The 57217-nt window shown below is 69.2% G+C and carries 48 protein-coding genes (2 of these 48 running past the window's edge); 27 read left to right on the top strand and 21 right to left on the bottom strand.

The genetic code is table 11. From position 1 onward, the window contains the following. A protein-coding gene (locus WFH23_RS09545) for a sensor histidine kinase (RefSeq protein ID WP_336662346.1) crosses the window boundary here: on the bottom strand, positions 1 to 1340 show its 5' portion. 586 nt of this gene lie to the left of the window's left edge; only the first 1340 of its 1926 coding nucleotides appear in the window; its start codon is at positions 1338 to 1340; its stop codon lies beyond the left edge, outside the window. 1 nt (position 1341) lies between these two features. Continuing rightward, on the bottom strand, positions 1342 to 2319 hold the full coding sequence (locus WFH23_RS09540) for a hypothetical protein (RefSeq protein WP_336662345.1): 978 nt from the start codon (positions 2317 to 2319) through the stop codon (positions 1342 to 1344). 110 nt (positions 2320 to 2429) lie between these two features. Between WFH23_RS09540 and WFH23_RS09535 the strand changes: the two genes are divergently transcribed. Together WFH23_RS09535 and WFH23_RS09530 are read left to right on the top strand one after the other, a co-directional pair. Continuing rightward, positions 2430 to 3116, top strand: coding sequence for a response regulator transcription factor (locus WFH23_RS09535; protein ID WP_336662344.1), 687 nt, complete (start codon positions 2430 to 2432; stop codon positions 3114 to 3116). A gap of 102 nt (positions 3117 to 3218) precedes the next feature. Then, positions 3219 to 4634: an acyltransferase family protein gene (locus WFH23_RS09530; RefSeq protein WP_200330597.1), complete on the top strand. Its 1416-nt coding sequence runs from the start codon at positions 3219 to 3221 to the stop codon at positions 4632 to 4634. Positions 4635 to 4730: 96 nt separating this feature from the next. Here the strand turns inward: WFH23_RS09530 and WFH23_RS09525 are convergent, their stop codons facing one another. The 6 genes from WFH23_RS09525 to WFH23_RS09500 form a co-directional block, all read right to left on the bottom strand. Then, positions 4731 to 5702 (bottom strand): quinone oxidoreductase family protein, encoded by a 972-nt coding sequence (locus WFH23_RS09525; protein WP_211649763.1) that lies wholly within the window; start codon positions 5700 to 5702, stop codon positions 4731 to 4733. A 26-nt stretch (positions 5703 to 5728) separates the two neighbouring features. Then, the gene (locus WFH23_RS09520) at positions 5729 to 6700 is read right to left on the bottom strand and encodes a sugar kinase (protein WP_336662343.1); all 972 of its coding nucleotides are present in this window, start codon (positions 6698 to 6700) and stop codon (positions 5729 to 5731) included. A gap of 2 nt (positions 6701 to 6702) precedes the next feature. Continuing rightward, positions 6703 to 7386, bottom strand: coding sequence for a bifunctional 4-hydroxy-2-oxoglutarate aldolase/2-dehydro-3-deoxy-phosphogluconate aldolase (locus WFH23_RS09515; RefSeq protein WP_200330601.1), 684 nt, complete (start codon positions 7384 to 7386; stop codon positions 6703 to 6705). After that, the gene (locus WFH23_RS09510; protein WP_090145989.1) at positions 7383 to 8126 is read right to left on the bottom strand and encodes an SDR family oxidoreductase; all 744 of its coding nucleotides are present in this window, start codon (positions 8124 to 8126) and stop codon (positions 7383 to 7385) included. The genes WFH23_RS09515 and WFH23_RS09510 overlap by 4 nt, the downstream gene beginning before the upstream one ends. A 1-nt stretch (position 8127) precedes the next feature. Beyond that, entirely contained in the window at positions 8128 to 9126 is a 999-nt protein-coding gene (locus tag WFH23_RS09505) for an NAD(P)-dependent oxidoreductase (RefSeq protein WP_090145987.1), read from the bottom strand. A 124-nt stretch (positions 9127 to 9250) separates the two neighbouring features. Next, positions 9251 to 10063: an IclR family transcriptional regulator gene (locus WFH23_RS09500; RefSeq protein ID WP_176698248.1), complete on the bottom strand. Its 813-nt coding sequence runs from the start codon at positions 10061 to 10063 to the stop codon at positions 9251 to 9253. Positions 10064 to 10247: 184 nt separating this feature from the next. On the opposite strand from WFH23_RS09500, the gene WFH23_RS09495 reads away from it, so the two are divergent. The 6 genes from WFH23_RS09495 (at position 10248) to kduI (ending at position 16567) form a co-directional block, all read left to right on the top strand. Further along, positions 10248 to 10613, top strand: coding sequence for a cupin domain-containing protein (locus WFH23_RS09495; protein ID WP_200330607.1), 366 nt, complete (start codon positions 10248 to 10250; stop codon positions 10611 to 10613). Positions 10614 to 10638: 25 nt separating this feature from the next. Then, positions 10639 to 12384, top strand: coding sequence for an ABC transporter permease subunit (locus WFH23_RS09490; RefSeq protein WP_176698247.1), 1746 nt, complete (start codon positions 10639 to 10641; stop codon positions 12382 to 12384). An 8-nt stretch (positions 12385 to 12392) separates the two neighbouring features. Then, positions 12393 to 13508 (top strand): ABC transporter ATP-binding protein, encoded by a 1116-nt coding sequence (locus WFH23_RS09485; protein ID WP_176698246.1) that lies wholly within the window; start codon positions 12393 to 12395, stop codon positions 13506 to 13508. Between the two features lie 52 nt (positions 13509 to 13560). Beyond that, the gene (locus WFH23_RS09480) at positions 13561 to 14661 is read left to right on the top strand and encodes an extracellular solute-binding protein (RefSeq protein WP_336662341.1); all 1101 of its coding nucleotides are present in this window, start codon (positions 13561 to 13563) and stop codon (positions 14659 to 14661) included. Positions 14662 to 14735: 74 nt separating this feature from the next. Continuing rightward, a complete protein-coding gene (locus WFH23_RS09475; protein WP_090145976.1) occupies positions 14736 to 15707 on the top strand; it encodes a 2-hydroxyacid dehydrogenase in 972 nt (323 codons plus the stop codon). Between the two features lie 20 nt (positions 15708 to 15727). After that, positions 15728 to 16567: a 5-dehydro-4-deoxy-D-glucuronate isomerase gene (gene kduI / locus WFH23_RS09470; RefSeq protein ID WP_090145974.1), complete on the top strand. Its 840-nt coding sequence runs from the start codon at positions 15728 to 15730 to the stop codon at positions 16565 to 16567. Between the two features lie 127 nt (positions 16568 to 16694). On the opposite strand, the gene WFH23_RS09465 is transcribed toward kduI, so the two are convergent. After that, a complete protein-coding gene (locus WFH23_RS09465; protein WP_200330615.1) occupies positions 16695 to 17156 on the bottom strand; it encodes an Lrp/AsnC family transcriptional regulator in 462 nt (153 codons plus the stop codon). 158 nt (positions 17157 to 17314) lie between these two features. On the opposite strand from WFH23_RS09465, the gene pdhA reads away from it, so the two are divergent. From pdhA to WFH23_RS09450, 3 genes are read left to right on the top strand one after another with little or no spacing between them, the layout of a single operon-like run. Then, positions 17315 to 18409: a pyruvate dehydrogenase (acetyl-transferring) E1 component subunit alpha gene (pdhA, locus tag WFH23_RS09460; protein ID WP_090145970.1), complete on the top strand. Its 1095-nt coding sequence runs from the start codon at positions 17315 to 17317 to the stop codon at positions 18407 to 18409. An 8-nt stretch (positions 18410 to 18417) separates the two neighbouring features. Then, on the top strand, positions 18418 to 19476 hold the full coding sequence (locus WFH23_RS09455) for an alpha-ketoacid dehydrogenase subunit beta (protein WP_430413605.1): 1059 nt from the start codon (positions 18418 to 18420) through the stop codon (positions 19474 to 19476). Continuing rightward, complete coding sequence (locus tag WFH23_RS09450) at positions 19476 to 20879, top strand: dihydrolipoamide acetyltransferase family protein (RefSeq protein ID WP_336662339.1); 1404 nt, start codon at positions 19476 to 19478, stop codon at positions 20877 to 20879. Before WFH23_RS09455 ends, WFH23_RS09450 begins: the two co-directional genes overlap by 1 nt. A gap of 102 nt (positions 20880 to 20981) precedes the next feature. Here WFH23_RS09450 and WFH23_RS09445 read toward each other — a convergent pair whose 3' ends face one another. After that, on the bottom strand, positions 20982 to 22313 hold the full coding sequence (locus WFH23_RS09445; protein WP_090145966.1) for an MFS transporter: 1332 nt from the start codon (positions 22311 to 22313) through the stop codon (positions 20982 to 20984). A 96-nt stretch (positions 22314 to 22409) separates the two neighbouring features. Between WFH23_RS09445 and WFH23_RS09440 the strand changes: the two genes are divergently transcribed. Further along, positions 22410 to 23294, top strand: coding sequence for an alpha/beta fold hydrolase (locus tag WFH23_RS09440; RefSeq protein ID WP_336662338.1), 885 nt, complete (start codon positions 22410 to 22412; stop codon positions 23292 to 23294). Positions 23295 to 23356: 62 nt separating this feature from the next. Here the strand turns inward: WFH23_RS09440 and WFH23_RS09435 are convergent, their stop codons facing one another. Then, the gene (locus WFH23_RS09435; protein ID WP_336662336.1) at positions 23357 to 27541 is read right to left on the bottom strand and encodes a DUF5979 domain-containing protein; all 4185 of its coding nucleotides are present in this window, start codon (positions 27539 to 27541) and stop codon (positions 23357 to 23359) included. A 305-nt stretch (positions 27542 to 27846) separates the two neighbouring features. Between WFH23_RS09435 and WFH23_RS09430 the strand changes: the two genes are divergently transcribed. Beyond that, positions 27847 to 29700, top strand: coding sequence for a sigma-70 family RNA polymerase sigma factor (locus tag WFH23_RS09430; RefSeq protein ID WP_336662335.1), 1854 nt, complete (start codon positions 27847 to 27849; stop codon positions 29698 to 29700). Here WFH23_RS09430 and WFH23_RS09425 read toward each other — a convergent pair. Beyond that, positions 29697 to 30569, bottom strand: coding sequence for a DMT family transporter (locus WFH23_RS09425; protein ID WP_336662334.1), 873 nt, complete (start codon positions 30567 to 30569; stop codon positions 29697 to 29699). The genes WFH23_RS09430 and WFH23_RS09425 overlap by 4 nt on opposite strands. A 276-nt stretch (positions 30570 to 30845) precedes the next feature. Here WFH23_RS09425 and WFH23_RS09420 point away from each other — a divergent pair, with 276 nt between their 5' ends. The 4 genes from WFH23_RS09420 to paaZ are packed head-to-tail and all read left to right on the top strand — an operon-like array spanning position 30846 to position 35750. Next, positions 30846 to 32051, top strand: a complete 1206-nt coding sequence (locus WFH23_RS09420; RefSeq protein WP_336662333.1) for a thiolase family protein — start codon at positions 30846 to 30848, stop codon at positions 32049 to 32051. Further along, the gene (locus WFH23_RS09415; RefSeq protein WP_336662332.1) at positions 32048 to 32794 is read left to right on the top strand and encodes an enoyl-CoA hydratase/isomerase family protein; all 747 of its coding nucleotides are present in this window, start codon (positions 32048 to 32050) and stop codon (positions 32792 to 32794) included. The genes WFH23_RS09420 and WFH23_RS09415 overlap by 4 nt, the downstream gene beginning before the upstream one ends. After that, positions 32791 to 33669 carry a 3-hydroxyacyl-CoA dehydrogenase family protein gene (locus tag WFH23_RS09410; RefSeq protein ID WP_336662331.1) on the top strand — a complete coding sequence of 293 codons (879 nt, stop codon included), beginning with the start codon at positions 32791 to 32793 and terminating at the stop codon, positions 33667 to 33669. The genes WFH23_RS09415 and WFH23_RS09410 overlap by 4 nt, the downstream gene beginning before the upstream one ends. Positions 33670 to 33710: 41 nt before the next feature. After that, entirely contained in the window at positions 33711 to 35750 is a 2040-nt protein-coding gene (gene paaZ, locus WFH23_RS09405; RefSeq protein WP_336662330.1) for a phenylacetic acid degradation bifunctional protein PaaZ, read from the top strand. 15 nt (positions 35751 to 35765) lie between these two features. Here paaZ and WFH23_RS09400 read toward each other — a convergent pair whose 3' ends face one another. From WFH23_RS09400 to paaI, 3 genes are all read right to left on the bottom strand, one after another. After that, positions 35766 to 36422, bottom strand: coding sequence for a TetR/AcrR family transcriptional regulator (locus WFH23_RS09400; protein WP_090147301.1), 657 nt, complete (start codon positions 36420 to 36422; stop codon positions 35766 to 35768). 74 nt (positions 36423 to 36496) lie between these two features. Further along, on the bottom strand, positions 36497 to 37849 hold the full coding sequence (paaK, locus tag WFH23_RS09395; RefSeq protein WP_200330641.1) for a phenylacetate--CoA ligase PaaK: 1353 nt from the start codon (positions 37847 to 37849) through the stop codon (positions 36497 to 36499). A 26-nt stretch (positions 37850 to 37875) separates the two neighbouring features. Beyond that, entirely contained in the window at positions 37876 to 38343 is a 468-nt protein-coding gene (gene paaI / locus WFH23_RS09390) for a hydroxyphenylacetyl-CoA thioesterase PaaI (protein ID WP_090145943.1), read from the bottom strand. A 171-nt stretch (positions 38344 to 38514) separates the two neighbouring features. On the opposite strand from paaI, the gene paaA reads away from it, so the two are divergent. The 7 genes from paaA to WFH23_RS09355 all read left to right on the top strand — a co-directional run bounded on the left by paaA (position 38515) and on the right by WFH23_RS09355 (position 43568). Beyond that, positions 38515 to 39480, top strand: coding sequence for a 1,2-phenylacetyl-CoA epoxidase subunit PaaA (gene paaA / locus WFH23_RS09385; protein ID WP_336662329.1), 966 nt, complete (start codon positions 38515 to 38517; stop codon positions 39478 to 39480). A 72-nt stretch (positions 39481 to 39552) separates the two neighbouring features. Beyond that, the gene (gene paaB, locus WFH23_RS09380) at positions 39553 to 39858 is read left to right on the top strand and encodes a 1,2-phenylacetyl-CoA epoxidase subunit PaaB (RefSeq protein WP_090145939.1); all 306 of its coding nucleotides are present in this window, start codon (positions 39553 to 39555) and stop codon (positions 39856 to 39858) included. Beyond that, positions 39855 to 40694: a 1,2-phenylacetyl-CoA epoxidase subunit PaaC gene (gene paaC, locus WFH23_RS09375; RefSeq protein ID WP_336662328.1), complete on the top strand. Its 840-nt coding sequence runs from the start codon at positions 39855 to 39857 to the stop codon at positions 40692 to 40694. Before paaB ends, paaC begins: the two co-directional genes overlap by 4 nt. Beyond that, positions 40688 to 41197 carry a 1,2-phenylacetyl-CoA epoxidase subunit PaaD gene (paaD, locus tag WFH23_RS09370; protein WP_336662327.1) on the top strand — a complete coding sequence of 170 codons (510 nt, stop codon included), beginning with the start codon at positions 40688 to 40690 and terminating at the stop codon, positions 41195 to 41197. The genes paaC and paaD overlap by 7 nt, the downstream gene beginning before the upstream one ends. A gap of 7 nt (positions 41198 to 41204) precedes the next feature. Next, positions 41205 to 42308: a 1,2-phenylacetyl-CoA epoxidase subunit PaaE gene (gene paaE, locus WFH23_RS09365; RefSeq protein ID WP_336662326.1), complete on the top strand. Its 1104-nt coding sequence runs from the start codon at positions 41205 to 41207 to the stop codon at positions 42306 to 42308. A gap of 16 nt (positions 42309 to 42324) precedes the next feature. Continuing rightward, on the top strand, positions 42325 to 43116 hold the full coding sequence (locus WFH23_RS09360) for an enoyl-CoA hydratase/isomerase family protein (RefSeq protein ID WP_336662325.1): 792 nt from the start codon (positions 42325 to 42327) through the stop codon (positions 43114 to 43116). A gap of 77 nt (positions 43117 to 43193) precedes the next feature. Further along, positions 43194 to 43568 carry a PaaI family thioesterase gene (locus WFH23_RS09355; protein WP_336662370.1) on the top strand — a complete coding sequence of 125 codons (375 nt, stop codon included), beginning with the start codon at positions 43194 to 43196 and terminating at the stop codon, positions 43566 to 43568. On the opposite strand, the gene pdxR is transcribed toward WFH23_RS09355, so the two are convergent. Continuing rightward, positions 43541 to 45040: a MocR-like pyridoxine biosynthesis transcription factor PdxR gene (pdxR, locus tag WFH23_RS09350; RefSeq protein WP_336662324.1), complete on the bottom strand. Its 1500-nt coding sequence runs from the start codon at positions 45038 to 45040 to the stop codon at positions 43541 to 43543. The genes WFH23_RS09355 and pdxR overlap by 28 nt on opposite strands. 126 nt (positions 45041 to 45166) lie before the next feature. Here pdxR and WFH23_RS09345 point away from each other — a divergent pair, with 126 nt between their 5' ends. Both WFH23_RS09345 and WFH23_RS09340 read left to right on the top strand, forming a co-directional pair. After that, entirely contained in the window at positions 45167 to 46063 is an 897-nt protein-coding gene (locus tag WFH23_RS09345) for a dihydrodipicolinate synthase family protein (protein ID WP_336662323.1), read from the top strand. After that, a complete protein-coding gene (locus WFH23_RS09340) occupies positions 46041 to 47351 on the top strand; it encodes an MFS transporter (RefSeq protein ID WP_336662322.1) in 1311 nt (436 codons plus the stop codon). The genes WFH23_RS09345 and WFH23_RS09340 overlap by 23 nt, the downstream gene beginning before the upstream one ends. Here WFH23_RS09340 and WFH23_RS09335 read toward each other — a convergent pair. Both WFH23_RS09335 and WFH23_RS09330 read right to left on the bottom strand, forming a co-directional pair. Beyond that, a complete protein-coding gene (locus tag WFH23_RS09335; protein WP_336662321.1) occupies positions 47305 to 49395 on the bottom strand; it encodes a YhgE/Pip domain-containing protein in 2091 nt (696 codons plus the stop codon). The two genes, WFH23_RS09340 and WFH23_RS09335, sit on opposite strands and share 47 nt — an antisense overlap. After that, positions 49392 to 52289: an MMPL family transporter gene (locus tag WFH23_RS09330; RefSeq protein WP_336662320.1), complete on the bottom strand. Its 2898-nt coding sequence runs from the start codon at positions 52287 to 52289 to the stop codon at positions 49392 to 49394. Before WFH23_RS09330 ends, WFH23_RS09335 begins: the two co-directional genes overlap by 4 nt. Positions 52290 to 52476: 187 nt before the next feature. Here WFH23_RS09330 and WFH23_RS09325 point away from each other — a divergent pair, with 187 nt between their 5' ends. Further along, positions 52477 to 53139 carry a TetR/AcrR family transcriptional regulator gene (locus WFH23_RS09325; RefSeq protein ID WP_336662319.1) on the top strand — a complete coding sequence of 221 codons (663 nt, stop codon included), beginning with the start codon at positions 52477 to 52479 and terminating at the stop codon, positions 53137 to 53139. Here WFH23_RS09325 and WFH23_RS09320 read toward each other — a convergent pair. The 3 genes in view from WFH23_RS09320 to WFH23_RS09310 are tightly spaced (at most 17 nt apart) and all read right to left on the bottom strand, a layout consistent with a single transcriptional unit that may run on beyond the window. Next, entirely contained in the window at positions 53126 to 53752 is a 627-nt protein-coding gene (locus WFH23_RS09320) for an FMN-dependent NADH-azoreductase (protein ID WP_336662318.1), read from the bottom strand. The genes WFH23_RS09325 and WFH23_RS09320 overlap by 14 nt on opposite strands. Before the next feature lie 17 nt (positions 53753 to 53769). Beyond that, complete coding sequence (locus WFH23_RS09315) at positions 53770 to 55155, bottom strand: dihydrolipoamide acetyltransferase family protein (RefSeq protein ID WP_336662317.1); 1386 nt, start codon at positions 55153 to 55155, stop codon at positions 53770 to 53772. After that, positions 55155 to 57217, bottom strand: partial view of an alpha-ketoacid dehydrogenase subunit alpha/beta gene (locus WFH23_RS09310; RefSeq protein WP_336662316.1) — the 3' portion only. 127 nt of this gene lie beyond the right edge of the window; only the last 2063 of its 2190 coding nucleotides appear in the window; the start codon falls outside the window, past its right edge; it ends in the stop codon at positions 55155 to 55157. The genes WFH23_RS09315 and WFH23_RS09310 overlap by 1 nt, the downstream gene beginning before the upstream one ends.

Below are 57217 nucleotides of genomic sequence, written 5' to 3'. Positions count from 1 at the left end.
ATGCTGTGGGCGACCACGTCGTGCAGCTCACGCGCGATGCGGTTGCGCTCTTCGAGCTCCCGGCGCTGCGCGCTCAGCCCGGCGCTCATGCGGCGCTCCTCGCGGAGGGCGCCGCGGTTCGCGAGCCACTGCCGCCCGAGCACGCCTGCGACGAGCATCGCGCCCGACACCGCGGCCGAGACGATGAGATTGGCCCACCCCGCACCATCGATGCCGCCCGGCAGCGCGGCGATCGCACATGCCAGTTGCGGTGCGGCCCACGCGATCGCCGCCCACACCCAGTGGCGGCGCAGCGCGACGATCATCACGAGCGCGGCCTGCACGAGAAGCGCCATGACCGGCCACGGCCACGGCCACGAGAGCCCGGTCGCTGCGCTCGCCAGCACGGTCGATACCGCCGCGATCGACTGCAGCGCGATGCCCGCCGCCGGCCAGCGAACGACGAGCACCACGGCGAGCGCCTGCCCCACCGCGATGAGCATCGCGATCGCGACGTGGATGCCGTAGAGGGACGCGAGCACCGGCCAGCCGACCGCGACGGCGACGATCGCCACGAACGCCGCTGCGATCCACGACCAGTTCTCGGGAGACCACGACGATGCGGCGCTCGCCGGCGCCGTCGCCGGCGTGCGGTTCGGGGCACTCGCCGCTGGGAGCTCGACTGGTGGCCGCTCCCCCACCGGCACCGCTTGCCCGAGCGCTGCGGTCGTCACGAGCACGTCCAGGCGTGCGAGGCCGCGCAGCACCGCAGGCAGCAGCAGGATGAAGACGACGCCGACGACGAGATTGAATCCGGCGTTGACGAGGTGCGAGTGCGTGTACGTGCCGGGCTCGGCCCCGGTCGCGGATTCGATGGCGATCCCGGGGAAGGTCTGTTCGTGCGGCGGCAGGAAGATGCCCCACACCACGTAGGTGAGGCCGCCGAGCGCTGCCGCCGTCCACGCGATCACGAGCACCGCGCTCACGGTGCGCAGTGGAAATGCGATGAGCGTCTCGAAGACGAGATCCGCCCAGCGGCGCGGCTCGCCGAGCACGCGCAGCTGTCCGCGCAGACCCGGTGCGGGCGCCGCGTACTGCGCCGCGGGCAGCTGCCCGCCCCAGCGGCGCACCCGCGCCCGCGAAAGCTGCGCGGCGGCGGAGGCGGCGCGCAGCGTCAGCGGGAGCAGGAGAGCGCCGATCCACACGATCAGCGTTCCGATCGAGAGCAGTGCGAGCGGAACGAGCACGACGAACGCTGCGAGTGAGAGCAGGAAGCCCGGCACGATGAGGGCGTAATCGCGCCCCATGCCTGACAGCATGCGGGCAAAGCGTCGGGTGCTGCCCGATGAGTCGTTCACCATGTCAGCTTCTCCTATTCTGAGGTGCGACGCCAACGGCGTCGTGTCGTGTTGATGCGGCCGGTGCTGGTGCGAAGCCCGGGTGATGGTGCGCGATGAGCAGAATGCCCGCCGCCGCGGCCCCGCCGCTCGTCACCAGCCCGAGCAGAGCGATCGGTGGCAGCGGTGCGTATTCGCCGAGCAGCAGGACGCCGACCCCCACGGCGACGAGCGGATCGAGCACCGTCAGCCCCGCGAGCACCGTCTCGGGCGGTCCGCTCGCGTAGGCGGTCTGCACCAGCCAGAGACCGACGAGCGCGGCGGCTCCGAGAAGTGCGATGAGCGCCCACATCGCACCGGGGGCGATGGGACGTGCGCCGTGATCGCCGAGCGTCCCCGCTCCGTTCCGATGCAGGATCGCGACGCCTTCGACCGCCACCACGTGCATTGCGGCTGCGACGGCGCCGTACATCATGCCGGCGGTCACCACGCGGGAGAGGTGACCCGCTCGGCTCACCGCGACGAGCCCCCCGGCCACGATGCCGGCGCCCAGCGCCACCGAGAGCTGCAGCACCTGAGCATCAGCGGGGTGCGCATCCCGGGTGAACCCGGCGCTGACGAGCACGAAGGCCACGACGGCGAGCACGGTGAGTGCGATGCCGGATGCCAGTCCGCGAGTGATCCGCAGCCCCGACGAACCTGCGCTGATGACGGCCGCGACGACGAGGGCGAGTGCGCCGACGGGCTGCACGACGGAGATCGGGGCGAGACCCAGCGCGACGACGTTGAGTGCGGTCGCGCCCACGATGACGGCGCCGCCGAGCAGCCAGAGCGGGGATCGCCACATCTGGAGGAGCCCGTCGGGGATCCGCGCGTTCGGGCGGGGCGGCGACGCCGGGTCGCGATGCATCGCGCCGAGCCGCACCGCGCGATGCTGCAGGTGCGTGCCGGCGGCCAGGCCGACGGCGCCGACTGCGGCGAGAAGCACAGGGAGGAGGACCATGCGGTTCACCGTACGAGCCGCTCACGCATCTGCGCGTCACCCTCAGGGGTCGACTCGGGTGGTACCTCCGGGTGATCCTCCCACTCGATCTTCTCGATACCATCGAGTTCATGGTGCCGTCAGACCGAGAGAATGCCCCCGTGCGGGTGGCGATCATCGACGATCAGGCGATGGTGCGCCAGGGGTTCGGCGCGCTGCTCGACGCGCAGCCCGACCTCACCGTCGTCGGCAGCGGGTCGGACGGCAGCGAGGCCGTGGAACTGGTGCGGCGAACGCGGCCCGACGTGATACTCATGGATATTCGCATGCCCCAGATGAACGGTCTCGACGCGACCAGGGCGGTGCTCTCGATGCCCGGGCTCGATCACCCGCGGGTCATCATGCTGACCACCTTCGACGCCGACGAGTACGTCTTCTCGGCGCTGCAGGCCGGCGCGAGCGGGTTCCTGCTGAAAGACGCGACCGCGGAAGACCTCATCGCGGCCGTCCGCGTCGTCGCCGCGGGCAACGCGCTGCTCGCGCCCTCCATCACGAGCAAGCTGATCGCCGACTACGTCGCGCGCCCGGCGCCCCGCGACACCTCAGCGCTGCTCTCGCCGTTGACGGAGCGCGAGCTCGGAGTCATGAAGCTCGTCGCGGTGGGCAAGTCGAACAGCGAGATCGCGGAGCACCTGTTCCTCTCCGAGCAGACCGTGAAGACGCACGTGTCCCGGGTGCTCGGAAAGCTCGGATTGCGGGATCGCACGCAGGTCGTCATCGCCGCGTACGAATCGGGGCTCGTCGGCGTCGGGCGCTGATCCGCCTCACCCCGCAGTTCGGCCGGTTCACCCGCGCGAGTGACGCGGAGCGGGCCACCCCGCTTCTACCGTCTCTCCTTGTACCCGATACAAGGAGCCACCGTGACACTCACCCACTCGCAGCCCGACCTGCTCGCGCTCGACGGCCCGGCCTCACCGCCGCCGGCCGCCCGACCGGCCTCGCCTGCGCGGCCAGCCTCGCACCGCGACCCCACCGTCGATGCGGTGCGCGCGGGCGCTCTGCTGATCGTCGTCGTGCTGCACGCCCTCATGGTCGGCGCGCAGATCGCACCGACCGGGGCGCTGCGCACGAGTGTCGCGCTTTCTGGCGAAGCCTGGTTCGTGCCGATGACGTGGGTGCTGCAGATCATGCCCCTCTTCTTCATCGCCGGCGGCTTCGCCTCACTGTCGCAGTGGCGGCGCATGCGCGAACGCGGTGCAAGCGCCGCCGAGTACGTCACCGCACGCACGCGCCGCCTGGCCGTGCCCGCGATCCTCATGATCGGATCGGTCGGCGGAGCACTGCTGCTCGCCCGAGCGCTCGGGGCGGACGCCGCCCTCATCGACGAGGCGAGCCTGCGGATCGGCCAGCCGCTGTGGTTCCTCGCGACCTACTTCGGAGTCACCGCGCTGGTGCCGGCGATGGCGTGGCTCCACGACCGGATCCCGCTGATCACCGTGCTCGCGCTCGCCGTCGGCGTCATCATCGTCGACGTGGCGCATGCACGTCTCGGCGCGCCGGTCGGGTATCTCAACCTCGTGCTCGTCTGGCCGCTCATGCAGCAACTCGGATTCCTGATGCGCGACGGGCTGTCGTTCGCCGTGTGGCGCCGGCGGGGCCTGATCACCGGCCTGCTCGCGTCGCTGGCGCTGCTGCTCGCGTTGATCGGGCGCGGATGGTCGCCCGACATGCTCGTGAATCTCAACCCGCCGACGACGGCGATCATGCTGCTCGGCACGGCGCAGTTCTTCGTGCTCCAACTGCTGCGCCCTCGACTCGACTCGCTCACCCGCGCGCCCCGCCTCACGCGCGTCATCTCACGGGCGAACGCTGTCGCAATGGGGGTGTATCTCTGGCACATGCCCGTCGTACTCGGCCTGGTCGCCCTCATGTGGAGCGCCGGCCTGCCCCTGCCTGCCCCGCACTCGGAGGCGTGGTGGGCGACGCGCCCGCTGTGGCTCCTCGTGATCGGGTGCTGCGTGCTGCCGGTGGCCGCCTGCATCGCACCGCTCGAGCAGCGGATAGTCGCGCGACTTCAGGCGACGGCTACGGCGACGGCGACGGGCTTCGGGAGCCGCGCCGGCATGCGGGGGATGCGCGGGATGCGGGGGATGCAGGGCTGGTCGGCGTCGCTCAGCGTGCTGTGCGGCATCGGCGGAACCGCCAGTGCACTGCTCGCCGGGATCGCCTCGCCCCTGCCCTACGCAGCCGCTCTCGCGCTGCTCGCACTCGGCCTCCACTTCGCCACGCTGCGCCCGCGCCTGCGCCTACGCCCGCGCCTCGTGACGCTTCGGTGAGAGATGCCGCTTCGGTGAGTCGGTTCGCGCCCGCAGCTGCGCACCGACGCGAGATCTCCTGCCGAAGCCGCCGGCGTCTTGCCGGGCGGGCCGCCGCTACGGCTCGAGAATCACCTTGCCCGTCGTGGCTCGCGACTCGAGCGCCTGATGCGCGGCAGCCGCCTCAGCCAGCGGGAACCGGGCGCCGATGCGGAAGTCGAGCTGGCCGGCCTCCATCGCTGCGAAGAGCTCGCGATAGCGCCACGCCCGCTCTTCAGCGGTGCGCACGAAGTGCCCCATCGAGGGTCGGGTGACCGACAGGGATCCCCCCGCGTTGAGGCGCTGCAGGTCGAAGGGCGGCACTGGGCCACTCGCCGCGCCGAAGAGCACGAGCTCGCCGCGCACGCGCAGCGCCGCCAGCGAATCGTCGAACGTACGCGCCCCGACTCCGTCGTAGACCACCGCGACGCCCTCCCCGTCGGTGAGCTCACGCGCCCGTGCCGAGAAGTCGTCGTAGTCGAAGACCTCGGCGGCCCCTGCACCGAGACTCAGCTCGCGCTTCTCGGCCGTCGAGACGGTCGTGAACACGCGCACCCCGCGCGCGACCAGCAGCTGGGTGAGCAGCAGGCCGACTCCACCGGCTCCTGCGTGCACGACCACCGTCTCCCCTGCCCGGGGCTGCGCGGCCGAGGTGGCGAGATAGTGCGCGGTGATCCCCTGCAGCGGAATGGCCGCGGCGACGTCGGCCGCGATGCCCTCGGGCACGCGCACCGCTCGATCGGCCGGAACGACGAAGCGCTCGGCGTAGGTGCGCGAGGCCTCTGCTGTGGTGATCACGTCACCGGCTGTGTACCCCTCGACGCCGTCCCCGACCTCGAGCACCACGCCGGCGGCTTCTCCTCCGGGGGTGAAGGGGTACTCCACGGAGTAGATGCCCGATCGCTGGTAGGTTTCGATGAAGTTCACGCCGACGGCGCGGGTCTGCACGAGCAGCTCGCCCGCCCCGGGCGCGGGGCTCTCGACCTCGGTGAATTGCAGCAGCTCTGGGCCGCCGGCCTCGGCAACGGTGATCGCGCGCATCTTCGTCATGATTTCAGCCTACGGCGATCGCTCGATCAGCGCTGCACCGGATCGAGGTTCGACTGCAGCGACGCGAAATCGCTGCGTCGCGGCAAACCCTCCCAGTCACCGCTCATCGTGCAGGCGAACGCTCCCGCCGTCACGGCGGTCGTGACGCGCTGCTCCAGCTCCGCGCCGCCGACCAGCTCGGAGAGGTATCCGGCCACGAACGCGTCCCCGGCACCCACGGTGTCGACGACGTCGGCGGGGATCGCCGCACGGTCGATGCGGGTACCGCCGTGAAACGCGGCGCACCCGCGCGCGCCCAGTTTGACGACGACCTCGGTCGGCCCGAGTGCCTGCAGTCCGCTCCCGAGTTCCGCGAGCGGGCGGTCGCCGAGCAGCAGGGCGGCTTCGTCATCGCCGGCGAAGACGATGTCGGCGAGCGGCACCAGCTCGGCGAGGCGGACGGCCGCGGCCGCTCGGCTCCAAAGCGCGGATCGGTAGTTCAGGTCAATGGACACCGGCACGCCGGCGCCGCGCGCTCGACGCATGACGGATTCGACGGCGGCATCGGCGCTCTCCGACAGCGCCGGAGTGATGCCGGTGACGTGCACGAGTGCGGCCCCGGCGATCAGTGCATCTGACAGGTCGCTCGGCTCGAGTCGAGAGCCGGCGCTGCCCGTGCGGTAGTAGACGACGCGAGAGGTGCCTGCGGTCGGGCGCTCCTTGAGCATGAGACCGGTGGGAGCACCGGCATCCCGGATCGCCACGGTGCGCACCCCCTCAGCCCGCAGCTCGCGCGCGATCACGTCTCCGACGCTGTCAGCGCCGAGCCTGCCGCACCACACGGCATCCGTGCCGAGACGGCTCAGGCCGATCGCCACATTCGATTCGGCACCGCCGAAGCCGAATTCGATTGCGCGTTGCGTGATGAGTCTGCCGGCCTGCGTTTGGCGCACGAGGCCCATCGATTCGCCGAGGGTCAGCACGTAGGGCGCTGCGCTCGGCCCGGGTGCGGTCGCCATCGTCACGCCCCCGTCCGTCCGAGATCGACTCGCGCGACGAGCCCGGCATCGACGATGGACTGCTGCAGCGCCTGCGCGCGCCGGGTCAGCTCGCCGAGGTCTCCCCCGTCGAACGCATCGCGCAGCAGCGGGCCTCCGGCGCTCACCGCGCAGGCACCGGCGCGCAGCCAATCGAGCGCGGATTCTGCGTCCACGCCCCCCGAGGGAATCACCTCGATATCGGGGAACGGCCCGCGCAGGTCGGCGACGTACTTCGGCCCGAGCTTCGAAGCGGGGAACACCTTCACCGCCGTCGCGCCGCCGCGCCACCCGGTGTGCAACTCGGTCGGCGTGAAGCCGCCGGGGTAGACGGGCACCTCGGCGTCGACCGCGACGTCGATGATCCGCGGATCGGTCGTCGGGGTCACCAGGTACCGCGCACCGGCGGCGATCGCCTCCCGCGCCTGGCTCGTCTCGGTGACTGTGCCGACGCCGATCCGCGCGTCGTCGCCGAAGCGGCGAACGAGCATCGGCAACTCGTCGATCGTGCCCGGAGTGCTGAGCGTCACCTCGACGAACCGCACGCCACCCCTGAGCAGCGCATCGATCACGGGAGCGTATCCAGCTGCCGTGGGCGCTCGCAGTACGGCGATCACGGGGTTGGCGCGCAGTTCCGCGGGCACCCCTGCGCGCTCGCGAGGACTCATCGCGCGAGCCATCCGCCGTCGACCGGGAGCACCGCGCCGTGGATGTACTCGGCGTAGGGCGTGCACAGGAAGACGACCGCGCTGGCGATGTCCTGCGGGCTCCCCCACCGTCCTGCTGGGATGCGATCGCTGAGCTGCGCGAAGCGCACGGGGTCTGCGAGCAGCGCCTCGTTCATCTCCGTTTCCACATAGCCGGGAGCGACCGCATTGACGTTCACGCCTCGGCCGGCCCACTCATTGCTGAGCGCCTTCACCAGTTGCGCGACGGCGCCTTTCGATGCGGCGTAGGCCGGCACGCGAAGCCCGCCTTGGAAGGTCAGCAGCGAGGCGAGCGTCACGATCTTCCCCGTCCCGCGCTCGACCATCCCCGCCCCGAAGCCCTGGCTGAGCTGGAACACCGCGTTCACATTGACCGCGAGCACCCGCTCGAAGTCGCCGAGGGGGAAGTCGACGGCGTCGTGCCTGATCTGCGTGCCGGCGTTGTTGACGAGGATGTCGACGGCGCCGACCCGGTCGATCGCTGCATCGACGGAGTTCGGATCCGCGAAATCGACCGCCACGTGCGCGAGCGTGCGCCCGCTCGCGTCAGCGATCGCGCGCAGTGCGTCCGAATTCGGGCCGCGTTGGAACGTGGTCACATCGGCACCGCTCTGGAGCAGCGCGGCCGCGACGGCCTCGCCGATGCCGCGGGAGGCGCCGGTGACCACGGCCGTGCGCCCGGTGAGTGTCGCGTCGAACATCTCAGATCCTCTCGAGGTCGCGGGCCCGGAGATCGGCCTGGTTGACGACGTACGCGACCGGCCGCCCCTCGCAGACGTCGAGGATGTGCTCCATCGCGCGGCGCTTGAGCTCGACGAACGATTCCTCGCTGTACCACGCCGCGTGCGGGCTGAGCATGACCTGCTCGAACCGGTGGAGCGGATGGGTGAGGGGCAGGGGTTCCTCTTCGAAGACGTCGAGCGCCGCAGCGGCGACGACGCCCGAGTCGAGTGCGCGCACGAGCGCTTCCGTCTGCATCACGCCGCCCCGGCATGTGTTCACGATCTTGACGCCCGGGCGCATGCGCGCGAATGCCGCATCGTCGATGAGGTGCCTGGTCTGCGCGATCAGCGGCAGGTGCAGCGAGATGAGATCGGCCTGCGCGAGCAGCTCGTCAGGCGCGACGACGTCGGTTCCGTCCGGGGTGACCTCGCCTGCCGCGTACCTGGGATCGGTTCCGATCACTCGGAAGCCGAGCGCGCGTGCTTTCCGCGCCGTCGCTTCACCGATCAACCCGAGACCGTAGACCGCGAAGGTCGACGCCGAGAAGCGATGGAGCGGTCGCACCGGCGCGAGATCGGCGCTGCCGCGGCGCACGCCCTTATCGAGTGCCGGGAGCCCGCGCAGCAGTCCGAGTGCGTGCGCAATCGCGTGGTCGCTCACGTCCTCAGTGCCGTAGTCGGGCACATTGCAGACGGCGACTCCCCGCGCGCTTGCGGCGTCGAGGTCGACGGTATCGACGCCCACGCCGTATCTGCCGACGGCGACGAGCCCGGGCAGTCGCGAGAGCACCGTCTCGGTGACCGGCGCGTACTGGGTGAGGATCGCGGCCGCATCCGCGGCAATCGCGATCACGTCCTCCTCGCTCGTGCACTCGGCGAACTCGAGGTCGTACCCGTACCGGGCGGCGACCTCCCGCTCGATATCGACACTGCCGTGATCACAGTCGGTGATGACCACGCGACGACGTTGCTGCTGCATTGGAGCCCCCATCGGAGAATGAAATTTGAAACATCATTTCATAAACTGCGGAGTTCGCCAACCGGAGATGCGCGCGAAACGCTCTCGAAACCGTCGCCGGAGACGATGGGACGTGCTCGATCGACTACGCCCCGGGAGCGCCGAGCACCTGGGATACACGGCGCGCCGCGCGCTTCACGAGCTCGCCGAAACGCTGCTCATCCTCCTCCGCCTCGACGCGCGCCGTCGGGCCGCCGAGGCTCAAGCCGGCGCAGACCGCACCGGAGAAATCGAAGATCGGCGCCGCGAATCCGCGGATCCCGTCGCGGTTCTCGCCGTTGTCGATCGCGTACCCGCGCTCCCGGGTCAACGCGAGATCCCGATGCAGGGCCTCGAACGTCGTCAGCGTGTTCGCGGTGCGGCCGCTGAGAGAGTCCGGCAGGTGCCGCTGCCGGACGTCACTGGGCAGCTGAGCGAGGATCGACTTGCCGATGGCGGTGGCGTATGCCGGGATGGAATCCCCGACCTTGCTGAAGATGCGGATCGGCTGGGGGCTGTCGACCAGCTCGATGTAGACCACATCCTTCCCCGAGAGCACGCCCAGGTGCGCTGTCTCGCCGGTCTCCCTCACGATGTCGCGCATGACCGGCAGCGCGGCCTTTCGCGTGTCGAGTCGGCTCAGGTACTCCGATCCGAGCTTCGCCGTGAGCATGCCGAGCGAGTACACCCCGAGATCCTCATCGAAGTGCAGCAGATTGCGTCGGGCCAGGGTGAGGAGCATGCGCTGCGTCGTCGCCTTGCTGTAGCCGAGGATGCCGGTGCACTCGGCCAGCGTGACGCCCGGGCGAGGCGCCGAGGCGATGTACTCGAGAATGTCGACCGCCTTCTCCAGGCTCTGCGTGCCCGTGACTCGCTCCGACGATGTCAGTCCGCCAGTGGATATCACGCGTTCGGCCATTCCGGTCTCCATCCTTCGATTCGGTACCACGCTCCATCGCGAGGTCTCCTCACCGTTGCAATTTTACGAACCGGTATCGCCGGTCGTTTCTATCTTGACATTATTTCTGCACTTATGAGACAGTGTTTCAAATTTCAATTCGCAGAGTCGCACTGCAGCACTCCGCCGAAAGGGCTGATACCTCATGACCGAGCTTCTCTTCAATCCGGTCACACTGCACGGGCTCACGACGATGACCCTCCAGACGAGCCCGGCGCCCAGCCGCGTGATCTCCGGCGATCCCGAGGCTCACGAGTCCATCCTCCACGAGGACGGCCGCACCGAGATCGGAGTCTGGGAGATCAGCCCTGGCAGCTTCCACTCGAGCAAGATCGGCGTCTCCGAGTTCATGTACTTCGTGAGCGGCGCAGGCACGATCACCCGTGAGAACGGCGAAGTCATCGAGATCCGCCCGGACGCCTTCGTGTCGCTCCCCGACGGCTCGCACGTCGTGTGGAACGTCGAGGAGACCGCCCGCAAGGTGTACGTCATCACGCAGGCCGCGGCCTGATCCACCGCGCCGACAAGGATCAATGATGAGCCTCAGCACTACCGGGATCCCGACGGTTCGCCCTCCGCGGCGATCGATCCTCGACCCCGTTCGCCTCCCCAAGATCGCGATGGCACTCGCCGCCGCTGGCTTCTTCGTGATCTTCTTCTTCTGGCCGCTGCTCGACGTCGTGCTCCGCAGCATCAGCCTCGACGGCGTCTGGGATTGGAGTCAGCCCCAGCTCACGCTCGACCACTACCTCACGATCCTGCAGGACGACTACCTGCATCTCGTCGAGTGGCGCACCATCGTGCTCGCCGTGAACTCGACGCTCCTCGCGCTGCTCCTCGGATTCCCGACCGCCTACTTCATCTCGCGGCTCCCCAGCCGCGCCGCCGGGATCGTGCTCCTCCTCATCCTGATCCCGTTTCAGGTCTCCATCGTCGTGCGGCTCTTCGCCGTCACCTCGATCCTGAGCCCGAACGGGCTGCTCAGCCAGGCGAGCCAGGCGCTCGGCGGCGAGCGCTTCTCCCTGCTCTACACCCAGGGCGGCACCCTCGTCGGCACCGTGATGTATCTGCTGCCCTATATGATCCTCATCCTCTACTCGGGCATGACGGGCATCGACCACAACGTCATCCTCGCGGCCAAGACGATGGGGGCATCGGGCTTCCAGATCTTCGTCAAGGTCTTCCTGCCGCTCGTGCGCACATCGATCCTCAGCGGCGCTCTGCTCTGCTTCATCCTGGCGCTCAGCTTCTTCATCGTCCCCGCCATCCTCGGCGGCCCGCAGGAGCAGACCGTCGCCGTGTACATCCAGCAGCAGATCGACCTGTTCCAATGGGGTGTCGCCTCAGCTCTCGGCGTCGTGCTGCTCGCGGCGACCCTCATCCTCTACGTCGCCGTCATCCGCATCGGCGGCGGGTTCCAAGCCCCCGGAATCGGCGGGCAGGCGAAAGGCGTCAGCGCAGAGCAGCGCTTCACCTGGTCGGCAGGCACGGTCACCACGGGCGTGCTGACACTGATCTCACTGCTCGTACTGCTCCTGCCCGTGCTCATCGTCTTCCCGCTCTCCGTCGGCGAGACGCAGACGGTGGTGTTCCCTCCGCGCGGCTTCACCCTCGAATGGTACGGGGAGGCGCTCACCACCAGCACCTGGCTCGATCCCATTACGAGAAGCCTGCTGATCGCGACGCTGACCGGCATCACATCCACCGCCCTGGCCCTGTACCTCGCACGCGTCGTGCAGACCGCGAAATCCGAGCGGACGAAGGTCATCATCTCCGGGCTCGCCTTCGCGCCCATCATCACGCCGGCCATCCTGCTCGCGATCGGGATCTACGCGGTCGAACTCCGGCTCGACCTCGCCGGCACGATTCCCGGCCTCGTCTTCGCGCACACCCTCGTATCGTTCCCCCTCGCGTTCGCCATCGTGAACACCGCACTCGCATCGCGCGGTCTCGACCTCGAGACGGCGGCCTGGACCATGGGGGCGTCGCGGATCTCCGCATTCTGGACGGTGACGGTGCGAGGCATGATCCCGGTCATCCTCTCGGCGTTCGGTTTGGCGTTCGTGACCTCCTGGGACGAAGTGGTGCTCGCCCTCTTCCTCCAGACCGGACCGGTGAAGACACTGCCCGTCACCATCTATCAGTACCTGGAGAGCGGCATCGTGCCGACTGTCCCGGCGATCGCCGCGCTGCTCACGCTGCTCGTCATCGCCGTCATCATCACTCAGCGCATCATCCAGTCGCGACGCTCACGGTCGGCGATCCTGGCAGACCAGAAATGAGGACCGGCATGTCCCCCACACACGCAAACGCGGCGACCGTCGGAAAGCGCGGCGAAGTGATCGTCGACGGGATCACCTGCGACTTCAGCGGCACGCGCGTGCTGCATGAGACCGACCTCGCCGTGCAGGCGGGCGAGTTCTTCACCCTGCTCGGCCCTTCGGGGTCCGGGAAGACCACGCTGCTGCGCATCATCGCCGGCTTGATCGATTTCACGTCGGGCAGTGTCGCCATCGACGGCAGCGATGTCACGCATCTGCCGACGCAGCAGCGCGACATCGGGTTCGTGTTCCAGAACTACGCGCTCTTCCCGCACCTCACCGTCGCGCAGAACATCGCGTTCGGGCTGAAGATCCGCAAAGTGCGCGGCGCCGCCCTGGCGAAGCGGGTCGACGAGATGCTCGAGCTCACGGAGCTCGGGGCGCTGCGAGATCGGCACCCGTCACAGCTCTCGGGCGGCCAGCAGCAGCGCGTCGCGCTCGGCCGGGCGCTCGCCCAGCGCCCCCGCGTGCTGCTGCTCGACGAGCCGCTCGGTGCGCTCGACCGGCGCCTGCGGCAGGATCTCGGGTCCGAGATCCGACGGATCCAGCAGGAATCGGAGACGACGGCGATCTACGTCACCCACGACCAGGAGGAGGCGTACATCCTCTCCGACCGCATGGGTGTCATGGAGGCCGGGTACATTCGCCAGGTCGGGGCACCGCGCGAGGTGTACAGCGCTCCCAACAGCGACTTCGTCGCGAACTTCCTCGGCGAGACCAACAGCTTCGTCGCGGAGGTCGTCGGCCAGAGCCGCTCCGGCACCCAGGTGCGCACCGGCGAGTTCGTCGTCACCGCGACGGAGGGGCCGACCCTCGCTGTCGGATCCGCCTGCACGCTCAGCGCACGACCCGAGCAGATCCGGCTCAGCCCGAGCGTCGAGACCGCCCCGGTCGGGTACGAAGCGGTCGCGCGCGTCACGATCACGGATGCCCGGTTCTTCGGGCAGACCATCCGCGTCCGCCTCGCCGACGAGCGCGGTTCCTACCTCGTCGATCTCGACAGCGCCGAGGCGATCCCCGAGGTCGGCACGCCCGCGGTCATGAGCGTGCGCGCACGCAGCGCCGTCCTGCTCCCCACTCCGTAGTCCCCAGTTCGCACTACCTCCTCAACGCATGCATCCAAGGAAGGACCTGCATATGCATTCCACACTGACCCGCACCGCTTCGCTCGGTGCACTCGCCCTCGCCGGCGCGCTCGCCCTCACGTCGTGCAGCGGAGGCGCCGACGCCGCGGATGCCGAGAGCGGCGGCGACATCTCCGGTGAGATCCTCTTCTACGACACCAGCGGCGGTGACGTCTGGGAAGGACTGAACGACACCCTCTTCGCCGACTTCACCGAGGAGACCGGGGTGAAGGTCGTCGACGACTACAACGAGGCCTCGACGAAGTTCTTCGCCGGTGCGCAGAACGGCGCCGTCGACTGGAGCCTCGTGTTCCTGCCCTCGCTCAGCGATGCCCAGCAGGCGGCCGATGACGGCTACCTCGCGGAGATCGATACGAGCATCGTCCCCGTCGACCAGCTCGTCGAGGGCACCTACTCGAAGACCGGCATCGAAGTCGGCACCTTCGGCATGGTGCTCGCCTGGAATACCGACACCTGGCCCGTCGACGGGGAGCACCCGGAGACCTGGGAAGATCTGTACGACACGGAAGCGTTCCCCGGCCAGCGCTGCCTCTTCAACAACCCCCAGTACGGCTGGACGCTCGAGTCGGCGCTGCTGGCCGACGGGGTCGCCGCCGACGACCTCTACCCGCTCGACACCGACCGCGCATTCGAGAAGCTCGGCACCATCAAGGACAACGTCACCTGGTGGTCGAGCGGTGCGCAGTCCATCGAGAGCTTCGAGAACGGCTCCTGCGACCTCGGAATCGTCTGGGCGAACCGGGCCTTCACGGCGAGCCAGAACGGCTTCCCGATCTCGGTGAGCTGGGACCAGGCCGGCTATGCGAACAGCGTCTGGGCGATCCCCGCCGATGCCCCCAACCCCGAGGCCGCCCAGCAGTTGCTGAAGAGCGTCATCGAGAACACCGAGGGCCAGGTCGCCTTCGCATCCCAGGTGCCGACCCCCATCCCGGCGGCGAGCACCGGCGTCGGAGTCGGCGACTTCCCCGAAGACATCCAGCCGTTCCTCCCCGTCGGCGAGAACACCGACACCGCGATCACGCTCGATGCCGACTACTACAAGGAGAACAACACCGAACTGACTGATCAGTTCAACCGCTGGGTCGCGCAGTAGCCGGCCTCGGGGCCCCGCCACCCACCGGAGGCGCGGGCCCCGTCTCACTCCCACCCGATCAGAGAAGGACTCCCATGAACATCGTATGCATCGACGGCGAAGCGCAGTACTCGGACATCGTCCACCGCGACGTGATCGAACCGCTCAAGGCTGCGGGCCATCGGCTCGACTGGTTCGAAGAGCAGTTCGCCGATGCCGAAGCCACGATCGCCCGGGCCCAGGGTTACGATGCCGTCTACATCATCGGTGACCAGGGGCCTCTCCCGCAGGGGTTTCTCTCCTCCGTTCCCGGCCTGTCGCTCGTCAGCTTCGTCGGCACCGGTGCGCACCGCTTCGTCGACGTCGCGGAGGCGGAATCGCTCGGCATCACCGTCACGAACGTGCCCGACTTCGCGAGCCGGAGCGTGGCCGAGCACGCCATCGGGCTGCTCTTCGCGGTCGCACGTCGCATCCCTGAGGGCGACCGCATCGTGCGCGCCGGCGAATGGGCGAAGCATCAGGGTGTCAAGCTCGCCGGGCGCACGCTCGGCGTGGTCGGCACCGGAGCCATCGGCTCCGAGGTCATTCGCATCGCGGACGCGTTGGGCATGAACGTCGTGTACTGGAACCGGACGGAGCGCCCTGAGGTCGAAGCCGCGCTTCCCGGGCGGCGCGTCGAGCTCGAAGAGCTCTTCCGACTGAGCGACGCCGTATCGCTGCACCTCACGCACACCCCGGAGACCGAGCGCCTCATCTCGAGCGATCTCCTCGCGCTGCTGCCGGAGGGCGCGATCGTCGTCAATACCGCGCGGGACGAGATCCTCGATCGCGACGCCCTCTTCGCGCTGCTGCGCGACGGGCGACTCTTCGGCGCCGGCATCGACGTGTTCGAGTCCGAGCCGCCCGCCCTCGACACGATCCCGCTGGATCTCCCCAACCTCGTCCTGACCCCGCACATCGGGTTCCACACCGACGAGGCTGACGATGTCTTCGCGATCGCCGGCCGCAACATCATCGCCTTCGCTGCGGGCGAGCCCGTCAACGTCGTCACCAGCACCGCACTCTGAACCAGAAAGAGAACCGATTCATGGAAATCCGTCACGCCACCCACCCCGACGAACTCGTCGGAATGAGCGACGAAGAGCTGCGCGCCCGCTTCGTCATCAGCGACCTGTTCACCCCTGGCCTCTTGCGGGCCGTGTACAGCCATGAGGATCGGATGGTGCTCGGCGGGGTCAGCCCGATCCCCGGCACGGCCGTCGCGCTCGAGAACTTCCCCGACCTCCGGGCGGAGTACTTCTGCCAGCGCCGCGAACTCGCGGTCTCCGGGCTCAGCGGGTCGGGGTCCGTGGTCGTGGACGGCACCCGTTACCCGATCGGGCATATGGATGTGCTCTACATCGGCCGCGGGGCGCGTGACATCTCCTTCGAGGCCGACGTGACCGGGACGCGCTTCTTCCTGTCGTCCGCCGTATCCCACACCGATCACCCGACGACGCTCGTCCCGGCATCGGAAGCGCTCACAACGGAGACCGGCGAGCAGGAGCACGCCAACCGTCGCATCGTGCGCAAGCACATCCACGAGGACGGGGTGCGCAGCAGCCAGCTCGTGCTCGGCATCACGGCGCCGGAGCCCGGCAACATCTGGAACAGCATGCCCCCGCACACCCACGACCGCCGCACCGAGGTCTACGTGTACTTCGATCTCGACGAGAACGAGCGGCTGTTCCACTTCATGGGGGTTCCCGGGCAGACGCGGCACGTCGTCCTGCGCGATGGCGACGCCGTCATCTCGCCCGCGTGGTCGATGCACTTCGGAGCCGGCACTACGAACTACTCGTTCCTCTGGGTCATGGCCGGCGAGAACCAGATGTTCGCCGACATGGATCAGATCTCGGTGCCGGAGGTGGCCGGAGCGGTCGCCTGACCGCGACTCGCACGGCTGCGATGTTCAGCACGGCCGCCGATCCCCTCCGCCGTCGAGGGGACCGGCGGCCGTGCCGTTTCCGGAGCCGCGCCTCACCGCGCCTCGCGATGCGTGGCCGGCCGCCGTCTCATCGATCCGCGGCGAGCTCGGGCGGCTGGCCGCCGCCGAAATCCTCGAAGATCAGAATGGTGCGGGTGTTGCGCACCCACCGAATCGACTGAATGTCCTCGAGCACGACGCGCCGCAGGTGGCTGTTGTCGGCAGCGCGCACGAGCAGTAGTACGTCGAAGTCGCCGCCGACGAGCGCGATGTGCTCGACTTCCGCGATCTCGCCGAGCCGGGCGCGCACCTCCTGCCATCCGGTCTGGTCGATCAGCAGCGTCACGTAGGCCGAGGCGTGAGCCCCAGCGCGCACCGGGTCGGTACGCACCGTGAAGTTCATGATGACGCCACTGTCGACGAGCTTGCGCACGCGGGCATGCGCTCCGGCGCGCGAGATGTGCACCGCCTCGGCGAGCGCGGTCATGGAGATTCTGGCGTCGTTCCTGAGCACTGCCAGGATCGCTCGATCGGTGTCGTCTACCTGCATGTCTGCTCCCTTGGAGACCGGCTCGTCGCCCGATACAGATATCCAGTATTCAGGCTGTTCTGCAATCAAACATACAGAAGTCGAGCGAAATCGTGCGCAGGCGCGTGAATTGCGAGCACAATAGGCGACACATTGACGGACGGATTCAAGGAGGAACCGTGTCCCGATCAGCAGACGCGCTGTTGCCGCGCGACACCCCCGTGCAACTGATCGACGCCGAGGGTGTCGTCCAGCCCGACCCCGAGTTCGCCCTGCCCGATCGCGAGACGCTGCGACGCGCCTACGCGGGACTCGTGAACGGCCGCCGCATCAACGATCAGTGCAATGCGCTCGTGCGCCAGGGCCGGCTGGCCGTCTACCCGGCGTCGACCGGCCAGGAGGCCTGCCAGATCGCCGCGGCGCTGTGCCTCGAGCGCGGCGACTGGCTGTTCCCGACCTATCGGGATTCGGTCGCGGTGATCGCTCGCGGCGTCGAGCCGGCGAATGCGATGGTCCTGCTGCGCGGAGACTGGCACTCGGGCTATGACCCGACCGAGTACGGGATCGCGCCGCAGGCGACTCCGCTCGCGACGCAGCTGCTCCACGCGGTCGGCTTCGCGCACGCCGCTCGGCTCCGGGGCGAAGACACCGTGGTGCTCGCGATGTGCGGCGACGGCGCCACGAGCGAGGGCGACTTCCACGAGGCGATGAACTTCGCCGCCGTCTTCCACCTCCCGGTCGTCTTCTTCGTGCAGAACAACGAGTTCGCCATCTCGGTGCCGCTCTCACGGCAGACCGCGGCGGCGTCTCTCGCGCACAAGGCCATCGGATACGGAATGCCCGGCGAGCGCGTCGACGGGAACGACGTCGCCGCGCTGCTCGCCGTGCTCGGAGCGGCCGTCGATCGAGCCCGTTCCGGTCAGGGCCCGAGCTTCATCGAAGCCCACACGTACCGCATGCTCGCGCACACCAACGCCGACGACGACACCCGTTACCGCGACCGCGAGGAGGTGCAGGCGTGGGTCGGACGTGATCCGCTCACCCGCCTGCGCAGCCACCTCCGCGAGTCAGGCGCCCTGACCGAGGCCGACGAGTCGGAGCTCGCCGCTGCCGCGGAGGAGATCGCGAGCGAACTGCGATACGCGATGAACGCGGACCCGGAATTGAACCCCGAGGACCTCTTCACCCACGTCTTCGCGCAGCGACCCGAGATGCTCGACGCGCAGTGGGACGCGCTGCGCGACGAGATCGAGCGCACGGAGGTCGAGTCATGAGCACCACGATGGCGCACGGCGCCGCTCCGGCCGGAACGCCCGCCGGCGCTGCGCCATCCGCTCGCGACGCCGAAGCAGGGGCGACGACGGTCGAGACGCTGACGATGGCGAGCGCCCTCAACCTCGCCCTCGCCGACGCTCTCGCGAGCGATGACCGCGTCGTCGTCTTCGGCGAGGATGTGGGAGCGCTCGGCGGCGTCTTCCGCATCACCGATGGCCTGACCGCGCGATTCGGCGAAGACCGCTGCTTCGACACACCCCTTGCCGAGTCGGGCATCGTCGGCACTGCGGTCGGAATGGCGATGAACGGGCTCGCCCCGGTCGTCGAGATGCAATTCGACGCCTTCGCGCTGCCGGCGTTCGAGCAGGTGGTGAGTCACGTCGCGAAACTGGGCAATCGCACCCGCGGCGATCTCCGCATGCCGATGGTGATCCGCATCCCGTACGGCGGCGGGATCGGCGGCGTCGAGCATCACTGCGACTCCTCCGAGGCCTACTACGCTCACACGCCCGGGCTCACCGTGGTGTCCCCGTCGACGCCGCAGGACGCATATTCGCTCCTGCGCGCGGCGATCGCCTCCCCGGATCCCGTGGTCTTCATGGAGCCGAAGAAGCTCTACTGGTCGACCGGGCCGGTCGATACGTCGATCGCCGCCGATCTGCGCCGCGCCCGCGTCGTGCGGCCGGGCAGCGACGTGACGCTCATCAGCTACGGCCCGTCCGTTCCGATCGCTCTCGAGGCAGCCGAGGTCGCGGAAGCGGAGGGGCGCAGCGTCGAGGTGGTCGATGTGCGCACCCTGACACCGTTCGACGATCGCACCGTGATGGAGTCTGTGCGGCGCACCGGCCGCGCTGTGGTCATCGCCGAGGCTCCGGGCTTCGCCAGTGTCGCGTCGGAGATCCAAGCCCGCGTGTTCGAGCAGTGCTTCGAGTACCTGGAGGCGCCCGTGCGGCGCGTGACCGGATTCGACACCCCGTTCGCCTCACCGAAGTTCGAGCACTGGTACCTGCCCGACGCCGAGCGCGTACTCGACGCCATCGAAACCCTGCACTGGGAGGATCAGTGATGAGCACGCGCGTCTTCAACCTGCCAGACCTCGGCGAGGGCCTCACGGAAGCCGCGCTCGTGCGCTGGATGGTCTCCGTCGGCGACACCGTCAGCATCGACCAGCCCATCGCGGAGGTCGAGACGGCCAAGAGCATCGTCGAGCTGCCCTCGCCCTACGCCGGCGTGGTCGTGCAGCTGCACGGCGCCGAGGGCGATGCACTGCTGACCGGCTCCCCGGTGCTCGAGGTGCTCGATGAGCGGGCGCCCGAAGCCGCTGAGCCCGCGGGCGGCTCGCCCGAGTCACCCGGAGCGCCTCCGTCGCCGGACGAGGAGCGCGAGGCCTACCGTCACGAGGAACGGGCGGGATCCGGCAACGTGCTGATCGGTTACGGCACTGGCCGCGGGCCCGCGAAGGGCCGTCGCCGCCGGGCCAGGGGCGGCATCGGCGGGGCGCGCAGCGGCGCCACCTCGACTCCCGCCCTGGTGCACGAAGCCCCCGCCCCGGTGCGGATCAGCGACGCACCGCGCCGCACGGTCGCCGTGCGGTCTCCGATCGTGCGTCGTCTCGCCCGGGAGCTCGGGGTCGACCCGCACCGGGTGCGCGCGACGGGGAGCGATGGCGCGATCACTCGCGCCGACGTGCTGCGCGCTGCGGATGCGCCTCGCGCAGATGCTTCCGAGGGCACTCAGCAGGATCCCGTCACCGCAGGCGCGCACACGTCGCCGCTGCCGGTGGCCCGCGTCGAGCACTTCAGCCCGCTCCGGCGCGTCGTCAGCGAGACGCTCTCGCGCAGCAGGGCCGAGATTCCCGAAGCGACGGTGTGGGTCGATGTCGATCTCACCGAGCTCTGGGAGCTGCGCCCGCTCATGGCGGCGGACGGCGAGCGGCCGCCATCGCTCACGGCGATCCTCGCCCGCTACACGCTGCTCGCGCTGCAGCAGTACCCGATTCTCGCGAGCCGCCTGACGCCGACCGGTGACGCGATCGAGATCTACGAGGGCGTGAACCTGGGCATCGCCGTCGACACGAGCCGCGGGCTGATGGTTCCGGTGATGCGCGATGCGCACGCGATGTCGATCGCCGAGCTCGACCGCGAGCTGCGGTCGCTCAGTGCGACCGCGCGCGACGGGCGCACGCCCCCTGAGCAGCTCAGAGGCTCCACGTTCACGTTGAACAACTACGGCGGCCTCGGGGTCGACGGCTCCGCCGCGATCATCAACCACCCCGAGGTCGCGATGCTCGGGATCGGGCGCGTGCTCGAGCGTGCCTGGGTGGTTGACGGCCGCGTCCAGGCGCGGCGCATCGCCCAGCTCTCGCTCGTGTTCGACCACCGCGTCTGCGACGGCGGGTATGCGGCCGGGTTCCTGCGCGCGGTGACCGATATGCTCGAGCACCCGCTGCGCGCGTACTCCCGGGTGTGAGGCCGGGCCGGAGCCCACGAGCCACCAGGAATGCGGCAGAAGGTCCGTTCCCCGAGAGCTGGGGAACGGACCTTCTGCCGCATTGCGTCGAGGGGTGGGCGGTTAGACCGTCACGACCTCGTTCGAGCGCGTGTTCAGCGCGACGCCCTTCGGCTCCTTCACGAGCGACACGGCCACGAGTGAGACGATCGTCACGCCGAGGATGTACAGGCCGATCGTCCACGACGCTCCCGTGGCGCCGAACACGAGATCGGCGATGAGCGGAGCGAACGCACCGCCGAAGATCGCGCCGATCGCGTACCCGATGGAGACCCCGGAGTAGCGCACGTCGGCGGGGAACATCTCGGCGTAGAGCGCGGCCTGCGGGCCGTAGGAGAGTCCGAGCCCGACGGTCATCAGGAACAGGGCGAGGAAGTACATGAAGATGTTGCCGGTGTCGATGAGGAACCACATCGGCACGGCCCAGATACCCAGCAGCACGTACCCGATCTGGAAGGTGCGAACGCGCCCGATGCGGTCGGAGACGATGCCGCCGAACAGGGTGAACGCGAGCCACCCGAAGGAGGCCAGTGTGGTGGCGAGCAGCACCGGGGGCCGCTCGAGGCCGAGCCCGCCCTCGGCTTCCGGCCGCGTCGCATACGCCGAGAAGAAGGCGATGAGCAGGTAGCCGGCCGCGTTGTTCGCGATGAAGATGAGTGCGGCGAGCACCACCTCCTTCGCGTGCTTCGAGAAGAGCGTCTTCAGCGGTGCGGCAGATTCGCCCTTGCGCTCCTGCAGCTCCTTGAAGACCGGGGACTCCTCGACGGCGCGGCGGATGAAGTAGCCGACGAGGATCAGCACGATGGAGAAGAGGAACGGGAGGCGCCAGCCCCAGGTCAGGAATTGCTCCTCGGTCAGCGTCGTGGTGATGACCCACATGGTCGCGGTCGCGAGGATCATGCCGAGCGGCACGCCGATCTGCGGGTACGCACCGAAGAAGCCGCGCTTGTTCTCGGGCGCGTGCTCGACCGACATGAGGGCGGCCCCGCCCCACTCGCCGCCGGCCGAGAAGCCCTGCAGCACGCGGAGCAGCACGAGCAGCACCGGCGCCGCGACGCCGATCTGGGCGTAGGTCGGCAGCACGCCGATCAGGGCGGTGGCGAGCCCCATCAGAATGAGCGTGAGCACGAGCATGCGCTTGCGCCCGAGCCGGTCGCCGAGGTGCCCGGCGACGATGGCGCCGAGGGGGCGGAACAGGAAGGAGATGCCGAGGGACGCCCAGGCGACGATCTGGCCGACCGTCTCACCCGCGGGGGCGAAGTAGAGCGTCGCGAAGACGGCGCCCGCCGCCTGCGCGTAGATGAAGAAGTCGTACCACTCGATGGTGGTACCGACGACGGTGCCTGCGAGCACCTTGCGCCGTTCCGCCTGCTTGGCAGCAGCAGTCATGGTCATGTGAACTCCGTTGTTCGTATGGACGGCCAAGTTACCGACCGTTCGGCCAGTAATAGAGCGTACACGAATACGACCCATCGCATGCATGATGGGAGCATGTTCGAGAACTTCGCCGTCGAAGACATCGCGACGAATGAGGCGACCATCCACGTGCGGTACGGCGGCGACGGGCCGCCGGTCCTGCTCCTCCACGGGCATCCGCGCACTGGGGCCACCTGGCACAGCGTCGCCCCCAGGCTCGTCGACGCCGGGTATTCGGTGATCTGCCCGGATCTCAGGGGGTACGGCCGATCGCGGGGACCGGATCCGACCGAGGATCACAGCGCTCACTCGAAACGCGCGGTGGCCGGGGATCTGACGCAGCTCATGACGATCCTCGGTCACGATCGTTTTCACCTCGTCGGACACGACCGCGGCAGCTACGTCGCGCTCCGCCTCGCGCTCGACCACGGAGAACGAGTCGATCATCTGGCGCTGCTGGATTGCATTCCGATCAGTGAGCACCTCGCTCGCGCAGATGCTCGGTTCGCCGCGCTGTGGTGGCACTGGTTCTTCTACGCTCAGCCCGAGACTCCCGAGCGCGTCATCAACGCCGACCCCGAGAGCTGGTACGGCGCGGACCCGGAGCGCATGGGTGCTGAGAACCATGCGGAATGGTTGGCGGCGATCCGCACACCAGGTGTCGTGCGGGCGATGCTCGAGGACTATCGCGCCGGACTCACGATTGATCGCGCCCATGAGGAGGCCGACCGCGCCGCTCGCCGTCGGCTCTCGATGCCGGTACTGGTGCTGTGGTCGGAGCAAGACGACCTCGAACAGCTCTACGGCGACCCGCTCGCGATCTGGCGAGACTGGGCGGTCGATGTACGAGGGCACGGCATCGACTCGGGTCATCACGTGGCCGAGGAAGCGCCTGCGCCCCTGAGCCAAGCGCTCATCGACTTCTTCCCCACCCGCAACGCGGAAACACCCGATCGCTGAGGGCGGGTACGGATCAGGGGCGGCCGGGCTCTCGCCCGGGCCGCCCCTGTCAGATGCGTCTCTTACAGCGCGCGACGGCGCCGTGCGAGGAGCAGCAGCACCCCACCGGCCACGAGCCCGGCTGCGAGCAGAGCACCGGTGAGCAACTCACCGCCGGTCACCGCGAGCCCGGGGGCGACCCCGATCTCGTTCTCGAGATCGACGAGCGCCTGAGCACCCGCGTCTCCCGTGACGGTGAGCACGATCCGCTCGCCCGCTCCGTCGATCGACGCACCCGCCGACTCGGTCGACCAGTCCGCTACGACCCAGCTGACGGCTGCGGGCAGATCCGCCGCCGTTTCAGTGAATGTCACCTCTGTGCCGAGCGGCAACCCGTCGAGCACCGTCGGCTCGCCGGCGACGAGCTCGAGCTCGACGCGCTGGGGTTCACCCATCAGGTCGGTCCAGCTCGCGCTCACCGGGTACACGGTGTCCGCGGGCACCTGCGATGCACCGTCGCCCGTGAGCGACTTGGTCACCGAGAGGCTTCCGAGCTTCGGCGTCACCGTGTTGATCAGGTCGACGGCCAGCGTCTGCGCGGCCCCGATGGTGAGGGTGGCGGTGCCGTCGTCGTGCACGACGAGTCCATCCATCTCCCATTCGGGAGCGTTCCAGCTGAACGCATCTGTGTCATCGGAGGCAGCCTCGGAGAGCGTCACCTCCGTGCCGTGCGGAAGGCTCCCGTCGAACTGCACCGGAGTGCCGTCGGTCGGGATAGCGAGCTCTGCCGAGTGCGGCTCACCGGCCTCGAACCACGAAGCGGTGACCGCGACGGACTCGGGGACGCCCGCCGCTCCGAGCTCGACGCCGTCGACATGCTTCGCCACGGAGAAGGTGCCCGGTGCCCACGTCGCCTCGTTCACCACGGTGACCAGGGTCATCTCGCCCTGCTGATCCGAGACCACGATCTCAGCGCTGCCGTCACCGTTATCGGTCACCCGGTCGCCGGAGATGGCGATCGTGTCCCAGATGACGGTGTCGATGCCGGGGCGGTCGCCCTCGGTGATCGTGACGACGGTGCCAGCGGGAAGGTCGACTCCCAGTGGAGTCGGTTCGACCGCGTTGATCGTGAGCTCCTTCGACTGTTCACCGTCTGCGTCGGTCCACGTAGCGGTGACCGGGAACTGCGTTTCGGGATCGACCTCTCCCGCTGCCGCGCCTCCGAGCCCCTTGAGCACGCTGATGCCGGCGACTGACGTCGCAGCGTGGTTCTCCAAGAACACCTGCGCACTCGCGTCGCGCCCGATCGTCACGGTCGCCGACTCTTCGGTCACGACGACGCCGTCACCGGACCAGACGGGTGCCCCCCACGCAATGCCAGAAGCATCTTCGAGCGGAGCCTCCATCAACTCGACCTGCGTGCCGACCAGCAACTGCTCGCCGAATTCGAGGGGCGTGCCATCGGTCGGCACCGTGAGGGTCTTCGAGCCGGGTACGCCCTCCTGCTCCCAGACCGCGGTGACTGTCACCGCATCGGGCACGGCCGGATTATCAGCCTCGGCGCCGGTCACGTTCTTCACGATCGAAAACGTTCCCACGGTCCGCTCGACGCTGTTCATCAGGGTGACGACCGCTGGGGCCGTTGCGTGGTCGCCGGTGATCGTGATGCTCTCCGGGGAGAAGACCGGGTCGCCCCAGGTGAACCGGTCATCGTCGACCGGGCGCGCTTCGCTCAACGCGACCGTCGCCCCGATCGGCAGATCATCGATGAGCACGGGTGCTCCGGCCCGCACGGTGACCGTGCGATCCGCCTGCTTCGGGAACCCTTCGCCCAGCGCGGTCGTATCGATCGCCGCGGTCACTTCGTAGGCGCGATCCGTGTCGACCTGGCTCGCCGCCCCGCCTGCGACCTGCTTCACCAGCGACACACCACCGAGCTGCGCCTCATTGATGAGGTCGACGGTGATGTTGCGGCCCGGTGTGAGTGCCGCGACTGCGGTCTTGCCGCCGTCGCCCACCGTGACGCCGTCGCCCTCGGCGAATACGGGATCACCGAACACGACGCCGGGGATCGCCGGGAAGGTCGGTTCTGACAGCGCCACCGTCCAGCCGAGGCCGCGCGAGTTCGGGCCGCTGATCCGATCGCCGTTCAACGGCACCTGGAGGTCGTACTCGAGCTGCATCTGGCCCTGCGGATCGATCTCCTGCACGTGCACGGTGAACATCGTGCCCTCGGGAACGAATGCTGCTCCCGCAGTGTCGGCGAGGGTCTTGCTGATCCCCACCGAACCGCGTGAGACGCCCTGACCCGTGCCGCTGCCGCGGTTGCTCTGCGTCACCGACTTCTCATACGTCTTCCCAGCGACCTCGGCGGAGTTGCCGTACGAGGTGCCCGGCGCGTCCATGCCACCGCTCGAGGTGCACGACGTGTAGCTGATCACGTACTGGTACTCGGCGCTGAACCCGGTCGCCTGGCCCCCACCGGGCTGCGCCAGCGTCGGGCGCGGGATCGCGAGCGTGATCACCCCATCCTCGTGCGACGCGGTCACGGAGTCGGTGAGATCGACAGTCGCGAGCCCCCCGTTTCCGACCTGGTCGCGAGCTTCGACCTTCAGGCCGAGCTGCGAAGCCAATCCGCTCGTGGGATCACCGGCGACGCACACTTCGTGCGCACCTGAGAGGGTGTCCGTGACGACGAGGTCGCTGTCCACCGCCGAGAGCCGCTCGCCCGGGACGGTGATGTTCCAGTTCATGGTCGTCTGCGGGAGGTGCTCGACGCCGTCGAGCGTGACCGACCTGCCGTTGATGGCGCCGTTCTTGCCCTCGGATCGTCCGGGGACCTTGGTCTCGGTGCCGGCGACCTGACCGTCGACCTCTACCTGGTTGGTGTACGCGGTGCCGCCTGCTGGCAGCCCGTCCTGACTCACGCACGTCGAGTAGGTGATGACGTACCGGTAGTCCGAGGCCTTGAAGGAGAATGCCGGATCGGAGATGTCGAAATCGATCGCGAATGCCTGCGCCGAGGAAGACGTCACAGTCGGGGCGAGCATTCCGGTGACGTCGCGCTGGAGCTGATTGCTCGGGCCGTAGCGCTCGGTGATCCTGATCCCGCTGATCGTGTCGCTGCACACCTCGTGCCCGGCTCCGAGTTGTTCGCTGAACACGAAGCCGTCCTTGCCCAGCAGCTGGTCGCCCGGCACGCTCACCGTCCAAGCGATCTTTCCGTTGCGCTCTCCACCGCCGAGCACCGTGCCCGACTTGGTGAGCGACCCCTGCCACGGTCGCGGATGCAGCCCGATGATGCCAGAGGACTCGCCCCACACATCGATGCTGGCCTCGTTCGTGTACTCGGTGCTCTCGGGGTCGATCTGCCCGTCGGGCGTGCAGGTGTCGTAGGTGATGCGGTACGTCACGTCGGGATCGAAGCCGCCTTCGGGAGCAGTGAGCTTGATCGTGAAGTGCTGCGCATCCGCGCCCGGCACGATCTCGGCGACGCTCGTCACGTCGGCGACGGCGCTGCCTCGCACCGTCTCCACCTTCATGTTCGACGGCGTGCACAGCGCGTGCCCCGCTCCGAGCGTGTCGGCGACGTTGATGACGTCGTGGGCCTGCATGCGCGAGCCCGGGAGGTCGATCGTCCATTTCATGGACCAGTTGTTGGCGTTCATCTCGCCCGTCTTGCTCCAGGTGTCCGGAATCTCGATGCCGTCATCGATTCCGCCGCCACCGGGCAGCTCGACGGGGACGTCCTGCCCGTTGAGGTCGAAGACGAGGGCTTGCTCGTCCGTCGCCTCCACTGCCGTGACGTCGAACGCGAACTCGCCGCTGACGAGCTCGGGATACAGCGCGACTTCCTCGGTGAGCGTGCACGTGACGATCCCCGTCGACGCGTCCGCGAGACACGTCGCCCAATCGACGACCTCTCCCGTTTCCGTCGGCCCGCTCAGCGAGAACGGCACGTTGGCCGGGATCCGCAGTTCTTTGGGAAGGCCGATCGTGAAGACGTCTCCCGGCTGCGGGTCCGCCGCGGCCGCATCCCAGCTGCCCGTGACCGACACCGTGTCGCCGACGACCAACTGCCCGTCGGGCCCGCTTCCCGCGCCGATCACCACTTTCGTGACGGCGATCTCGGGGTTCGGAGCGGCGTTCGCCGCCGCGGGAATCGTCAGCAGACCGCTGACGGCGAGCAGCGCCGCGGTCAGCGCTGAGATGATCCTTCCGATTCGGAAGGGGCGGACCTGATGTCCGTGTGTGCTGTGGGAACGCATGTGCGCGCTTACTCTCCTCGTGCTCGTGGCATGGATGGACCGCGTCGACGCGGCGATTCCGGGGCGCCCGTGGAATGTCTCGGGCGCCTCGGAGCAGGCAACGGTCGGCTCCCGGAGTACGTCGGGGAACGGTCCACAGGAGCCGACTCACCGATAACACGGCGCACGCCCCGTTTCGTGACGCACGTTTCACGAAATGCTCGAGAAAACTCTCCGGAGCCCGCTCAGGTCGCGTACCGGAGATCCCGCGATGGCGTGGCGCGGATTCCGGGGAAGACGTGCATTCCGAGAGAAAAGGACTCATAATGCATCGGGGTGCTCTCCGGCATCGCAACATCGGGAGCGCGAAGGAGGATGAGATCGTGGCCGACCAGCAGTACGACTCCGACGAAGACCTCCTCTCCGCGTACCGGGCAGGAGATTCCGCGGCGCTCGCCGTGCTGTGGGAGCGGCACGTTCGGCCGGCGATCGTTGCGGCCAGAAGCATCGCGCCATCGCTGGACGCGGAAGACGTGGTGTCAGACGCCTACCTGAAGATCATCGAGAGCATCGAGAAGGGCAGGGGGCCGCACGGCGCCTTTCGGCCGTACCTGTACCGGGTCGTGCAGTCGGTCGCCGCAGACAAGCTCCGCAGCCCGGAGACGCACGTTGCAGAACTGCACGAATCCCACGAGATCCCCGAAGCAGATCCGTGGGAGGACCATGCGTTCGACCGCAACGCCGCGGCGCAGGCCTTCAACTCGCTCAGCGAGCGCTGGCAATCGGTGCTCTGGTACACCGAAGTCGAGGGTCTGCCCCCTCGAGAGGCGGCGCAGCTGCTCGGGATCAAGCCCAACGCCGTGTCAGCCCTCGCCTCACGTGCCCGCGAGGCTCTGGCATCCGCATGGGTCGAAGCGCACGTGCAGCGCGAACTCGCCTCCGCCGAGTGCGAATCCACGCTGCAGGATCTGCAGCGGTATCAACGCGGAAAGTTGACGAGTGCGCGCTCGCGCGCGGTGCAGGCGCACCTGCAGACCTGCCGCTCGTGCGCCGCAGCCGCCGATGAGGTCGCGCTCCTGAACCGCAAGCTCGCCCTCATCCTGGCGACCATCTTCGTCGGCGGCGGTTCGGCCACCGCCCTGCTGGGCGGTTTCACCGGGAGCACGCCGGCGGCCGCGAGTACCGGCGGCACGATCCGGAAGCATCTCTCGAGCGCACCCGCGAGAACCGCGGTGATCGCCGGCGCCACCATCGTCGGCATCGCCGCCGTGGTGACCGCGGCACTGGCCTTGAGCGCGTCGACGGCACCCGTTGCCGCCACCGGCTCCGGGATCTCGGCAGCAGCGCCCGGGTCGTCGAGTGACGCCGCAGATGCGCCGCTCGGCGGCGGAGCGGAGTCCGACTCCGACTCGGATTCCGACTCCGACTCCGACTCCGGGGATGGGGGCTCTGAGTCATCCGATCAGCGCGAGCACACCGGAGCGGACGATGATCGCCGAGCGTTCGTCGAGATTCTGGGCGTCGAACCCGCACCGGTCCCGGGGCCCTCCGAGGGTCCCGACCCTGCCGGCGATGAGTCGGGCGATTCGCGAGGGACAGGTGATGCCTCGGCCGATGGATCAGGCAGCGTGGAGGGCGACTCAACGGGAACCGCGTCGAGCGACGGATCCGGTGCATCCGGTTCCGCCGGGGGCGCGTATGCGGGAGCCACCGGAGCGCACACAGCCGCATCGACCGCGGACGCCGATGCGAGCGGCGGTGCGGACGCAGACGCGGGCGGCGATTCCGGCGGCGAGCCGGTCGATGATGCCGATCCCACGCTGCTCGTCGGCTTCGCCTGTTACGCCGAGAACCCGGACCAGGGTTTCGTGCTGACCGGAACGTCGTCGACGGCGGGCGCGCTGCAGGCGCGGATCACGCAGCTGCCGTCGACTGCTCCCGTGCTCCTCATTGCGTATCCCAGCGTGCAGGACCCTTCCGGCGTCGTCTTCGAGAACGTATTCACGGGCACCGATCCCGACCCGAATCCGTGGTGGTGGACACCCTCCCTCACTCCGCTCTCGCAGTGGGACGGGCTGCACGATGCTCCGATCACTGACGTCATGATCGAGATGCGACTGCTCTCGCTCGACGGCAGGCACTCACCGTGGACGACGGTGACGCCCGACACCACCTGCTAGCTGCGCTTCGCGGGTGCGATGAGCGGGATCGCCGCAGCGACGAGGATCAGGCCGAGGCCGACGAGGTCGGGCGCCGTGGGGATCTCCCCGAGGAGCACCGCGGAGGCGAGGACTCCGAAGAGCGGCACGAGGAGGCTTCCAAGGCCCGCAGCACCCGCCGAGATCCGTTGGAGGAGCCCGAACCAGATCAGGTACGCGATCACGGTGCCGAGCAGGGCGTTGTAGGCGAGCCCTGCGGCTGCGCTGCCGGTCAATAGGAAGGGAGCGGTCCTCGGGTCGAGGACGAGCCCGACGAGTGAGACCGCAGCAGCCGCGACGAGCTGCCATGCGGTCGTCGCGATCGGAGGGGCGTCCACATCGATGCGCTTCAGGTACACGGTGCCGATGGCCCAGCTCACCGCGGCGGCCAGCGCGTAGAGCGCGCCGAGCCAGTCGCCGGTGCCGAGCAGCGGCCACGCGAGGATCACCAGCCCTGCAGCACCGAGGGCGAGGCTGGCCGACCGTCTCGCGGTGATCGGTTCGCGGAGCACGAAGCGTGCGAGCAGCACGACCCAGATCGGCATGGTGTAGACGCAGATCGTGGCGCGCCCTGCGGTGGTGTTGAGCAGCGCGAGCGCCGAGAACACGCCGAACCCTCCGATCCCGAACGCGCCTGCGATCAGCAGGCGGACCAGGTCACTAGGATCGCCGATGCGCAGTCTGGTGCGGGTGCAGAGGGCGATCGCGACCAAGACGACGGCGGCGCCGCCGAAGGTGATGACGCGCAGCTCCCACAGCGTGAAGGATGCGAGGGCGGCTTTCGCCGCAACGAAGTTGACGCCCCAGAGCAGTGCGACCAAGACGAGCGCTCCGCGGTCGGCCGCCTTCACGAATCGCCGTCGGGTGCGGTGCGCGTCATGGTGGCCTTCTCAAGTGAACGTGGCTGATCGGATCAGCCGATGCTCCCCGTCATCGGCCTCTGCTCACCGTAGAGACATTTCCGGCTCGGGCAGAAGGCCGGAAAGGCGCGATTCGCAGCGACCGGTATCGGAACGCGGTATCGGGGCGTGTTTGCGCGCGGTGACGCGGCCCCCTATTCTGGTATTCATTACCGAACGGTCAGTCACTAATTCGACTGACTCGGGCAGACACGGAGGTCACCGCCCATGCCAGAGGCATTTCTCGTAGGCGGCGTGCGCACGCCGGTCGGCCGGCACGGGGGCGCTCTCGCCGCGATGCGCCCCGACGATCTCGCCGCGATCGTGGTGCGCGCGGCGGCCGAACGAGCCGCGATTCCCGGCTCTGAGATCGATGAGGTGATCCTCGGGGCTGCGAACCAGGCCGGGGAGGACAACCGCAATGTCGCACGCATGGCCGTCCTGCTCGCTGGTCTCCCCGACAGCGTGCCCGGCTACACGGTGAATCGACTCTGCGCGTCGGGCATGACCGCGGTGGCGAACGCATCGCAGGCGATTCGCGCAGGCGACGCCGACCTGATCGTCGCCGGCGGCGTCGAATCGATGACCCGTGCGCCCTGGGTGCAGCAGAAGCCCGATCGGGCATGGGCGAAACCCGGCGCCCAATTCGACACGTCCATCGGCTGGCGCTTCACGAACCCCGAGCTGCAGCGCCGCGACAAGGCGACGTACTCGATGCCCGAGACCGCTGAGGAGGTTGCCCGGGTCGACGGCGTGAGCCGGGAGGACGCCGACGCGTTCGCCGCCGAAAGCCATCGCCGCGCCCTGGCAGCCATCGCAGGCGGCCGCTTCATCGAGGAGATCGTGCCGGTCGCGGTCGCAGGACGACGCGGGGAGGCCCGGATCGTCGACACGGATGAAGGACCGCGGCCGGGCACATCGATCGAGGTGCTCGCCGACCTGCGCCCGGTCGTCGACGGCGGCACCGTCGTGACGGCGGGCAACGCCTCCTCGTTGAACGACGGCGCCTCGGCGGTCGTCGTGGCGAGCGCCGAGGCTGTCGAGCGCCACGGTCTGAGGCCGCGGGCCCGCATCGTGACCAGCGTCTCCGTCGCCCTCGCCCCCGAGATCATGGGACTCGGGCCGGTTCCCGCGACGGAGAAGGCACTCGCCCGCGCTGGGCTCACGATCGACGACATCGGCTCGATCGAACTCAACGAAGCCTTCGCCTCGCAGTCGCTCGCCTGCATGCGACGGCTCGGTCTCGATCCCGCCCGCGTCAACGCCGACGGCGGCGCCATCGCGCTGGGGCACCCCCTCGGGTCTTCGGGGTCGCGCCTCCTCGTGACGCTCCTCGCCAGGATGGAGCGCGAGGGCTCGCGCTACGGCCTCGCGACGATGTGCGTCGGCGTCGGCCAGGGAACGGCGACGATCATCGAGCGGGTGGCCTCATGACCGGCGCGGCCCTGCGCGTCGAGGATCGCGGAGACTTCGTGCTGGCGACACTCGATCGGCCCGAGAAGCGGAACGCGATCGACCTGGCCGTGATCGACGCACTGCACGAGCTGTGCGCCTCGCTCGAAGCGCACCCTCGAACGCTGGTGCTGCGGGGCGCCGGCGGCGCCTTCGCGGCCGGCGCGGACATCGCGCAGCTGCGGGAGCGGACTGCCGCTGACGCCCGCGCAGGCATCAACACCCGCGCGTTCATGCGCGTGCACGCCCTCCCCATGCCGGTGATCGCGGTGCTCGAGGGGCACACGCTGGGCGGCGGCGCGGAGTTGGCGTACAGCGCCGACATCCGCATCGGCGCGCAGTCCCTCACGATCGGCAACCCGGAGCCCGGCCTCGGCATCATCGCGGCGGCAGGAGCGAGCTGGCGGCTGCGGGAGATCGCCGGCGAGGGCATCGCCGCGGAGATGGTGCTCACCGGCCGCCTCCTGTCAGGCGACGAAGCGTTCGCCGCCGGAATCGTCACCCATCTGCACGCCGACGGCGACGCGGCGTTCGCGACGGCGGTCTCCATTGCGAAGCGCGTGGCAGCACTCGACCCGGCTGCGGTGCAGGCGTCGAAGCGCGTGCTCGGCGCGCCCCGCTCCGCCCACCCGCAGGTCGATCTCACCGAACAGGCGATCCTCTTCGACAGCCCGGAGAAGCATCGGCGCATGACCGCCTTCCTCGAGCGAAAGCAGCAGCGATGAACGCAGCGAACGAGAATCCGCGCATCGATACCGTTCCATCGCGCGTCGGCGTGCTCGGGGGCGGCCGCATGGGCGGCGGCATCGCGCACGCCTTCCTGCTCGCGGGAGCCTACGTGGTGGTGGTCGAGCAGCACGTCGCGGCAGCCGACTCGGCGCGCGAGCGCATCGAGCGGAGCATCGACGCATCGATCGCGCGCGGGCACGAGGGCGACGCTGCGCTGCTCAAGCAGGCGCTCACGGTCGCGACCGACATCACCGCGTTCGGCGCCTGCTCGCTCGTGATCGAAGCGGTGCCGGAATCGCTCGAGCTCAAGACCGAGGCGCTCGCAGAGATCGAGCGGCAGCTCCCGCACGATGCCGTGATCGCGTCGAACACCTCGTCGATCCCGCTCACCCGACTGGCCGAGGCCCTCGACCGCCCGGACAGGTTCGTCGGCCTCCACTTCTTCAATCCGGTGCCGGCCTCATCGCTCATCGAGGTCGTGGTGAGCGCCGGTACCGCGCCCGAGCTGCCCGCGATCGCGGCCGGCTGGGCGCGCGCCTTGGGCAAAACACCGATCACCGTGCACGACGCGCCCGGATTCGCCTCCAGCCGCCTCGGTGTGGCGCTCGCGCTCGAGGCGATCCGCATGGTCGAGCAGGGCGTCGCCTCGGCCGCCGATATCGACCTGGCGATGGAGCTCGGCTACCGGCACCCCGTCGGTCCGCTGCGCACCACCGACATCGTGGGGCTCGACGTGCGACTCGGCATCGCCGAGCAGCTCGAACGCGATCTCGGCCCGACGTTCGCCCCGCCGCAACTGCTGCGCGACCTGGTGGCGGACGGGCGCCTCGGACGCAAGAGCGGCCGCGGCTTCTACACCTGGCCAGCATGACCAGCACCAGCACCAGCACCAGCACGACAGGAGAGTCACCGATGACCCGCACGCTGCAGAGCTACGTCCACGACGCATGGTGGAGCCCGGCCGATATCACCAGAGGCGCGGAGGTGCGCGACGCGACCACGGGAGAACCGGTGGCGTTCGTGTCGAGCGAAGGTCTCGACCTCGCGGGCACGATGGAATACGCACGGACGGTCGGCCAGCGCCATCTGGGCGAACTCACCTTCCATCAGCGCGCGGTGATCCTGAAGCAGCTCGCGCTGGCCCTGACCGAGCGCAAGGCCGAACTGTACGAGCTCTCGACGCGAACGGGCGCCACGAAGGCCGACTCCTGGGTCGATATCGACGGCGGCATCGGCGTGCTCTTCACCTATTCAGGCAAGGGGCGGCGCGAGCTGCCGAACGCGCGCGTGCAGCTGGACGGTCCCGTCGAGCCCCTGTCGAAGGACGGCACGTTTCTCGGCCGGCACATCCGCACCACGCTCCCCGGCGTCGCGGTGCAGATCAACGCCTTCAACTTCCCGGTGTGGGGCGCACTCGAGAAGCTCGCGCCCGCCTTCCTCGCCGGCATGCCCACCATCGTGAAGCCGGCGACGCCGGGCGCATACGTCACCGAGCACCTCGTGCGCATCATGGTCGAATCCGGGCTGCTGCCCGCCGGATCCCTGCAGCTGGTCACAGGATCGATCCGCGAGGTGTTCGACCATGCGCGTCTCGGCGACGTCGTCGCATTCACCGGCTCGGCATCGACGGCCGACGGCTTGCGCCGCCACGACGCAGTGCAGGCCGGAGGGGTGATCTTCAGCGCGGAGACCGATTCGATCAACGCTTCGGTGCTCGGCCCGGACGCGGTGGCTGGGACGCCGGAGTTCGACGCGTACGTGCGTCAGCTGGTCACGGAGATGACCTCGAAAGCCGGGCAGAAGTGCACCGCCATTCGCCGTGCCATCGTGCCGCTCACGCTGGTCGACCCGCTCATCGCCGCCGTGCGGGACCGGATCGCGTCGAAGGTCGTCGTCGGCGATCCGCGCGCGGACGGGACCACCATGGGCGCGCTCGCCTCGATCGAGCAGCGCGACGAGGTGCTGCGGCAGGTGCAGGCGCTCGTCGACGGCGGTGGTCGCATCGCGCTCGGAGACGGTCAGAATCCGGGCGAGGAGACGGCCTTCCTGGAGCCCATCCTGCTCCGCTTCGACGACGCCTGGGCGCCCCGGGTGCACGACACCGAAGCGTTCGGGCCTGTGGCCTCGGTGATCGGGTACGCGACGCCGGAGGAGGCGGCCGCGCTCGTCGTGCGCGGCGGCGGTTCGCTCGTCACGAGCGTCGCCTCGGCCGACCCCGAGTTCGTCGCCGGCCTCACGCGCATGAGCGCTGCAGCGAACGGACGCATGCTCGTGCTCGACCGCACCGACGCGCGCAGCTCGACCGGCCACGGCTCGCCGCTGCCGAACCTGGTGCACGGCGGCCCCGGCCGTGCGGGCGGCGGTGAAGAGCTCGGCGGCGTGCGCAGCGTGTTCCACTACATGCAGCGCACGGCGATCCAGGGCAGCCCGGAGATGCTCACCGCGATCACCGGAGTGTGGCACGCAGGAGCCGCGACGCGCGATGAGGCGCACCCCTTCCGCAAATCGCTGCAGGAGCTGCGCGTCGGCGATCGGGTGGTATCGGAGGAGCGCGAGATCACCCTCGACGACATCGCGCACTTCGCCGACTTCACCGGCGACACGTTCTACGCCCACACCGACGAGGCGGCCGCGGCTGCGAACCCCTTCTTCCCGGGCCGCGTCGCGCACGGCTACCTCCTGCTGTCATTCGCCGCAGGCCTCTTCGTCTCACCCGAGCCGGGGCCGGTGCTCGCGAACTACGGCCTCGAGAGCCTCCGCTTCATCACGCCCGTATCGCCGGGCGACCGCATCAGAGTCGCGCTCACGGCGAAGCAGATCATTCCGCGCGAGACGGACGAGTACGGCGAGGTGCACTGGGACGCGGTGCTCACGAACCAGGAGGGCGAGATCGTCGCCACCTACGACGTGCTGACGCTGGTGTCGAAGACGCACGAGGCGGTGGCCGCCTGACAGCCCCGGGCGGGGTCATCTGAAGTCGGCGACCTCGTTGACCCGCAGCCCGGAGCGCACGTAGGCGAGCACCGCGTCGGCGAGCGCGTCGGGGGTCTCGGGGCCATCCGGCCGGTACCACTCGACGAGCGAGTTCACGAGGCCGAACGTGAAGCGGGCGGCGAGCCCTGGATCGAGGTCGTCGCGGAGCGCGCCCTCGCTGCGCGCCCGCTCGAAGATGGCGCGCAGCCGCGCGGTGAGCGCACGGCGCCGCTCGAGCGCACGAAGCTCGACGTCGGAGTTGCCATGCAGGCGGAGCAGCAGAATCAGATAGGGCTGCTGCTCGCAGGCGACGAGCACGGCGGCGCGCACGATCTCCCGGATCTGCCCCACCGCATCGGCTCGACCGGACGCCTCGCGTTCCCCGCCCTCGGCGGTGTCGCGCCCCTCGGCCTCGTCGAACACGCGCTCCAGCGCGCCGAGGGCGCGTTCGAGCGCGATCTCGAGCATCTCGGCCTTCGAGGCGAAGTGGTGGTAGACCGCCGACTTTGAGAGCCCCAGCCTGTTCGAGATCATGCCGAGCGACGAAGCGTCGTACCCGTGGTCGGTGAAGACCTGCACGATGACTTCGAGCATGCTGCTCTGGTCGTATCCCGGTCGGCCCCTGCGGGGTGCTGCGTCCGAGCTCTCCATGGATCTGTTCCCCTCAGGCTCGGTGACCCGCACCTCCAGAAGCGTGAGCGCGGTCTTCCGCGCTGCACGCAAATCTACCGCAGGTCGTAGAGGCGCTTGAGCTTTCCCTCCGAGCGCGGCAGCGACCCGATCGGCGCCAGTTCCACGCCGATCGTCGCTCCGATCCGATCCTTCACGCACTTCTGCAGCCGTCGCAGCGCGGCGTCTGCACCGTCGGGGTGCGCATCTGGATCGGCCTCGATCTTGATCGTGAGGTGATCCAGCGCCCCCCGCTTCGTCAGTTCGAGCACGAAGTGGCTCGTCAGCCCGTCGACCTCGCACGCGATCTCCTCGATCTGGGTGGGGAAGAGATTGACGCCGCGCAGGATGATCATGTCGTCGTTGCGTCCCGTGATCTTGGCGATGCGGCGGTGGGCCGGGCGGCCGGTGCCGGCGTGCAGCGAGGTGAGGTCGCGTGTGCGGTAGCGGATCATGGGGAAGGCTTCTTTCGTCAGCGTCGTGAAGACGAGCTCGCCGGTCTCGCCGTCGCTCACCTGCTGCAGCTGATCGTCGATGATCTCGGGCAGGAAGTGATCTTCCCAGATGTGGGGACCGTCCTGCGTCTCCACGCACTCACTGCCGACGCCCGGACCCATCATCTCGGAGAGTCCGTAGATGTCGACGGCGCGGATGTCCATGCGTTCCTCGAGTTCGCGTCGCATCGCCTCGGTCCAGGGCTCTGCTCCGCAGATCGCCACTTTCAGGCTCGTGCCGCGCGGGTCGAGCCCGGCCCGCTCGAACGCGTCGGCGATCGTCAGCAGGTAGCTGGGCGTGCACATGATGGCGTCGGGCTCGAAGTCGCGAATCAGCTGCACCTGCTTCTCGGTCTGGCCGCCAGACATGGGGATCACCATGCAGCCGAGGCGTTCGATGCCGGCGTGGGCGCCGAGCCCGCCCGTGAAGAGGCCGTAGCCGTAGGCGTTGTGCACGCGCCAGCCGGGCCGCACGCCTGCGGCGTACAGCGATCGCGCGATGAGGTCCGCCCAGTTGTCGAGGTCGCGCTCGGTGTATCCGACGACCGTGAGCCGCCCGGTCGTGCCCGACGATGCGTGCACGCGGCGCACCTGCTCCATCGGAACGGCGAAGAGCCCGAACGGGTAGTGATCACGCAGGTCGCTCTTCGTCGTGAACGGGAGCCGTTCGATGTCTGCGAGGGAGCGGATGTCGTCGGGATGCACGCCGGCTGCGGCGAACTTCTCGCGGTAGAACGGCACGTTCTCGTAGGCGTGGCGCACCGTCCACTGCAGACGCTCGAGTTGCAGCGCCTCGAGTTCGGCGCGGGTGAGGCGCTCGGCCGGGTGGAGGCCGGCCTCGATGGGGGCGTCCTCAGTGGCTGCGCGCGTGGCAGGGGCGGCTGGGATCGCGGGTGCGTGAGTCTCAGTGATCATGGGTGCGCTCTTTCGTATTCGGAGTCTCAGGAGGCGGGCAGCGGCCGGTCGGTGGCGAACGAGCGGCCTCGGAATTCGGCGATCGTGTCGCCGTGCTGGTCGCGGACGGTGATGTCGTAGAGCCCGTTGCGGCCCGACACCCACCGCCGCTCGGCGACTGCGGTGAGCGTGTCGCCTGCTCGGCTGGCTCGGGTGAAGGTGATGTCGACGCCGGATGCGACGACGGCGTTCTCGCCCTCGTTGCAGGCGTAGGCGAAGGCGGTGTCGGCGAGGGTGAAGACCATGCCGCCGTGGGTGATGCCGAAGCCGTTGACCATGTCGTCCCGCACCGCCATCGACAGCTCGGCTCTGCCGCGCTCGAGCGATTGGAGTCGGATGCCGAAGGCCGTCTTGGCCGTGTCAGAGCGGAGCATGGCGGTTGCGGACCAGCTCGGGTCGAAGGCGATGCGATCCTCGATGCCGCCGTGCGGCGAAACGTTCGTCGGTGAACTCATATGGCGCTCCGTTGCGTCGATTGCGGGAAGGCTCACTCCCCTTTGCAGTCACGGGCGGGGAAGCGTATACTGACTGAATGGTCGGTCAGTAATTCCATTGGAAACTCTACCACCACTGTTCCACCCAGAGCGAGAGTCGCAGCGCATTGCACCGATGCAAGGAGGCACCAGATGGCAACGACGACTGAAGAACTCACGGAGACCGCTGAGCAGGAGCGCTTCGACGCCCTGATCGCCGACGAGCAGCGCATCGAGCCCCGCGACTGGATGCCCGAGAAGTATCGGCGAACCCTGATCCGGCAGATCTCCCAGCACGCGCACTCCGAGATCATCGGCATGCAGCCGGAGGCGAACTGGATCACCCGCGCACCGAGCCTGAAGCGCAAGTCCATCCTCATCGCGAAAGTGCAAGACGAAGCGGGCCACGGGCTCTACCTCTACTCGGCCGCGCAGACGCTCGGCATCACTCGAGAGGAGATGACCGACGCGCTCATCCAAGGCCGAGCCCGGTACTCATCGATCTTCAACTACCACACGCCGACGTGGGCCGACATGGGGGCGATCGGCTGGCTCGTCGACGGCGCCGCGATCTGCAACCAGGTGCCGCTCTGCCGCGCGTCGTACGGCCCCTACGGCCGTGCGATGGTGCGCATCTGCAAAGAGGAGTCGTTCCACCAGCGCCAGGGATTCGAGATTCTGTACGAGCTCTCGCACGGAACCCCGGAGCAGAAGCAGATGGCGCAGGATGCGGTCGATCGCTGGTACTGGCCGTCGCTCATGATGTTCGGCCCCAGCGACGACGCGTCGCCGAACTCCGCGCAGTCGATGGCGTGGAAGATCAAGCGCTTCTCGAACGACGAGCTGCGCCAGCGCTTCGTCGGCATGTGCGTGCCGCAGTTCGAGGCGCTCGGGCTCGAGTGCCCCGACCCGGAGCTGCGCTACGACGAGGAGTCGGGCCAGTGGATCATGGGCGAGATCGACTGGGCCGAGTTCGAAGAGGTGCTCGCGGGTCGCGGGCCGGCCAACGCCGAGCGACTGCGGCATCGCCGTGACGCGCACGACGATGGCGCCTGGGTGCGCGAGGCCGCGGCCGCCTACGCGCAGAAGATGCAGGATCGCCGCCGTTTCGCGGCCTGACCTCGGCCGAGCACGCAGCACGCAGTACGCAGTAGGCAGTAGGCAGTACGCACACGTTACGAGGAGACACAGATGTCAACACCCGGAGAGACGGGCACGGAGTCCTGGCCCCTGTGGGAGGTGTTCATCCGCGCCAACCGCGGCTTGAGCCACGTGCACGCCGGATCGCTGCACGCACCCGATGAGGCGATGGCGCTGCGCAACGCACGAGACTTGTACACACGACGCCACGAGGGCGTCTCGATCTGGGTCGTTCCCGCGGCGGCGATCACCACGAGCGACCCCGACTCGAAGGGCGTGTTCTTCGAGTCACCGGCGGGCAAGAACTTCAGGCACGCCGTCTACTACTCGCGCGCGGAAGGGGTGAAGCACCTGTGAGCACCGGGCCCGCCGCGGCCGCCGCCGACCTCCACGGCGACGTCAGCGTCGACGACCTCGAACTCGCCGACGAGCTGACCGGCTCCGGCGAGGTAGCGACACCCGACGTCGCCGAGTACGCCCTGCGTCTCGGAGACGACGCGCTGATCCTCTCCCAGCAACTCGGGTGGTGGGTGTCGCGCGGGCCCGAGCTCGAGGAGGACCTCGCCCTGAGCAACATCGCGCTCGACGTGCTGGGTCACGCTCGATCGCTGCTGCGCTACGCCGGCAGCGCGACGGGTCGCAGCGAAGACGACCTCGCGTTCTGGCGCGACGAGCCCGAGTTCCGCAACTGCTGGCTCGTCGAGCAGCCGAACGGGCACTACGGCGACACGATCGCCCGTCAGTTCATCTTCTCCGCTTATCAAGCCGAGCTGTATCGCCAGCTGCTCTCGAGCACCGATGCGACACTCCGCGCGATCGCCGGGAAGGCCGAGCGGGAGGTGCGCTACCACCTCGACCATTCCGCTCAGTGGATCCTCCGCCTCGCCCTGGGCACCGAGGAGTCGCGCGAGCGCATCACGATGTCGCTGCGAGACCTGTGGCCGTACGTCGACGAGCTCTTCGCCGACGATCCGCTCATCGACCGCCTCTCAGGCATCGCCGCGCGACCGAGCGACCTCCGAGCGGGCTTCGACGACACCGTGCGCACCGTGCTCTCCGAGGCCGAACTCGAGCTCCCCGACGTGCAGCCCGCCCGAGCGCGCGGGCGCGAGCGCCAGCACAGCACGCGCCTCGGCTACATCCTCGCCGAGATGCAGTGGCTTCCGCGGCGGCACCCGGGAGCGTCATGGTGACCCCGCTGCGCCCGGCAGAACCAGCAGCGGCGCTGGCGTGGGATATCGCTGCGCAGGTGCCGGATCCCGAAGTGCCCGTGCTCACCATCGAAGACCTGGGAGTGCTCCGCTCGGTGGTGGCCACCGACGCCGAAGTGCGCGTCGTGCTGACACCGACGTATTCGGGCTGCCCGGCCATCGATCAGATGCGCGAAGACGTCGCCGCGCGACTGCACGAGGCCGGCTACCCGCAGGTGCGCGTCGATACGACGCTCAGCCCGGCCTGGACCACCGACTGGATGAGTGACGCGGGCAAGCGCAAGCTCGAGGCCTACGGCATCGCTCCCCCCGACTTCCGTGCGGCTGGGCGCCGTGGCCCGATCACCGTCGCGCTCGCCGTGAAGTGCCCGCGATGCCACTCGACCCGCACCCGCGAGATCGCCCGCTTCGGCTCCACCTCCTGCAAGGCCCTCTACGAGTGCCAGGACTGCCTCGAGCCGTTCGACTACTTCAAGGTTCACTAGGAGCACCATGGCCGCCATCAATCTCGGCGCGAAGCAGCGCGCGACATTCCATGAGCTGCGAGTCGCGGAAGTGCGCCCGCTGACCGAATCGAGCGTCGAGGTGACCTTCGAGGTGCCAGACGAGCTCGCGCCAGAGTTCACGTACCTCGCCGGGCAGTACCTCGCACTCCGCACCACCATCGACGGCGAGGACCTTCGCCGCTCGTACTCAATCTGTAGGCCCCCGACGCTCGGGCGCATCTCGGTCGCGATCAAACGAGACCTCGGAGGCCGCTTCTCCAGCTGGGCCAACGAGTCCCTGCGGGCCGGCGACACGCTGCTGGTGATGACCCCGCAGGGAGCCTTCACCTCGAATCTCGACGAGCTCGACGGCCGGCACGTCGTCGGCGTGGCCGCAGGCTCCGGCATCACGCCCATCATCACGATGGCGCATCGCGTGCTCACCCACAGCGAGACCAGCAGGTTCGACCTGCTCTTCACGAACCGCTCCTCCCTCGACGTCATGTTCGTCGAAGAGCTCGCGGATCTGAAAGACCGCTTTCCGCAGCGCTTCGCCATCCACCACGTGCTCTCGCGCGAGCAGCGGTCAGCCCCCGTGATGTCGGGCCGCCTCGACGAGGAGCGACTGCGCACCATCCTGAACACCGTGATCCCGGTCGGCATGGCCGACGAATGGGTGCTCTGCGGCCCCTTCGAGCTCGTGCAGCTGTGCCGCGACCTCCTCGCCGAGCACGGCGTCGAGGCATCGCATGTTCGCTTCGAGCTGTTCTCCACGGGCGAGCCCGCTCCGACGCGGGCGAGACCCGTCGAGGTGCGCACCGGAGAAGAGACGATCACCATCGACTTCACCCTCGACGGCACCTCCGCGTCGGTCGAGAGCCCGGTCGCGGCACGTGAGACGATCCTGAACGCGGCACTGCGCGTGCGCAGCGACGTGCCGTTCGCCTGCGCCGGAGGCGTCTGCGGCACCTGCCGCGCGCGAGTCGTCACCGGATCGGTGTCGATGACCGAGAACTACGCGCTCGAGGCCGAAGAGCTCGAGCGCGGGTACGTGCTCACCTGCCAATCCCACCCGCAATCAGACCGCGTGGTCGTCGACTACGACGCGTGACCCGATCGGAGCCAGCATGATCACCCTGACCGTCGCCGACGACATCGCCGAGATCACGCTCGACGCCCCCGAGCGGCTGAACGCGCTCGGGCCCGACGACATCCGCCAGCTCTCCGAGGCCTACGCCGAGGCCGAACAGCAGCGGGTGCGCGCACTCCTGCTGCGCGGCGAGGGGCGCGCCTTCTGCGCAGGGCGCGACATCTCCGGCGTCGACCCCCGCTCCGACGATGTGCTCGGCTATCTCCACGATCTCGTGCAGCCGTTGCTCGAACGCATGAGCCGCTTCCCCGCCCCCACGTTCGCCGTCGCGCACGGAGCGTGTCTCGGCGTCGGGCTCGGTCTGCTGATCGCGAGCGACGTGGTCTACGTGGCCGAGACCGCAAAGATCGGCAGCCCCTTCGCGAACCTCGGCGCAACGCTCGACTCGGGTGGGCATGCGCTCTTCTTCGAACGCCTCGGGGCGCACCGCACCCTCGACCTCATCTACACGGGACGCCTCATGTCAGGCGTCGAGGCGGTGGCAGCCGGCCTCTTCTCGCAGTCCCTGCCCGACTCCGAGGTGCTCGAGTCGACCCGGGCTGCTGCGGCGAGCGCGGCCCGCGGCGCCACCGAGGCGTATCTCGCGTCGAAAGCGCTCGTCGCCGAGCTGCGCGATGAACGGCTCGGCCTCTGGGGGTCGATGTCGCACGAGAACCGCGTGCAGGCCGCCCTCTGCGACACCGACGATTACCGCGAGGGCTTCGCGGCGTTCCAGCAGAAACGACGTCCGGAGTTCACGGGCGGCTCGCGGCGAGGAACCCACGCGTGAGCGGCGCCGATCGAGGCGCCCCGGCCGCCGACGAGAACTGGGTGGCCGCGAACGGGGCCGGCGAACTCGCCGAGGCGATGGGGATCGAGTTCCTCGAGTTCGCCGTCGAGCGCACGGTCGGCCGCATGCCGGTGCTGGGCAACCGCCAGACCGTCGGGTTCTTGCACGGCGGCGCCTACGTGGTGCTCGGCGAGACGCTCGGATCGCTCGCCGCCAATCTGCATGCCGGCCCCGGCCGCCTCGCGGTGGGCGTCGACATCAATGCGACCCATACCCGGTCGGCGACCGAAGGCTTCGTGACCGCCGTCTGCACGCCGGTGCACCTGGGCGGCAGTCTCGCCGTGCACGAGATCGTCGTCACCGACGAGGCCGGCCGCCGCTGCTGCACGATGCGCATGAGCAACCTCATCAAGCCGATGCCGGATCACGCCCGCACGGACCTGCAGCCCTGATCGTCGGCCGTGGTCGCGCTCCCCGGCCCGACGAGCACGTCGGTGATGTGCCGCAGGGCATCGTGCAGCTGCACATCGGTCGACGCTCCGTAGCCGAGCACGAGGCCATGGGGCGCGTTCGCTGGAGCGTCGTAGTAGGTGTGCAGCGGCGCCACGGTCACCCCTCGTGCCGCGAGACCGCGCGCCGCCGCAGTGGCTGACGGGCCGGGCTCCCATGTCAGCGTCGCGTGCAGGCCCGCTTCGACCGCGTGCACGGCGACCCCAGGCACCCCGTCGAACGCGGCGATGACGAGCGTGCGCCGATGCGCGTATTCGCGTCCGACCCGGGCGAGATGCCTGCGGAGGCCGCCGCTCTCCAAGAACTCCGCGAGCGCATGCTGCACCGTTCCCGAGAGCGGAAGCCCGAGGTCGGCGCGCGCCGCCATCGCTCGCTCGCGGATCTCCGGATTCGTCACGACGACGTAGCCGCACCGAAGCCAGGGCGAGAGCGTCTTCGAGTAGCTGCCGACCAGCGCGACGCGGCGCTCGTCGTCGAGCGATGCGATCGCCGGCAGCGCCGGGGCGCCGTGCCGGAACTCGCTGTCGTAGTCGTCCTCGATCACCAGGGCGTCATGGTCGCGCGCCCAGTCGAGAACGGCGAGCCGGGCGGCGACCGGCATGCGCCCGCCGAGCGGATACTGATGGCTCGGAGTGAGCAGCGCCCCCGCGAACCGCCCGCCCCGCGAGCGCAGCTCCTCGACGTCCATCCCGCCGTCGCGCACCGGAATGGCGATCGACTGCCCGCCGAGTCTCCGGATCACCCGGCGCGATGCCGGATACCCGGGTTCCTCGGTCGCGATCCGCGCGCCGACGGGGCCCTCAGCGCTGAGCCCGTGCATCAGCAGCCCGATCCCGTCATTCGTGCCGGCGGTGAGCAGCACGTCGTCTCGCCCGCACTGCACCCCGCGGGCCTGCAGGAGGTGATCGGCGATGAGTTCTCGCAGGCGCTCGTCACCCGCGGGCGGCGGCGGCACCGAGGGGAGCTCGCGCCGGAGTGCCCGGCGCCAGGCGGTCTGCCACTCCCGAGTGCTGCTGAAGCGCGTCGATGGGCTTCCCGGCGAGAGGTTCTGCGTGTGAGGGGAGGTCGCACCGCTCGACGTGGAAGGCGCGGCGAGTCCGCGGTCCGCTCGCGCCCGTTCCGGCGCCGCCCGGCGCACGGAGCCGGTGCTCAGGTCCGCAGCGACGAAGGTGCCCGATCCCGGTATGGATTGGAAGTACCCCTCGCCGATGAGCTCCTCGAACGCGGCGATGACGGTGCCCCGGGAGTATCCGGTCGCAGCCGCGAGCGATCGCGAGGACGGGAGCTGGGCGCCTGCCGCGATCTGCCCGGCGAGCACGACGTCGCGCAGCTGGATCACCAGGTGCTCCCTCGCGGTCACCCCGGGCGGCACCCCCGTGTCGAGAACGAGGTCTACCGGGATCCGATGCCGCATCACTGCCTTTCTGGTCTACTGAAGTCGAACGTTTCTGGAGTAACGGTACAACCAGTTCACGCGGCACGATAGTCCACAAGCCATCCGCGTCGCCCCGGCGCGCGCCCCCAGGAATGGAGTCCACCCGTGTTCACCGGTCTCAGCGCGTTTCCCCTCACCCCCTTCGTCGACGATGCGGTCGACGCGGCCGCGTACGCGGGGCTGATCGAACGACTCGCCGCCTCCGGGGTCGACTCGATCACGGCACTCGGTTCAACCGGCTCGTACGCCTACCTCAGTCTGGAAGAGCGCTCCCGGGTGGCCCGCCTCGCCGTGGCCCACGCGGGTGCGACGCCCGTGCACGTCGGAGTCGGGGCGCTGCGCACCTCCCACGTGCTCGAGAACGTGCGGAGCGCCGAGGCCGCTGGCGCCTCCGGGGTGCTGCTCGCGCCGATGACCTATCAGCCGCTGACCCCCGATGACGTCTTCGAGCTCTTCGCGACCGTCGCCGACGCGACGGAGCTCCCCGTGATCGTCTACGACAATCCCGGCACGACGCATTTCACCTTCACCACCGAGCTCTACGGCCGCATCGCGCAACTGCCCGGCATCGCTTCGGTCAAGATTCCCGCCCTCCCGGAGGGCGATCCCGCAGCGTCGGATCGCATGGCCCAGATTCGTGCGGTGCTCCCCGACCACGTGACGGTCGGCATCTCGGGCGACGCATCCGCCGCCGCGGGTCTCACCGCGGGGTGCGACGCCTGGTACTCGGTGATCGCAGGCACCCTCCCAGAGGTCGCCCTGCGCATCGCCCGCGCGGCGCAGTCGGGAGATCGCGACGCGGCGCTCCAAGCATCAGCAGAACTGCAACCGCTCTGGAGTCTCTTCAGCACGATGGGCGGAAGCCTGCGCGTCACCGCCGCAATCGCCGAACTGCTCGGACTCGTCGCACCGCGATCGCTCCCGTTGCCGATCCTCGGCCTGACCGCAGCGCAGCGCGCAGAGGTTGCGCGAGTCTCAGATGAGCTCGGCCTCGGCGGCTGAGGCGCCCGCCGCCTCCGGCGCCACCCGGCGGAGCGGCGGCCTCGCGCGATACGTCTTCGCCGCGACGCTCGTGCGCAGCGCCGACGGCGGCGCGGTCGTCGCGATCGTGCTGCTCGCGCAGCACACCGGTCTGCCAGCATGGGTGTCCGGCCTGTTGGGCGCGTCGATCACCGCGCCCCATCTGCTCGGCCCGTTCATCTCCCGGCGGCTCGACACCGCCCGAGACGGGCGCGTCGTCATCGCCGTCTCCGCCGTGGTGCACGGTGCGCTTCTCGGCGTCGCCGCGCTCCTCCTGCCCCACACCTGGGCGGCTGTGCCCGCCGTCCTCCTGTTCGTCTCCGGCCTGTTCGGCCCGATGCTCACCGGCGGCATCAGCAGCAGGCTTCCGGCGATCGCCGGGCCGTCACGGCAGCACCAGCGGCGAGCGCAGAGCTGGGACGTCGCGAGTTACGGCATCAGCGGCACGCTCGGCCCCGCCGCGGTGGCATGGATCGCCGCCGGACCCGGGCCGCTGACGGCGGCCCTCGTACTCGCCGCGGCCGCGATCACCGGGGCGGCAGCGGTGCTGGCACTCCCCCGTCAGCCTCCCGTCACCGATGCGTCTGCAGTGCCCTCGCCGCTGCAGACCTTCCGGCAGATCTGGGGCTCCGGCCCGTTGCGGCGCACGCTCGCGCTGACCGTCACGGTCGCGTTCTCCGTCGCCGTGCTGCCGATCTACGCCGTGGCGATCGCTCCGCAGTTCGGCGGCGCCGCTCTGGCCGGGACGCTGGTCGCGGGCTACGGCGTCGGCAACCTGATCGGGTCGGCGCTGCTCATGGTGAAACCGCTCCCGGGCGACGCCGATCGACTCGTCGTCATGCTGTGCTTCGTCGTCGCCGCCGCCTTGGCCGTCGTGGCCGCGATGCCGAGCTTCGTCGCAGCGCTCGTCGCCTGCGGGGCGGCGGGAATCGCGAACGCACTGTTCTTCGCTGCGACGCTCGCTGCGCGCAGCGAGTACGCACCCGCCGAGGCCCGCGGTCAGGTCTTCATCTGGGTCGGCGCACTGAAGATCGCCGCCGGTTCCGCGGGAACGGCCACCGCCGGCGTGCTGCTCTTCGGGGCGGCGTGGATGCCGGTGGCCCTGGTGGCGGGCGTCTGCGTCCTCGCGGCGCTCGCGGGCGCGCGGTCGCGAGCCGCGGGCCTGTCACGCTCGGCGGGCGCCTCGGGCTCACGGAGCGGGAACGGGCACGGCCCCGCTCCCGCTACCGCGCCGCAGACCGGCGAGCTCGCACGACGGCGAGCCCGGTGAGCACGAGGCCGGCCACCGCCCACAGCACCAGCAGCAACGCCGCGCTCCCGGCTGATCCTGCACCCGTGGCGATCGACTGGAAGCCGTCGAGCCCCGCCCCCAGCGGGCTGACATCGCCCACTGCGGCGAGCGCACCCGGAACCGTCGAGACGATACCGACCGCGAAGGCGACGACCAGCAGCACGAAGGCAAGGAACCGGCCGAGGCCGCCGAGCAGCGCGGAGAGTCCCTGCACGAGCAGCGTGAAGGCGATCCCCGCGAGCAGCGCGAACCCGAAGAACCGCGCCCCCTGACCGAAGTCGTACCCGAGTGCGATCGGCATCGCCACCCCGGCGGCGGCCCCCTGGATCGCGCCGAGCGCGATCGCCGGAACCGCGCTCCGCAGCGTGATGTACCCGACTCCGCGGGCCGCGTCGCGCGCACGTCGCCAGAGCGGTGACAGCACGAGGAACGCGGCCAGGGCTCCCGCCCAGAGCGCGATGCCAGCGAAGAGCGGCACGCCCGATGCGGTGAACAGTTCGTCGCTCGCGCCCTCGGCCAGCACCGGCGTCGCCGCGGCGCGTGAGAGCTGCTCGCGCTCCGCGTCGGTGGTGACGGGCACGTTGTCGACCGCGGCCTGCAGCCCCGTCGCGAGCTCGCCGGCTCCGGCTTCGAGTTGCGCGGTGCCCTCGACGAGCTCCGAAGTGCCGTCCGCGAGCTGCGACGCCCCGTCAGCCAGCTGCGGGGCGTTCGCGGCGAGCTCCCCGGTGCCCGCGCTCAACTGCGCCGCTCCGTCGGCGAGCTGTGCCGCGCCGGAGGAGAGCTGCCCGCCCTGCGCGGCCAGTTCGTGCAATCCGGAACCGAAGTCGGCGAGGCCCGCGGTGAGCTGGCCGAGCTGCGCCGCCGGGTCGACACCAGGCGGGGTCGCACCGCCGAGTTGCTGCTGCAACGCCTGCGTGGCCTCCGCCACCCCGGCCGCGCCGTCGCTCGCCATCTCAAGCCCGCCGCCAATCGCTCCAGCATGAGCTGTGAGCGCCTCACTCAGCCGTTCGCAGTACTCGATGTCGCCCGTCGACACCACGCAGTCGGTCACCAACGGTTCGATGTCCGTGCCGAACGAAGCGGCGCCGGTGCCTGCGGCCGTCAGCCCCTGCTCGAGCTGCGCCGACGGCTCGGCCGAAGCCGCCTGCAGCTGCGTCATCGCCCCGATGAGCGTCTGCAGCTGCTGCACCGCGGCGGTCGCACCCGCCGAGAGCTGCGGATACGCGTCGGCCAGCTGCTGAGCGCCGGCGACGTACTGCCCGACGCCGGAGGCCAATTCGCCGGAGCCGCTCGCCAACGTTCCGGCGCCGGACGCGAGCTGCTGCGTGCCGTCCGCGAGCTGCTGCGTGCCGTCCGCGAGCTGAACCGCGCCCTCGTCGAGCTGCGCGGTGCCCGTCGACAGTTCTGACACCCCGGTCGCCAACTGATCGGCTCCGTCGGCGGCGTCGCCCACTCCGTCCCCGAGCTCATTGAACCCGACGTAGACGCCGGCGACGAATTGCTCGCCGAGCTGCTCGTTCAGCACCTGCGTCGCGGTCTGCGTCACGATGCCGGACAGCGCTGCATCGATCAGACGTCCCCGATCGCTCTCAGTGACGTCGATCCGCGCCTGCCTGGCGTCTCCCGGCTCGCCCGACAGCGACGTCGCATCGGCGGAGAAGGTCCTCGGAATCGTCACGACGGTCGCGTACCGGCCATCGGCGACGCCCTCAGCCGCGTCCTCGGCATCGGTCAGCACCCACGTGAAGTTCGCGGTGCCGTCGTCGCCGGCCGACGAATCGGATTCGGGCTCGCCGATCAGCTCGCCCGCGAGCACCCGTCCGAGCGGCACGGTCTGCCCGTCGACCTCGGCGGCCTCGTCGAGGTTCACGACGGCAGCGGTCACATTCTCGAGGCGCTCCGTGGGGTTCCAGAGCCCCCACAGCAGCACGCCGGCCACCGTCAGGGGCACGAGCATGATGCCGATGATCGTCGTCCATCGCACGGGTCGGTCGCTCTTGAGTCGGGTCAACGCGGCGCTCATCGTGCGCTCCCTTCGCTGTCGCTGAAATGCGACACAACTTCTGGTTTCACGGGGCTGATGAGCGGACGTTCTGTCGCGCTTTCAGCGGGCGGAGTCGAAACGGGGGACGGAACGCGGGCCGAGGCCGCGGCCGAGGTACGGTCGAGCGTCACCAGCTCCGTACCCTCTGGCAGGATCCGCCGCGCGAGCTCGGCGCCGCCGAGCACGACCGGCGTGACTTCTGGCGCCGCTCCCCGTGCGACCGACACCGCATGCGCTGCGAACGCCGAACGCATGCCGTCGACGGCCGCCGACGAGGCATCGGCCTGCCCCGCCTCGCGCAGGTCGAGCACGAGTACGGCCGGGCGATCCTGCAATGCCTCGCGCAGCGTCGCCGGCGTCGCCCAGGCCGCGCGCGATCGCAGGGATGCCGCGCGCTCCGGCAGCAGGAGGCCGGCCACCTTCGCCGTACCGGCGATGATCGGCCCGCGGCCCGACAGCGCTTCGGCGATCGGCACGGCTCGGCCCGTCTGCTGCGGGTCCAGCACCAGCGCTTCGCCGACTCCGACGCGAATCGTCGGCGCTCCGACACCCGCCGCATCCGCGCCACCCGCGCCGCCAGACGTGCTCGCGGCGTCGCCGGGCAGGACGAGCGCGTCCGCCGCGATCCGCGCCTGTGGCATATCCGCCGGCCATGCAGCGTGCGCGATCTCGCGGGCGAGACCTTCGCCTTCCACATCGAACGACGGCAGCACGCGGCTCAGCCAGCCCGGCATGCTCCAGGCGCGGTCGCCGAGGAGCGCCAAGACCGCCGGCACGAGCGTCATGCGCACAATGAAGGCGTCGACGAAGACGCCGACCGCGAGCCCGAGCGCGATCACCTTGATGCTCGGGTCGCCCTCGGGCACGAAGGCCGCGAACACCGCGAACATGATGAGCGCCGCGGCGGTCACCACTTTCGCGCTGCCGACGAAGCCGCGCCGGATCGCGGTCTGAGCATCTGCGCCGTGCACGTACTCCTCGCGGATGCGCGAGACGAGGAACACTTCGTAGTCCATTGCGAGCCCGAAGAGCACCCCCATCAAGATGATCGGCATGAAGCTGAGCACCGGTCCGGTGGCGTGCACGTTGAGCGCATCACCGAGCCATCCCCACTGGAAGACGGCGACCACGGCTCCGAAGGCGGCGCCCACGGAGAGCAGGTAGCCGAGGGTCGCCTTGATCGGCACCCAGACCGAGCGGAAGACCATGGCGAGCAGGATCAGCGAGAGTCCGACCACCAGCACCCCGAACGGCAGCAGCGCTTCGCCGAGCAGGTTCGACACGTCGATGCCCACCGCGGTGAATCCCGTCACGGCGAGACTGACCCCGTAGTCGTCGAGCCACTCGTCGTGGTGCGCTCTGAGCTCGGCGACGAGCTCGGAGGTGCTCTCGGCCTGCGGCCCGTCCTCCGGGACGACCTGGATGATGCCGGTATCCGCGTTCTGGTTCGGGGTCGCGAGCGGCACATCGTGCACGCCGGGAATGTCGCGCACCTCGTCGGCCAGGTCTTCCATCAGGCCGACGGGATCATCGCTGGTGATGATCGATCCGGTGAGGATGAGCGGCCCGTTCGCGCCCTCGCCGAAGTGCTCCCCGGTCAGCTCGTAGGTGACGCGAGCCGGGTCGGTCTCCTCGAGTGTTTCGGCCCCGGGGAGCGCGAGCCGCAGCTGCGTCATCGGAATCGCTGCGACGCCGAGCACGACCAGAACGGCGAGGATCGTCGCGACCGGCTTCGCCGTCACTCCGCGCACCCATCCGCCGAAGAAGCGGTCGGCGCGGCTGGGGCCGTGGGAGGCGCTGGCCGGTGCTGACTCGATCGGTGCGCCGGCGGCGAGCGCGTCGCGCTGCCGTTTCGGGAGGATCTTCAGCCCGGCCATGGCGAGGACGGCAGGCGTGAGCGTCACCCCGATGAGCACGGCCACTGCGACACCGGCGGCGGCGGCGACCCCGAGCGCGGTGAGGAACGGAATGCCCGCGACCGCGAGGCCGAGCAGGGCGATGATCACGGTGAGCCCCGCGAACACGACGGCCGAGCCGCTCGTCGCCGTCGCCCTGGCGATCGACTCGGTGACTCCGAGCCCCGACCTCAGTTGCTCCTGATGCCTGCTCACGATGAAGAGGGTGTAGTCGATGCCGACCGCGAGCCCGAGCATGAGCGCGAGCATCGGGGTCGTCGAGGTCATCTCGGCGAAGGCCGTCGTGACGAACAGACCCGCGATCGTCACGCCAACGCCGATGATGGCGATGATGAGCGGCATGCCCGCCGCGACGAGCGACCCGAGCGTGAAGAGCAGCACGACGAACGCGATGACGACGCCGATCGCCTCGGTCGCGGTGAAGCCGGGGATCGAGACCGAGAACACGTCTCCGCCGTACGAGACTTCCGCGTCGGCGGGCAGGCGATCCTGCAGCTGTTCGGCTACGGCGATGATGCCGTCGGCCGTCGCGTCGGATACATCGCTCTGCGCGCCGGTGATCTGCACGGTGACGAGCGCCGCCTGCCCGTCGTCGCTCAGGCCCGCCGCGGCCTGCTCGTCGAACGGGTGGGTCACCGCACTCACGTCGTCGAGTTGCTCGAGTTCGTCGACGGCGTCGACGATGGTCTGCTCGTAGGGCTGCTGGTCCGCCCGCTCGCCGTCTGCGGCGACGACGATGATCGTCGCACTCGTGCCGCTCACCTCGGGGAATGTGCGCCCGAGCGTGTCGATCGCCTCCTGCGACTCCGTGCCGGGAATCGTGATGGGCGCGTTCGCCCCCTGCGAGAACAGGCCGGCGGCGATGCCGAGGACCGCGAGGATCGCGATCCAGGTCGCGAGCACCAGCCATCTCGCGCGGGTCGCCCAGAGTCCGATGGCGTGCAGCAGTGTCGACATGCGGGGTGAGGCCTTTCGATCTCGGGCGGGAGGGGAACGGATCGGTGCGCCTGACCGCCGATCCAGCGATCGATACACGAATGCATCCGTTTCGATACACGAGTGTATCCGATTGGGTACACTGATGTATCGGGAATCTTTCAGGCTAGGCTCTGCATGCTGTCTGCCGAGACGAGAAGGGGCTGCGATGACGAACGAGCCGCACCAGGATCCGCCGACCGCACGGCGACGAGAGACGCGCGGCCGCCTGCTCGACGCCGCCATCGAGGTCTTCGCCGAGGCCGGAGTGCAGGGCGCGTCAGTCGAGCAGATCTGCGCCCGCGCCGGATTCTCACGCGGCGCCTTCTACTCGAACTTCTCCACGAAGGAGCAACTGTTCCTCGCGGTGCTCGAACGCGAGTTCGATCGACGCATCGAAGAAGTCGAATCGACGATCGCCGAGCTCACGCCGGCGTTGCAACGACTCCAGGGCGAGATCGATGCGGAACAGGCTGCCGAGTACATCACGCGATTCATCGCCGTCGAGCAGGGCGATGCCCACTGGATCATTCTCGAGAACGAATTCGCGCTGCTCGCGATGCGCGATCCCGACATCGCGCCGGGATACCTCGCCCTGCTCGACCGCGCGACGGCGAGCCTCGCCGAACTCGTCGAGACGGCCATCGCCGCCGCGGGTCGCCGCTTCATCTTCCCCGCCGATCGCACCACCGAGATCATCAACGGCATGTGCGAGCGCGCCGCGCGCGTCTCCGCACTCGAGGGCGAGCAGCACCCGCGCGGCATCGTGGCGCTCCCCCACCAGATCGGCGAACTGCTCTTCGCCGTCACCGAACCCCTCAGCCCGCGCTGATCGTGCGGCCGAGCTCGGCCGCCTCCGCTCGCGCGCGCCGAAGATCGTCCGCAGCCCACTCCAGGCCGAGCTCGGGCAGCATCTCAGCGAGTGTGCGACTCGTGCCCACCACGAACACCTCCATGCCGAAGCCCGCTCCGAACAGATGGGCGAGCGGCGCCGTCACGAAATCCTGCACCTCGGGTTCGAGCGGGCCCCCCTGGGCGGTGACGATCACGGCGGGCCTGCCCTCGAGCGGCCGCGGCGATCCGGCCCACGACGACGTGAGCCCTGGCACATGGACCAGGTCGACCCAGGCCTTCAGCGTCGAGGGCATCGCGTAGTTGTACATCGGCGCACCGACGACGAGCGCATCCGCGTCGAGCAGTTCGGCGATCAGCTGATCCTGCACCCGCTGCCGCGAGGCGCGAAGGCTCTCACCGCCTCGCAACTCGGCGGGCCAGTGCTGCGAGCGCTCGGTCAAGTGCGGCGGTTGGTCGTAATGCAGATCGCGCTGCACCACGACGAACTCGTCCCCCCTGTCGATCCAGGCCTCCGCGACCGCGTTCGTGAGCATCCGAGTGCGCGACGCGCGGTCGGCGATGGCGCCGTCGACCTGCAGCAGAGTCGGCATGACTTCCCCTTCCCTCGTTACGAGACGAGGATACTCATCGGTCGCTCGATGCGCTTCCGGAATGCAGCGAGCCACTCCGCTGCGAGTGCCCCGTCGAGCACACGATGGTCGGCGGAAAGGGTGACCGTCATCACCGTGCCCACTCCGAGTGAGCCATCCGCTTCGACGATGGGACGCTTGGTCGCGGCACCAACTGCGAGGATGCCTGACTGCGGCGGATTCAGGATTGCCGAGAACTCCGTCGTGCCATGCATTCCGAGGTTCGACACCGAGAACGAACCACCCTCGAGTTCGTGCTGCTTCAGCCTGCCCTCACGAGCGCGCGCAGCGAGCTCCTTGATCACTGCACTCAGGCCACCGATCGACAGGGCGTCAGCGCCTCGCACCACCGGGGTGAACAGCCCTCCCGGCACCGACACCGCGACCGAGATATCGACTCCGTCGAAGCGGCGGGTCGCGTCATCGGTCCAGATCGCGTTCGCCTCGGGCACGTCGCGCAAGGCTCCGGCAACGGCCTTCACGACGAAGTCATTGACTGAGACCTTCGTGCCTTCGAGTTCGTTGACCTGGCCTCGCAATGCGAGCAGTGCATCGACTCGGCACTCAGCCACCAGGTAGAAGTGCGGAACGGTGCTCTTGCTTTCAGTGAGTCGTCGGGCGATGGCCCGGCGCATCCCCGTGTGGGGCGTGTCAGTGAAGCCGGCGGCGTCTTCGGGCTCGGACTCAGGTCGCGGTGCCGGTGCAGCGACCGGGCGGGATACGTCGCTCGCGGGGGCCGCTGAGTCGCTCTCGGATAGCGGCGCCGACGATGCTGCGGATTCGAGACCCTCGAGATCTCGGCGCACGATGCGCCCGTGCGGTCCGCTGCCCAACACGTTCGCGAGATCGAGGCTTCGCTCGCGGGCGAGCTTGCGCACGAGCGGACTCGCGAAGCGCCGTTCGCCGTCGCGTTCGGGATCCGCGGCGGCCGCCGCCTCGGTTCCCGGCTCGACCGAGGCAACCTCCGGTTCGACGCCGGCACCGGTGGCCGGCGCAGAGGCCTGAGGAGGTTCGCCGGCTGCCGTTTCGGCCGCCGGCGATTCCGCATCCTCCTCCGAAACGGCGGCTGCCGCCGCGCGCGGTGCCGAGGCGCCCGCCTCGGCGAGCGCCTCCTTCGCCGACTGACCCCCGGTCGCGAGCACCGCGATCGGGGTTCCCACGTCGGCCGAGCTGCCGGGCCCGAGCAGAATCCCCGCGAGCGTCCCCCCGTCCTCGGCCTCGTACTCGACCGTCGCCTTCTCGGTTTCAATCTCGACGATCGCCTGACCAGCACTGATCTCATCACCTGCGGCGACGAGCCAGCTCGCGATAGCGGCCTCAGCAGACCCGGTCGCGATCTCGGGCATTCGAACGATGATGGCCATCACTTGCCTCCCCATGCGGCGCGCACGCGCTCGAGTCCTGCGACGACCTCTTCGGTCCCCGCGATGGCGGCACGCTCAAGCACCTTCGAGATGCTCGGGCTCGCCTCGCCGCCCGTGACGCGCTCCACCGGCTGATCCAGCCAATCGAAGAAGCGGCGCTGTATCTCGTCGGCGAGCCAAGTACCGTACGACGAACCGCGAGCTCCCTGTTCGACGATGAGCACCGCGTTCGTCTTTCGAATGCTCTCACCGATGGTGTCCCAGTCGATCGACGCGCGGTCGAGCCATCTGAGGTCCACGATCTCGGCATCGACGCCCGTCTGCTCCACCGCTTCCAGCGCGCGATCGACCATGGACAGGTAGGTGAGGACCGTCACGTCGGCGCCCGAGCGCCGCACTGCGGCGGAGCCCGGCGGGATGATGTAGTCCAGGTCTCCGCTCGGCACGCGGTCGGCCTTGCCGTAGAGATCCATGTGCTCGATGACGAGCACCGGATCCTCGAGTGCCAGCGCGGCGTTCATGAGTCCCACGTAGTCGGCCGCGTTCGACGCCGCGACGATCCGCCACCCGGCCTGGGTCGCGAAGATGCCTGCGGGATCCATCAGGTGCTGCGACCCGTAGCCCGAGCCCATGGCCACCTTCGTGCGCAGCACGAGCGGCACGGCGTTGTTGTCGCCGAACATGTGCCGCGCCTTGCCTGCCTGATTGAACACCTGGTCGGCCGCGACCCACATGAAATCGGGGTACATGAATTCAACGATGGGGCGAATGCGTCCGTCGAGGGCCGCTCCGGTCGCGAACCCGAAGAACGCGTTCTCACTGATCGGCGTACCGATCACTCGCTCCGGACCGTACTTCTGGGCGAGGCCCTTGGTCGCACCGTTCGTGCCACCACCGAGCTTGTGCACGTCTTCGCCAAGCACCACAATCCGGTCGTCGAGCTCCATGCGGCGGTCGATCGTCTGGGCGATGGCATCGACGAGCTTGACATCGCGCCACTCGCCGGAGATGTCCGCGGGCTCCTGCGCGGTGAGCGATTCGAGCTCGGTTCCGTCACTCCGGATCCCCGTGTCGACAACGGACGGATCGGGCCAAAGCGACGGAACGATGCGGCGCTTTCCCTCGCGTTCCGGATCATCCTCGATGAGCGCTCGCACGACGTCGGCCATAGCCTGCTTCGCCTGATCCCGCACCGCAGAGATCTCAGCCTCGGTCGCATGGCCCAGCTGCTGCATTTTCGCCGCGACGAGCGCGATCGGATCCCGGCCGCGCCACTCCTTCTCCTCGTCCTTCGTGCGGTACCCGAACGCGCTGCCTGGGAACGGCCCGTTCTGATGGAAGAAGCGATAGACCTCGGCCTCGACAATCGCGGGCCCGTCGCCGGCGCGCATGCGCTCGAGCGCCTCCTGCGTCGCGAGATGCACAGCCAGCGGATTCATGCCGTCGACGCGCCAGGCTGGAATCGAGAAACCCTGACCGCGAATCGAGAATCGCTGATCCGCTGATGCCTCGCTCGCGTGCGTGGAGACGGCGTACAGGTTGTTCTCGATGAAGAACATGACCGGGGTCTTCCAGGTCGCCGCGAGATTCATCGATTCGAGCACGGAGCCGATCTGGCTCGATCCATCGCCGAAGTAGTTGATCGCGACGCCGTCGGTGCCCGCGAACTGCTGCGCCCACGCGTTACCGGCGGCGAGGGGGGCACCACCCCCCACGATGGCGTTGGTGCCGAGCGCTCCCGCTTCGAGCCACTGCAGATGCATCGACCCGCCGCGACCACCCGAGAAGCCCTGAGCGAGCCCGAGAATCTCCGCGAGCGAGCGCTGGAGCATCGCCTGCATATCGTCGTCGACGAGCGCTCCGAGATCGAGGGATCCGCCCGAGACATGGGTGATCGCCTTCGCGAGGAACTGGTGGTGTCCGCGGTGCGACCCATTCACGCCATCGCTCGATCGCAGCGTGAGGATCGACCCCACTGCGCCGCCCTCTTGGCCGATGCTCGAATGCGCGGGGCCGTGCACGAGGCCGGCACCGGCGAGATCGAGCACCGACTCCTCGAAGG

The organism is Leucobacter sp. USHLN154, assembly GCF_037145595.1.
GTDB classification, from domain to species: Bacteria; Actinomycetota; Actinomycetes; order Actinomycetales; family Microbacteriaceae; genus Leucobacter; species Leucobacter alluvii.
This window is presented reverse-complemented; position numbering and strand designations above follow the sequence as displayed.

Excerpts from the sequence above, each read along its gene's own strand:
- WFH23_RS09315 (WP_336662317.1), bottom strand. The coding sequence starts at position 55,155 with ATGGCCATCATCGTTCGAATGCCCGAGATCGCGACCGGGTCTGCTGAG.
- WFH23_RS09480 (WP_336662341.1), top strand. The coding sequence starts at position 13,561 with ATGCATTCCACACTGACCCGCACCGCTTCGCTCGGTGCACTCGCCCTC.
- WFH23_RS09320 (WP_336662318.1), bottom strand. The coding sequence starts at position 53,752 with ATGCCGACTCTGCTGCAGGTCGACGGCGCCATCGCCGACCGCGCGTCG.
- WFH23_RS09340 (WP_336662322.1), top strand. The coding sequence starts at position 46,041 with ATGAGCTCGGCCTCGGCGGCTGAGGCGCCCGCCGCCTCCGGCGCCACC.
- WFH23_RS09490 (WP_176698247.1), top strand. The coding sequence starts at position 10,639 with ATGAGCCTCAGCACTACCGGGATCCCGACGGTTCGCCCTCCGCGGCGA.
- WFH23_RS09400 (WP_090147301.1), bottom strand. The coding sequence starts at position 36,422 with ATGGAGAGCTCGGACGCAGCACCCCGCAGGGGCCGACCGGGATACGAC.
- WFH23_RS09410 (WP_336662331.1), top strand. The coding sequence starts at position 32,791 with ATGAACGCAGCGAACGAGAATCCGCGCATCGATACCGTTCCATCGCGC.
- paaD (WP_336662327.1), top strand. The coding sequence starts at position 40,688 with ATGGTGACCCCGCTGCGCCCGGCAGAACCAGCAGCGGCGCTGGCGTGG.
- pdxR (WP_336662324.1), bottom strand. The coding sequence starts at position 45,040 with ATGCGGCATCGGATCCCGGTAGACCTCGTTCTCGACACGGGGGTGCCG.
- WFH23_RS09330 (WP_336662320.1), bottom strand. The coding sequence starts at position 52,289 with ATGTCGACACTGCTGCACGCCATCGGACTCTGGGCGACCCGCGCGAGA.
- WFH23_RS09495 (WP_200330607.1), top strand. The coding sequence starts at position 10,248 with ATGACCGAGCTTCTCTTCAATCCGGTCACACTGCACGGGCTCACGACG.
- WFH23_RS09325 (WP_336662319.1), top strand. The coding sequence starts at position 52,477 with ATGACGAACGAGCCGCACCAGGATCCGCCGACCGCACGGCGACGAGAG.
- WFH23_RS09415 (WP_336662332.1), top strand. The coding sequence starts at position 32,048 with ATGACCGGCGCGGCCCTGCGCGTCGAGGATCGCGGAGACTTCGTGCTG.
- kduI (WP_090145974.1), top strand. The coding sequence starts at position 15,728 with ATGGAAATCCGTCACGCCACCCACCCCGACGAACTCGTCGGAATGAGC.
- paaB (WP_090145939.1), top strand. The coding sequence starts at position 39,553 with ATGTCAACACCCGGAGAGACGGGCACGGAGTCCTGGCCCCTGTGGGAG.
- paaI (WP_090145943.1), bottom strand. The coding sequence starts at position 38,343 with ATGAGTTCACCGACGAACGTTTCGCCGCACGGCGGCATCGAGGATCGC.
- paaK (WP_200330641.1), bottom strand. The coding sequence starts at position 37,849 with ATGATCACTGAGACTCACGCACCCGCGATCCCAGCCGCCCCTGCCACG.
- WFH23_RS09485 (WP_176698246.1), top strand. The coding sequence starts at position 12,393 with ATGTCCCCCACACACGCAAACGCGGCGACCGTCGGAAAGCGCGGCGAA.
- WFH23_RS09510 (WP_090145989.1), bottom strand. The coding sequence starts at position 8,126 with ATGTTCGACGCGACACTCACCGGGCGCACGGCCGTGGTCACCGGCGCC.
- WFH23_RS09335 (WP_336662321.1), bottom strand. The coding sequence starts at position 49,395 with ATGAGCGCCGCGTTGACCCGACTCAAGAGCGACCGACCCGTGCGATGG.
- WFH23_RS09475 (WP_090145976.1), top strand. The coding sequence starts at position 14,736 with ATGAACATCGTATGCATCGACGGCGAAGCGCAGTACTCGGACATCGTC.
- WFH23_RS09540 (WP_336662345.1), bottom strand. The coding sequence starts at position 2,319 with ATGGTCCTCCTCCCTGTGCTTCTCGCCGCAGTCGGCGCCGTCGGCCTG.
- WFH23_RS09435 (WP_336662336.1), bottom strand. The coding sequence starts at position 27,541 with ATGCGTTCCCACAGCACACACGGACATCAGGTCCGCCCCTTCCGAATC.
- WFH23_RS09525 (WP_211649763.1), bottom strand. The coding sequence starts at position 5,702 with ATGACGAAGATGCGCGCGATCACCGTTGCCGAGGCCGGCGGCCCAGAG.
- WFH23_RS09355 (WP_336662370.1), top strand. The coding sequence starts at position 43,194 with ATGGGGATCGAGTTCCTCGAGTTCGCCGTCGAGCGCACGGTCGGCCGC.
- paaZ (WP_336662330.1), top strand. The coding sequence starts at position 33,711 with ATGACCCGCACGCTGCAGAGCTACGTCCACGACGCATGGTGGAGCCCG.
- WFH23_RS09450 (WP_336662339.1), top strand. The coding sequence starts at position 19,476 with ATGAGCACGCGCGTCTTCAACCTGCCAGACCTCGGCGAGGGCCTCACG.
- WFH23_RS09445 (WP_090145966.1), bottom strand. The coding sequence starts at position 22,313 with ATGACCATGACTGCTGCTGCCAAGCAGGCGGAACGGCGCAAGGTGCTC.
- WFH23_RS09455 (WP_430413605.1), top strand. The coding sequence starts at position 18,418 with ATGGCGCACGGCGCCGCTCCGGCCGGAACGCCCGCCGGCGCTGCGCCA.
- WFH23_RS09360 (WP_336662325.1), top strand. The coding sequence starts at position 42,325 with ATGATCACCCTGACCGTCGCCGACGACATCGCCGAGATCACGCTCGAC.
- WFH23_RS09520 (WP_336662343.1), bottom strand. The coding sequence starts at position 6,700 with ATGGCGACCGCACCCGGGCCGAGCGCAGCGCCCTACGTGCTGACCCTC.
- WFH23_RS09500 (WP_176698248.1), bottom strand. The coding sequence starts at position 10,063 with ATGGCCGAACGCGTGATATCCACTGGCGGACTGACATCGTCGGAGCGA.
- WFH23_RS09440 (WP_336662338.1), top strand. The coding sequence starts at position 22,410 with ATGTTCGAGAACTTCGCCGTCGAAGACATCGCGACGAATGAGGCGACC.
- WFH23_RS09505 (WP_090145987.1), bottom strand. The coding sequence starts at position 9,126 with ATGCAGCAGCAACGTCGTCGCGTGGTCATCACCGACTGTGATCACGGC.
- WFH23_RS09535 (WP_336662344.1), top strand. The coding sequence starts at position 2,430 with ATGGTGCCGTCAGACCGAGAGAATGCCCCCGTGCGGGTGGCGATCATC.
- WFH23_RS09420 (WP_336662333.1), top strand. The coding sequence starts at position 30,846 with ATGCCAGAGGCATTTCTCGTAGGCGGCGTGCGCACGCCGGTCGGCCGG.
- WFH23_RS09515 (WP_200330601.1), bottom strand. The coding sequence starts at position 7,386 with ATGAGTCCTCGCGAGCGCGCAGGGGTGCCCGCGGAACTGCGCGCCAAC.
- paaA (WP_336662329.1), top strand. The coding sequence starts at position 38,515 with ATGGCAACGACGACTGAAGAACTCACGGAGACCGCTGAGCAGGAGCGC.
- paaE (WP_336662326.1), top strand. The coding sequence starts at position 41,205 with ATGGCCGCCATCAATCTCGGCGCGAAGCAGCGCGCGACATTCCATGAG.
- WFH23_RS09465 (WP_200330615.1), bottom strand. The coding sequence starts at position 17,156 with ATGCAGGTAGACGACACCGATCGAGCGATCCTGGCAGTGCTCAGGAAC.
- WFH23_RS09430 (WP_336662335.1), top strand. The coding sequence starts at position 27,847 with ATGCATCGGGGTGCTCTCCGGCATCGCAACATCGGGAGCGCGAAGGAG.